Annotated in this window: 53 protein-coding genes (2 of these 53 running past the window's edge); 22 read left to right on the forward strand and 31 right to left on the reverse strand. The window is 71.0% G+C overall.

Annotated elements, in window-relative coordinates; translation table 11 throughout:
• Positions 1-30: the end of a hypothetical protein gene (locus J7E91_RS06500; protein WP_214899868.1), read on the forward strand. 903 nt of this gene lie to the left of the window's left edge; 30 of the gene's 933 nt are visible here — the last part of the coding sequence; its start codon lies beyond the left edge, outside the window; the stop codon is at positions 28-30.
• A 162-nt stretch (positions 31-192) separates the two neighbouring features.
• Positions 193-972: a VOC family protein gene (locus J7E91_RS06505; protein WP_214899869.1), complete on the forward strand. Its 780-nt coding sequence runs from the start codon at positions 193-195 to the stop codon at positions 970-972.
• Positions 973-1108: 136 nt separating this feature from the next.
• Here the strand turns inward: J7E91_RS06505 and J7E91_RS06510 are convergent, their stop codons facing one another.
• Together J7E91_RS06510 and J7E91_RS06515 are read right to left on the reverse strand one after the other, a co-directional pair.
• Positions 1109-1315: a cold-shock protein gene (locus J7E91_RS06510; RefSeq protein WP_214899870.1), complete on the reverse strand. Its 207-nt coding sequence runs from the start codon at positions 1313-1315 to the stop codon at positions 1109-1111.
• 211 nt (positions 1316-1526) lie between these two features.
• On the reverse strand, positions 1527-2996 hold the full coding sequence (locus J7E91_RS06515; protein ID WP_214899872.1) for an NAD(P)/FAD-dependent oxidoreductase: 1470 nt from the start codon (positions 2994-2996) through the stop codon (positions 1527-1529).
• A 116-nt stretch (positions 2997-3112) separates the two neighbouring features.
• On the opposite strand from J7E91_RS06515, the gene trxA reads away from it, so the two are divergent.
• Positions 3113-3508: a thioredoxin gene (trxA, locus tag J7E91_RS06520; protein WP_214899873.1), complete on the forward strand. Its 396-nt coding sequence runs from the start codon at positions 3113-3115 to the stop codon at positions 3506-3508.
• 100 nt (positions 3509-3608) lie between these two features.
• On the opposite strand, the gene J7E91_RS06525 is transcribed toward trxA, so the two are convergent.
• From J7E91_RS06525 to J7E91_RS06535, 3 genes are read right to left on the reverse strand one after another with little or no spacing between them, the layout of a single operon-like run.
• Positions 3609-5045, reverse strand: coding sequence for a benzaldehyde dehydrogenase (locus J7E91_RS06525; protein WP_214899874.1), 1437 nt, complete (start codon positions 5043-5045; stop codon positions 3609-3611).
• Between the two features lie 13 nt (positions 5046-5058).
• Complete coding sequence (locus J7E91_RS06530; protein ID WP_214899875.1) at positions 5059-6231, reverse strand: 4-hydroxybenzoate 3-monooxygenase; 1173 nt, start codon at positions 6229-6231, stop codon at positions 5059-5061.
• A 4-nt stretch (positions 6232-6235) separates the two neighbouring features.
• Positions 6236-7420, reverse strand: a complete 1185-nt coding sequence (locus tag J7E91_RS06535; RefSeq protein WP_214899876.1) for a thiolase family protein — start codon at positions 7418-7420, stop codon at positions 6236-6238.
• 157 nt (positions 7421-7577) lie between these two features.
• On the opposite strand from J7E91_RS06535, the gene J7E91_RS06540 reads away from it, so the two are divergent.
• The gene (locus J7E91_RS06540; protein ID WP_214899877.1) at positions 7578-9212 is read left to right on the forward strand and encodes an IclR family transcriptional regulator C-terminal domain-containing protein; all 1635 of its coding nucleotides are present in this window, start codon (positions 7578-7580) and stop codon (positions 9210-9212) included.
• Between the two features lie 156 nt (positions 9213-9368).
• Here the strand turns inward: J7E91_RS06540 and J7E91_RS06545 are convergent, their stop codons facing one another.
• Positions 9369-9569, reverse strand: coding sequence for a hypothetical protein (locus J7E91_RS06545; protein WP_214899878.1), 201 nt, complete (start codon positions 9567-9569; stop codon positions 9369-9371).
• Positions 9570-9640: 71 nt separating this feature from the next.
• Between J7E91_RS06545 and J7E91_RS06550 the strand changes: the two genes are divergently transcribed.
• Complete coding sequence (locus J7E91_RS06550) at positions 9641-10093, forward strand: type II toxin-antitoxin system PemK/MazF family toxin (RefSeq protein ID WP_214899879.1); 453 nt, start codon at positions 9641-9643, stop codon at positions 10091-10093.
• Here the strand turns inward: J7E91_RS06550 and J7E91_RS06555 are convergent.
• Positions 10078-10953, reverse strand: coding sequence for a TIGR02452 family protein (locus tag J7E91_RS06555; RefSeq protein WP_214899881.1), 876 nt, complete (start codon positions 10951-10953; stop codon positions 10078-10080). The two genes, J7E91_RS06550 and J7E91_RS06555, sit on opposite strands and share 16 nt — an antisense overlap.
• 197 nt (positions 10954-11150) lie before the next feature.
• Between J7E91_RS06555 and egtA the strand changes: the two genes are divergently transcribed.
• The 5 genes from egtA (at position 11151) to J7E91_RS06580 (ending at position 16052) form a co-directional block, all read left to right on the forward strand.
• Entirely contained in the window at positions 11151-12428 is a 1278-nt protein-coding gene (gene egtA / locus J7E91_RS06560) for an ergothioneine biosynthesis glutamate--cysteine ligase EgtA (RefSeq protein ID WP_214899883.1), read from the forward strand.
• Positions 12425-13819 (forward strand): ergothioneine biosynthesis protein EgtB, encoded by a 1395-nt coding sequence (egtB, locus tag J7E91_RS06565; RefSeq protein WP_214899884.1) that lies wholly within the window; start codon positions 12425-12427, stop codon positions 13817-13819. Before egtA ends, egtB begins: the two co-directional genes overlap by 4 nt.
• Positions 13819-14574, forward strand: coding sequence for an ergothioneine biosynthesis protein EgtC (gene egtC / locus J7E91_RS06570; protein ID WP_214899886.1), 756 nt, complete (start codon positions 13819-13821; stop codon positions 14572-14574). Before egtB ends, egtC begins: the two co-directional genes overlap by 1 nt.
• Positions 14571-15536 carry an L-histidine N(alpha)-methyltransferase gene (gene egtD / locus J7E91_RS06575; protein WP_214899888.1) on the forward strand — a complete coding sequence of 322 codons (966 nt, stop codon included), beginning with the start codon at positions 14571-14573 and terminating at the stop codon, positions 15534-15536. Before egtC ends, egtD begins: the two co-directional genes overlap by 4 nt.
• A 297-nt stretch (positions 15537-15833) precedes the next feature.
• A complete protein-coding gene (locus J7E91_RS06580) occupies positions 15834-16052 on the forward strand; it encodes a dodecin (protein ID WP_028814353.1) in 219 nt (72 codons plus the stop codon).
• 17 nt (positions 16053-16069) lie between these two features.
• On the opposite strand, the gene J7E91_RS06585 is transcribed toward J7E91_RS06580, so the two are convergent.
• Positions 16070-16573, reverse strand: coding sequence for an HAD family acid phosphatase (locus tag J7E91_RS06585; protein WP_214899890.1), 504 nt, complete (start codon positions 16571-16573; stop codon positions 16070-16072).
• 88 nt (positions 16574-16661) lie between these two features.
• Between J7E91_RS06585 and J7E91_RS06590 the strand changes: the two genes are divergently transcribed.
• Entirely contained in the window at positions 16662-17666 is a 1005-nt protein-coding gene (locus J7E91_RS06590; RefSeq protein ID WP_374224643.1) for an MsnO8 family LLM class oxidoreductase, read from the forward strand.
• A gap of 41 nt (positions 17667-17707) precedes the next feature.
• Here the strand turns inward: J7E91_RS06590 and J7E91_RS06595 are convergent, their stop codons facing one another.
• Positions 17708-20380, reverse strand: coding sequence for a M48 family metallopeptidase (locus J7E91_RS06595; RefSeq protein ID WP_214899894.1), 2673 nt, complete (start codon positions 20378-20380; stop codon positions 17708-17710).
• A gap of 241 nt (positions 20381-20621) precedes the next feature.
• Between J7E91_RS06595 and uvrA the strand changes: the two genes are divergently transcribed.
• A complete protein-coding gene (gene uvrA, locus J7E91_RS06600; RefSeq protein ID WP_214899896.1) occupies positions 20622-23030 on the forward strand; it encodes an excinuclease ABC subunit UvrA in 2409 nt (802 codons plus the stop codon).
• A gap of 7 nt (positions 23031-23037) precedes the next feature.
• On the opposite strand, the gene J7E91_RS06605 is transcribed toward uvrA, so the two are convergent.
• From J7E91_RS06605 to J7E91_RS06635, 7 genes are all read right to left on the reverse strand, one after another.
• On the reverse strand, positions 23038-23457 hold the full coding sequence (locus tag J7E91_RS06605) for a hypothetical protein (RefSeq protein WP_251015275.1): 420 nt from the start codon (positions 23455-23457) through the stop codon (positions 23038-23040).
• A complete protein-coding gene (locus J7E91_RS06610; protein ID WP_214899898.1) occupies positions 23454-23933 on the reverse strand; it encodes a protease inhibitor I42 family protein in 480 nt (159 codons plus the stop codon). Before J7E91_RS06610 ends, J7E91_RS06605 begins: the two co-directional genes overlap by 4 nt.
• Positions 23934-23944: 11 nt before the next feature.
• Entirely contained in the window at positions 23945-25549 is a 1605-nt protein-coding gene (locus J7E91_RS06615) for a peptidoglycan-binding protein (RefSeq protein ID WP_214899900.1), read from the reverse strand.
• A gap of 62 nt (positions 25550-25611) precedes the next feature.
• Complete coding sequence (locus tag J7E91_RS06620) at positions 25612-26049, reverse strand: type VII secretion target (RefSeq protein WP_214899901.1); 438 nt, start codon at positions 26047-26049, stop codon at positions 25612-25614.
• 86 nt (positions 26050-26135) lie between these two features.
• Positions 26136-26885 carry a succinate dehydrogenase/fumarate reductase iron-sulfur subunit gene (locus J7E91_RS06625; protein WP_214899903.1) on the reverse strand — a complete coding sequence of 250 codons (750 nt, stop codon included), beginning with the start codon at positions 26883-26885 and terminating at the stop codon, positions 26136-26138.
• A complete protein-coding gene (locus J7E91_RS06630) occupies positions 26882-28840 on the reverse strand; it encodes a fumarate reductase/succinate dehydrogenase flavoprotein subunit (RefSeq protein ID WP_214899905.1) in 1959 nt (652 codons plus the stop codon). Before J7E91_RS06630 ends, J7E91_RS06625 begins: the two co-directional genes overlap by 4 nt.
• A gap of 1 nt (position 28841) precedes the next feature.
• Entirely contained in the window at positions 28842-29546 is a 705-nt protein-coding gene (locus J7E91_RS06635; protein WP_214899907.1) for a succinate dehydrogenase cytochrome b subunit, read from the reverse strand.
• A gap of 93 nt (positions 29547-29639) precedes the next feature.
• Between J7E91_RS06635 and J7E91_RS06640 the strand changes: the two genes are divergently transcribed.
• Positions 29640-30560: a LysR family transcriptional regulator gene (locus tag J7E91_RS06640; protein WP_214899910.1), complete on the forward strand. Its 921-nt coding sequence runs from the start codon at positions 29640-29642 to the stop codon at positions 30558-30560.
• On the opposite strand, the gene J7E91_RS06645 is transcribed toward J7E91_RS06640, so the two are convergent.
• The 3 genes from J7E91_RS06645 to J7E91_RS06655 form a co-directional block, all read right to left on the reverse strand.
• Positions 30530-32623 carry an EAL domain-containing protein gene (locus tag J7E91_RS06645; protein WP_308376136.1) on the reverse strand — a complete coding sequence of 698 codons (2094 nt, stop codon included), beginning with the start codon at positions 32621-32623 and terminating at the stop codon, positions 30530-30532. The two genes, J7E91_RS06640 and J7E91_RS06645, sit on opposite strands and share 31 nt — an antisense overlap.
• A 122-nt stretch (positions 32624-32745) precedes the next feature.
• Positions 32746-33558, reverse strand: a complete 813-nt coding sequence (locus tag J7E91_RS06650; RefSeq protein WP_214899912.1) for an SAM-dependent methyltransferase — start codon at positions 33556-33558, stop codon at positions 32746-32748.
• Between the two features lie 230 nt (positions 33559-33788).
• The gene (locus J7E91_RS06655; RefSeq protein WP_214899914.1) at positions 33789-34787 is read right to left on the reverse strand and encodes an SCO0930 family lipoprotein; all 999 of its coding nucleotides are present in this window, start codon (positions 34785-34787) and stop codon (positions 33789-33791) included.
• 226 nt (positions 34788-35013) lie between these two features.
• Here J7E91_RS06655 and J7E91_RS06660 point away from each other — a divergent pair, with 226 nt between their 5' ends.
• The 3 genes from J7E91_RS06660 to J7E91_RS06670 all read left to right on the forward strand — a co-directional run bounded on the left by J7E91_RS06660 (position 35014) and on the right by J7E91_RS06670 (position 37045).
• Positions 35014-35574: a hypothetical protein gene (locus tag J7E91_RS06660; protein ID WP_214900013.1), complete on the forward strand. Its 561-nt coding sequence runs from the start codon at positions 35014-35016 to the stop codon at positions 35572-35574.
• Between the two features lie 15 nt (positions 35575-35589).
• Positions 35590-36354 (forward strand): DUF4239 domain-containing protein, encoded by a 765-nt coding sequence (locus J7E91_RS06665; protein ID WP_214899915.1) that lies wholly within the window; start codon positions 35590-35592, stop codon positions 36352-36354.
• A 169-nt stretch (positions 36355-36523) separates the two neighbouring features.
• Positions 36524-37045, forward strand: a complete 522-nt coding sequence (locus tag J7E91_RS06670) for a hypothetical protein (RefSeq protein ID WP_214899917.1) — start codon at positions 36524-36526, stop codon at positions 37043-37045.
• 94 nt (positions 37046-37139) lie between these two features.
• On the opposite strand, the gene J7E91_RS06675 is transcribed toward J7E91_RS06670, so the two are convergent.
• Complete coding sequence (locus J7E91_RS06675) at positions 37140-37625, reverse strand: hypothetical protein (protein ID WP_214899919.1); 486 nt, start codon at positions 37623-37625, stop codon at positions 37140-37142.
• A gap of 311 nt (positions 37626-37936) precedes the next feature.
• On the opposite strand from J7E91_RS06675, the gene J7E91_RS06680 reads away from it, so the two are divergent.
• Positions 37937-38599 (forward strand): class F sortase, encoded by a 663-nt coding sequence (locus tag J7E91_RS06680; protein ID WP_214899921.1) that lies wholly within the window; start codon positions 37937-37939, stop codon positions 38597-38599.
• Positions 38600-38651: 52 nt separating this feature from the next.
• Here the strand turns inward: J7E91_RS06680 and J7E91_RS06685 are convergent, their stop codons facing one another.
• Positions 38652-39503, reverse strand: a complete 852-nt coding sequence (locus J7E91_RS06685) for a polysaccharide deacetylase family protein (RefSeq protein WP_214899923.1) — start codon at positions 39501-39503, stop codon at positions 38652-38654.
• A gap of 107 nt (positions 39504-39610) precedes the next feature.
• On the opposite strand from J7E91_RS06685, the gene J7E91_RS06690 reads away from it, so the two are divergent.
• Positions 39611-40072 (forward strand): universal stress protein, encoded by a 462-nt coding sequence (locus J7E91_RS06690; protein ID WP_214899925.1) that lies wholly within the window; start codon positions 39611-39613, stop codon positions 40070-40072.
• A gap of 116 nt (positions 40073-40188) precedes the next feature.
• Positions 40189-41628: an amino acid permease gene (locus tag J7E91_RS06695; protein WP_214900008.1), complete on the forward strand. Its 1440-nt coding sequence runs from the start codon at positions 40189-40191 to the stop codon at positions 41626-41628.
• A 211-nt stretch (positions 41629-41839) separates the two neighbouring features.
• Here J7E91_RS06695 and J7E91_RS06700 read toward each other — a convergent pair whose 3' ends face one another.
• Positions 41840-43021, reverse strand: a complete 1182-nt coding sequence (locus J7E91_RS06700; protein WP_214899927.1) for a CapA family protein — start codon at positions 43019-43021, stop codon at positions 41840-41842.
• A gap of 272 nt (positions 43022-43293) precedes the next feature.
• Here J7E91_RS06700 and J7E91_RS06705 point away from each other — a divergent pair, with 272 nt between their 5' ends.
• Both J7E91_RS06705 and J7E91_RS06710 read left to right on the forward strand, forming a co-directional pair.
• The gene (locus J7E91_RS06705) at positions 43294-43836 is read left to right on the forward strand and encodes a sigma-70 family RNA polymerase sigma factor (RefSeq protein WP_214899929.1); all 543 of its coding nucleotides are present in this window, start codon (positions 43294-43296) and stop codon (positions 43834-43836) included.
• Positions 43837-44072: 236 nt separating this feature from the next.
• Entirely contained in the window at positions 44073-44534 is a 462-nt protein-coding gene (locus J7E91_RS06710; protein ID WP_214899931.1) for a hypothetical protein, read from the forward strand.
• Here J7E91_RS06710 and J7E91_RS06715 read toward each other — a convergent pair.
• The 5 genes from J7E91_RS06715 to J7E91_RS06735 all read right to left on the reverse strand — a co-directional run bounded on the left by J7E91_RS06715 (position 44510) and on the right by J7E91_RS06735 (position 49208).
• Positions 44510-45772: a sensor histidine kinase gene (locus J7E91_RS06715; RefSeq protein WP_214899933.1), complete on the reverse strand. Its 1263-nt coding sequence runs from the start codon at positions 45770-45772 to the stop codon at positions 44510-44512. The two genes, J7E91_RS06710 and J7E91_RS06715, sit on opposite strands and share 25 nt — an antisense overlap.
• On the reverse strand, positions 45769-47517 hold the full coding sequence (locus J7E91_RS06720; RefSeq protein ID WP_214899935.1) for a cation acetate symporter: 1749 nt from the start codon (positions 47515-47517) through the stop codon (positions 45769-45771). Before J7E91_RS06720 ends, J7E91_RS06715 begins: the two co-directional genes overlap by 4 nt.
• 36 nt (positions 47518-47553) lie before the next feature.
• Positions 47554-47952, reverse strand: a complete 399-nt coding sequence (locus tag J7E91_RS06725) for a hypothetical protein (RefSeq protein ID WP_214899937.1) — start codon at positions 47950-47952, stop codon at positions 47554-47556.
• 40 nt (positions 47953-47992) lie between these two features.
• On the reverse strand, positions 47993-48271 hold the full coding sequence (locus J7E91_RS06730) for a hypothetical protein (RefSeq protein WP_214899939.1): 279 nt from the start codon (positions 48269-48271) through the stop codon (positions 47993-47995).
• Positions 48272-48425: 154 nt separating this feature from the next.
• Positions 48426-49208, reverse strand: a complete 783-nt coding sequence (locus tag J7E91_RS06735) for a LytTR family DNA-binding domain-containing protein (protein WP_214899940.1) — start codon at positions 49206-49208, stop codon at positions 48426-48428.
• Between the two features lie 219 nt (positions 49209-49427).
• Between J7E91_RS06735 and J7E91_RS06740 the strand changes: the two genes are divergently transcribed.
• On the forward strand, positions 49428-50123 hold the full coding sequence (locus J7E91_RS06740; protein WP_214899941.1) for a zf-HC2 domain-containing protein: 696 nt from the start codon (positions 49428-49430) through the stop codon (positions 50121-50123).
• Positions 50124-50219: 96 nt separating this feature from the next.
• Here the strand turns inward: J7E91_RS06740 and J7E91_RS06745 are convergent, their stop codons facing one another.
• From J7E91_RS06745 to J7E91_RS06760, 4 genes are all read right to left on the reverse strand, one after another.
• Positions 50220-51080, reverse strand: a complete 861-nt coding sequence (locus J7E91_RS06745) for an Fpg/Nei family DNA glycosylase (protein ID WP_214899942.1) — start codon at positions 51078-51080, stop codon at positions 50220-50222.
• Between the two features lie 14 nt (positions 51081-51094).
• The gene (locus J7E91_RS06750; RefSeq protein WP_214899943.1) at positions 51095-52441 is read right to left on the reverse strand and encodes a wax ester/triacylglycerol synthase family O-acyltransferase; all 1347 of its coding nucleotides are present in this window, start codon (positions 52439-52441) and stop codon (positions 51095-51097) included.
• Between the two features lie 114 nt (positions 52442-52555).
• Positions 52556-54649, reverse strand: a complete 2094-nt coding sequence (locus tag J7E91_RS06755) for a SpoIIE family protein phosphatase (RefSeq protein WP_214899944.1) — start codon at positions 54647-54649, stop codon at positions 52556-52558.
• A gap of 91 nt (positions 54650-54740) precedes the next feature.
• Positions 54741-54824, reverse strand: the final stretch of a protein-coding gene (locus J7E91_RS06760; RefSeq protein ID WP_251015276.1) for a cation-translocating P-type ATPase. Its footprint extends 2112 nt past the window's final position; only the last 84 of its 2196 coding nucleotides appear in the window; its start codon lies beyond the right edge, outside the window; its stop codon occupies positions 54741-54743.

A 54824-nucleotide genomic window follows, 5' to 3' on the forward strand; every position in this document is an offset into this window, starting at 1 on the left:
GCCGGCAAGGGCACGGCGCACGCGCACTGAGGGGCAGCCGCCTGCGCCGGTCCGTGCTCCTGCTCCATGAGGATGAAACCGGGCCCCTTGCGCTGCGATGGCTGACGCCCGCACGGAGGCGATCGGCAAGGGTGGCAGGTGCTCCGTCGGCCACCCCCGCGGGAAACCTCCAGAGAGGCAGGGCGTACCACCATGCTCAGCACCGACTTCGTCACCGGGTCCCCCAACTGGCTGGACCTCGGCAGCCCCGACACAGCGGCCGCCGCCGCGTTCTACGGCAGTGTCTTCGGGTGGGACTTCCTGTCGGCAGGCCCCGAGGCGGGCGGGTACGGCTTCTTCCAGCGGGACGGCAAGACGGTCGCCGCCCTCGGGCCGCTCACCGAGGAGGGGGCCAGTTCCGCCTGGACGGTGTACTTCCAGACGCCCGACGCGGATGCCACGGTGAAGGCGACCGAACAGAACGGCGGCGCCGTCCGCGTCGAGGCGTTCGATGTCATGAACGCCGGCCGGATGGCCTGCCTCACCGACCCGGGCAGCGCGGAGTTCGCCGTATGGCAGCCGACCGCCGTCAAGGGGCTGGAGATGACCTCCGACGACAACTCCCTGTGCTGGGCCGAGCTGCACATCGGCGATCCGGTGGCCGCCCTGCGCTTCTACGGCTCGCTGTTCGGGTGGCGGTCACAGGAGATGGAGACGCCGGGCATGACGTACACGGTGCTTTCCACCGCCGAAGGCGACCAGCAGGACGCCTCGTTCGGCGGTGTCACCCCGCTCCGGAGCGCCTCGGAGAAGTCACGCTGGATTCCCTACTTCGCGGTGCGGGACGCGGACGAGATCGCCGCCAAGGCGCAGGGGAACGGCGGATCGGTCGTCATGCCCGCCGCGGACGTCCCCGACGTCGGCAGGATCGCCTGGCTCGCGGACTCCTTCGGCGCGACCTTCGCCGTCCTCAAGCCCGCGCCGCAGGCCTGACTCGGCCTGACTCCCGAAACGTGGGACCGCCGTGGGCCGGGCGCCCGGGCACGGCGTCGGCTGCGACCCGCCGCACGGAGAACGGGGTGCCCGGTCCCGGCGGTCGTTCCGCGGGACCGGGCACCCCGAGGGCGCGCTACCTGACGGTGACGTTCTCCGCCTGCGGCCCCTTGGGTCCCTGGGTGACCTCGAATTCCACCTTGTCGCCCTCCTGGAGCTCCTTGAAGCCCGTGGACTGGATGGCGGAGAAGTGGACGAACACGTCAGGGCCGCCCCCGTCCTGCTCGATGAACCCGAAGCCCTTGTCCGCGTTGAACCACTTCACAGTGCCTGTTGATGCCATCAGTTCGTTCCTTTGTTCCGTGCCACGGCCCGACCATCGCCGCACCGGCCGCAGTCATGTCGCAACTGCGGCTCCTGCACCTTGCCATCCCGACCCGGGTTCCCAATCGTCCTGTTTTCCGTGTCGGTGGAACTCCGCCCGACTCGCCGGGCGGCCCCGCGAAAATCAGACGGTCACGTCGTCCCCGCCGCCGCTCTGTCGGACCGCGCACTCAGCCGCGGTACGTCTCCAGGAGCCGCAGCCACACCTCGCTGATCGTCGGGTACGCCGGGACCGCGTGCCACAGGCGGGGGATCGGGACCTCGCCCGCCACCGCCACCGTCGCCGAGTGCAGCAGTTCGGCGACGCCCGGGCCCACGAAGGTGGCGCCGAGTACGGTTTCGCGGTCCAGGTCCACGACCATGCGGGCGCGGCCCCGGTAGCCGTCGGCGTACAGGCCGGAACCCGAGACCGACGCCATGTCGTAGTCGACCGCCCGCACCCGGTTCCCCGCCGCCTCGGCCTGTGCGAGGGTGAGGCCGACCGCCGCCGCCTCGGGGTCGGTGAAGACCACCTGGGGTACGGCGGCGTGGTCGGCGGTGGCGGAGTGGGCGCCCCAGCGGGCGGTGTCCAGGGGCTCGCCCTTGGCCCTTGCGGCGATGGCGGCTCCCGCGACGCGTGCCTGGTACTTGCCCTCGTGGGTCATCAGCGCCCGGTGGTTGACGTCGCCCACGGCGTACAGCCAGTCGTTGCCCTCGACGCGGCAGGTTTCGTCGACCTTCAGCCAGGAGCCGGGCTTCAGGCCGACCGTGTCGAGGCCGATGTCGTCGGTGCGCGGGGCGCGGCCGGTGGCGAAGAGGATCTCGTCGGCCTCGATGCGCTCCCCGCCGTCGAGGACGACCGTGACCGGGCCGCTGCCGCCCTCGCGTCGCTCCACAGCGGCGACGGAGGTTCCGGTGCGTACGGTGGCACCGGCCTCCGTGAGGGCTTCGGCGACCAGCTCGCCCGCGAAGGGCTCCATCTTCGCCAGCAGGCCCTTTCCGCGTACGAGCACGGTGACCCGGGAGCCGAGTGCCTGCCAGGCCGTGGCCATCTCCACGGCGACCACTCCCCCGCCGACGACCACGAGCCGGTCGGGTACCTTTCCGGAGCTGGTCGCCTCACGGCTGGTCCAGGGGTTCGCCCCGGCCGCCCCCGGCAGATCGGGCACGACGGCGCGGCTGCCGGTGCACACCGCCACCGCGTGCCGCGCCGTGAGGGTGTACCGCTCGCCCGACGGGGCCTGGACGACGACCGTTCTGGGGCCCGCGAGCCGGCCCCTGCCCCGGTGGATGTCCACTCCGATGGACTCCAGCCAGCTCACCTGGCCGTCGTCCTTCCAGTTCGACGCGTAGTAGTCGCGGTGCGCGAACACCTCGGCCACGTCCAGCGGGCCCCGCACCGACTGGCGCAGTCCCGGCACGCGGCGCGCGTCGGCGCGGGCTGTCACCGGGCGCAGCAGCGCCTTGCTCGGCATGCAGGCCCAGTAGGAACACTCGCCGCCGATCAGTTCGTTCTCCACCACCGCCGTGGTCAGTCCGGCCGCGCGGGCACGGTCCGCCACGTTCTCGCCGACCGGCCCGGCCCCGACCACTACAACGTCGTACTCCGCCGCGGCGTACGCCGCGTCAGCCGCGTCCGCCGTGTCCACTGCATCCGTCATACGGGCAGTCTCGTCGGGGGTGTGCGCCGTGGCCAGCCGGGCAGGCGGAATATCGCGAGCCCGCATGCCGTTGTGCGGGACGGCTTCGCCCGTTATGCCAGGAAGAGGAGCACACCATGTCCACCGTCGAGCTCACCAAGGAAAATTTCGATCAGGTCGTGTCCGACAACGACTTCATCCTGATTGATTTTTGGGCTTCCTGGTGCGGTCCCTGCCGGCAGTTCGCACCCGTCTTCGAGAGCGCGTCCGAACGTCACGACGACCTGGTCTTCGCCAAGGTCGACACCGAGGCTCAGCAGGAGCTGGCCGCCGCCTTCGAGATCCGCTCGATTCCGACGCTGATGATCGTTCGCGAGAACGTGGCAGTGTTCGCCCAGCCCGGCGCGCTGCCCGAGGCAGCGCTGGAGGATGTCATCGGGCAGGCCCGCAAGCTCGACATGGACGAGGTCCGCAGGTCCGTCGAGGAGGCGAAGGCCGCTCAGGGCACACAGGACGCGCGGGAAGCGGGCTAGGCGGAGCAGCAGGCAGAGCGGGGAACGAGGGCCCGGCGGCCGTGTGCGGTGCGGCCGGGCCCTTTCGCGTACTCGCGGCGTCTTTCCGGAAGGGTGCTTTCTAGAAGGGGTGGCCCGCCGGTTCGCGGCGTACCGTCGTCCAGCGCGTTTCGGTGAAGGCCTCCAGGTTCGCCTCGCCGCCGAAGCGCGCACCCGTGCCGGAGGCCGCGACTCCGCCGAAGGGCGCGACCGCCTCGTCGTTCACCGTCTGGTCGTTGATGTGGACGATACCGGTGGGGATACGGTCCGCGAGCTCCACTCCGAGTGCGGTGTCGCGGGTGACGATGCCCAGGGAGAGACCGTACGGGCTCGCCGAGGCCAGGGCCGCGGCCTCCTCCAGGGTGGTGAAGGAACGGACCGGCGCGACAGGCCCGAACACCTCCTCGGCGTACGCCGGAGTGTCGTCGTCGACGCCCGCGAGCACGGTCGGCCGGTAGAAGAGGTCGCGGTGCGTGCCGCCCGCCGCGAGCTTCGCGCCGCTCGCCGTGCTGGCCTCCACGAGACCGTGGATTTTGGTCAGTTGGGAGTCGTCGATGATCGGGCCGAGCTGCACCTGCTCGCGGTGCGGGTCGCCGACGGCCAGGGATTCGGCCTTGGCGGCGAGCCGTTCGACGTACTCGTCGTAGAGCGAGGCGTGCACGAGGTGACGGCCCGTGGTCATGCAGATCTGGCCCTGGTGGAAGAAGGATCCCCAGGACGCCTGGGCGACGGCGCCTTCGAGGTCGGCGTCCTCCAGCACGACGAGGGCGGAGTTGCCGCCCAGTTCGAGGTGGGCGCGCTTCAGCGCGCGCCCCGCGGCCTCGCCCACCGCGCGGCCGGCCGCCGTGGACCCCGTGAAGGAGACGACCGGGACGGCCGGGTCGGCGACGAGCGCCTGCCCGGCTTCCGCGCCGCCCGGCAGGACGTGCAGCAGCCCCTCCGGCAGCCCGGCCTCGGCGAATACGGCGGCCAGTGCGAGGCCGCCGCAGACCGCGGTACGGGGGTCGGGCTTCAGCAGGACGCCGTTGCCGAGCGCGAGCGCGGGGGCGACCGAGCGTATGGACAGGATCAGCGGGGCGTTGAACGGTGCGATGACGCCGACCACCCCGGCCGGCACCCGCCGCGTGTACGAAAGCCGTGGCGCTTCGCTCGGCAGCACCTGTCCCGCGGGGCGGGAAGCGAGCGCGGCGGCCTCGTAGCACTCCTGGGCGGCGACGTGCAGCTCGAAGTCGGCCTTGCCGGGTATGGACCCTGATTCCCGTACGAGCCATTCCCGCAGCTCGTCGGCGTGCGTGGCGAACAGGTCACCGGCGCGGCGGAGCACGGCGGCCCGCACGAAGTGGGGCGTGCGGGCCCATGCCGTCTGCACGGCCCCGGCAGTCCGCGCGGCCGTGCCGACATCGTCCGCGGTGGCGAGCGTGACGCGGCCGAGCGTTTCGCCCGTCGCCGGCTCGACGACGTCCGACTCACCGCCCGTGAGCCGGACGGGCTGCCAGGTCCTGGGGTCGAGCAGGGGCATGCGGATGCTCCAGTCAGAGAGGAAGTCCCGTGTAGTTCGCGGCCAGTTCCGCGGCGGCGGGCCGGGAGGCAGCGAGGCGGTGCAGCCTTGCGAGATGCACTCGACTGTCGAACGCGCTCTCGCTTGATTGACTGTGCAACATCGTAGTCATGTCGTACGAGAAACGGGTGGCTTGCCACACCCGCCGCAGACACAAGTCCGAATAGGAGTCGAGGAGTTCGTCGGATCCGGTGCGGTGGTGGTGCTCGAAGGCGCGGGCCAGGATGCGTACGTCCGACACCGCCAGGTTGAGCCCCTTGGCCCCGGTGGGCGGCACGATGTGCGCCGCGTCCCCGGCCAGGAAGACGCGACCGTAGCGCATCGGCTCGGTGACGTAACTGCGCATCGGCGTAACCGACTTCGAGGTGACCGGACCGCGCGCCAGCCTCCAGTCGCCGTCCACGGCGAAGCGCCGGTCGAGTTCGTCCCAGATCCGGTCGTCGGACCAGTCGGCGGGGTCGGTGCCGTTGGGCACCTGGAGGTAGAGGCGCGAGACGGTGGGCGAGCGCATGCTGTGCAGCGCGAAGCCGTCCTCGCCGCGCGCGTAGATCAACTCGTCGCAGGACGGCGGGACATCGGCGAGGATGCCCAGCCAGGAGTAGGGGTACGTGCGCTCATAGGTACGCCGCACCTCGTCCGGGACCGCGGCGCGCGCGATGCCGTGGAAGCCGTCGCAGCCGACGACGTAGTCGCAGTCGAGGGTCTGCTCGCGGCCTTCGTGGGTGAAGCGGACGACAGGGTGGTCGGACTCCGGCTTCTCGACGGCGAGCGCCCGGGCCTCGAAGAGGAGGGGCGGGCCTTCGGCAAGCTGGAGTGCGACGAGGTCCTTGACGACCTCGGTCTGGGCGTACACCGTCACCGACCGGCCGTCGGCCAGCTCGGGGAAGCCGATGCGGTGGCTCCGCCGGTCGAAGCGCAGCTCGATGCCGTGGTGCACGAGCCCTTCGGCGTCCATGCGGTCGCCGGCGCCGCAGGCGCGCAGCGCGTCGGCCGTCCCCTGTTCGAGGATTCCGGCGCGCTGGCGCTGTTCGACGTACGCGCGGGTCCTGTGCTCCAGGACGACGCAGTCGATGCCGGCGTTGTGCAGCAGCCGGGCGAGGAGGAGGCCGGCGGGGCCCGCTCCGATGATCCCCACAGTGGTGCGCATCCGGTCAGCGCTCCAGTACGAGTGCGAGGCCCTGGCCGACACCGATGCACAGCGCGGCGAGGCCCGTGCCCGAGCCGGCGGCGGCGAGCTGGTGGGCGACGGATCCGGCGAGGCGGGCGCCGGACGCACCGAGCGGGTGGCCGATGGCGATGGCGCCGCCGCGCGGGTTGACGACGGCGGGGTCGAGGTCCGGCCATTCGGCGAGGCAGCCGAGCGACTGGGCGGCGAACGCCTCGTTCAGCTCGAAGGCGGTGAGGTCGGCGAAGGACCGGCCGGCCTTGGCCAGCGCACGCTGGACCGCCTCGACCGGGCCGAGGCCGAAGAGCTGCGGTTCGATGCCGGTGACGGCGGAGGTGCGGATACGGGCGAGCGGTTCGCGGCCGGTGGCGCGCAGGCCCTCCTCGTCGACGATCAGGAGTGCGGCGGCGCCGTCGTTGAGCGGTGAGGCGTTGCCCGCCGTGACGCTGCCGTCCTTGCGGAAGACGGGCTTCAGCTTGGCAAGGGCCGCCATGGTCGAACCCTCGCGGATGCACTCGTCACGCGTGAGATCCACACCGTCGTACGGGACGACCTCGCCGTCGTACAGACCGTCCGACCACGCCTTCGCCGCCTTCTGGTGGCTGGCGAGCGCGAAGGCGTCCTGCTGCTCACGGGTGATGCCGTGCTTGTCCGCGATGAGCTCCGCGCCCTCGCCGAGCGGTACGGTCCACTCGTCGGGCATCCGCGGGTTGGTCATGCGCCAGCCGAGCGTGGTCGAGTGCAGCTCCTGGTGCCCGGCGGGGAAGGCGCGCTCGGGCTTCTGGAGCACCCAGGGGGCCCGGGACATGGATTCCACGCCGCCGGCGATGGCGACGGAGGCGTCCCCGACGGCGACGGCGCGGGCCGCCTGAATGACGGCCTCCAGGCCTGAACCGCACAAGCGGTTGACGGTGACGCCGGGGACGGAGACCGGGAGCCCGGCGAGCAGCACGGCCATGCGGGCGACGTCCCTGTTGTCCTCGCCGGCGCCGTTGGCGTCGCCGAAGTAGACGTCGTCGATCCTGGCCGGGTCGAGGCCGGGGGCGCGGGCGACGAGCGACTTGACGACGTGGGCGGCGAGGTCGTCCGGGCGTACGGAGGAGAGGGCACCTCCGAACTTGCCGATCGGGGTGCGGACGGCGTCGACGATGTAGACGTCGCGGATGCTCATCGGGTCTCTCCCGGAGTCGTAGCGTGCGCGGAGGTTCTGGGTCGCCGCTTGCTGATGGCTGGTCGTTGTTCGCAGAATGAACTATCGTTCATATCTGACTCACCCTGAGTCTCTGCCGAGCGCCGGCCGGTGTCAACGGCCTGCCAGGAGGAATCCCATGTCCAGCGCCGAATCTGTCGGGCCCCTGGAGCGCGGGCTCACCGTGCTGCGCGCCCTGTCCGCGCCCGGCGCCGACGACCGGATGCGCAACAGTGATCTCGTACGGTCGACGGGCCTGGCCCGCTCCACGGTCGACCGGGTGGTGTCCACGCTCGACCGGCTCGGCCTCGCGCGCAGCGACGGGCGCGAGGTCGCGCTCGCTCCCCGGCTGATGGAACTGCCCGGCGCGTACCTCACGGCGTGCGGGATTCCGGCGGCGCTCGGGCCGGCGGCCGAACGGCTCGCGGACGAGTTCGACGAGTCCGTGTCGGTGGCGGTGCCGGACGACGGGGTCGCGGGGGTGCGGTTCGTGCTCCAGACGACGCGGCAGCGGACCATGTCACTGGCCTTCCGGATCGGCGACCTGCTGCCCGCGGAGCGGTGCGCGCCCGGGGCGCTGTTCGCGGCGGAGTGGGACGCGGACGGGTGGCAGGCGTGGCGTGGACGGCGCGACGCGGATCCGCCGGCCGCGGGGTTCGCGGCGGTGCCGCCGCTGAGGCGCCCGCTCGACGCGGACGCCTTCGAGCAGCGGGTGGCCCGGGCGGGCGTGGACGGCTGGGCGGGCGACGACCAGCTGATCGAGCCGGGCCTTGTGGCGGTCGCCGTGCCCGTACGCGACGGGGCGGGCCGGACGGTGTGCGCGGTGAGCGTGGTCAGCCACACCAGCAGGCACACCCTGGAGTCGCTGCGGGAGACCGTACTGCCCCGGCTGCTCGCCGTACAGGGCGAGTTGGAGGCGGCGCTGGCGGCGCCACGCCCCGCGCCGGAGGCCGCGCCCGTACGGGACACCTCGCTGGAGGCCAAGCGTGAGCTGGGGCCCGGCTTTCTGCAGTCCCTGGCGCGCGGACTGGCCGTCCTCGGCTCGCTCGGCGCCGACCGGGGCGACGGGATGGCGCTCACGGCGGTCGCCGAGGCGACCGGGCTGGCCAGGGCGACGGCACGGCGCTCGCTGCTCACGCTGGAGGAGCTGGGGTACGTCGCCTCGGACGGGCGCCGGTGGCGGCTGCTGCCGCGCGTGCTCGAACTGGGCTGTGCGCGGCTGTCCGAGCTGGGGCTCGCGGAGATCGCTCAGCCGCATCTGGTGGCTCTGGTACGGCGCGTGCACGAGTCGGCGTCGCTGGCGGTGCTCGACGGCGCCGACATCCGGTACGTGGCGCGCGTCCCCACGGTGCGCATCATGAGCGTCAACATCACGGTGGGTACGCGCTTTCCGGCGTACGCCACGTCGATGGGCCGGGTGCTGCTCGCGGGCCTGACGCGGGACGAACGGCCGCCGCTGCCGGAGGCGTTGCCTGCGCTGACCCGCCGTACCGTGACCTCGCCGGTCGAGCTGGCCCGGATCGTCGAGCGGGCCGCGGCGGATGGCTACGCCCTGGTGGACGAGGAGCTGGAGGAGGGCCTGCGCTCGCTGGCCGTGCCGGTGCGGGACGGGTACGGCCGTGTGGTGGCGGCGGTGAATGTGGCCCGGCACGCGGGGGACGGTGCGCCGGACGAGATGCGGGAGGCGTTGCTGCCGGCACTGCGGGAGGCGGCGACGCTGATTGAGGCGGACCTGCGGGCACTGGGCACGGCGGGCCGGCCGCGGTCGCTGTGACGGGGGTGGGTGGGGAGCGGGCGGCCGTGGCCCTGCGGGGCTTTTCCCCACCCCGCCCCTTCCCGAACTGGGGGCAAGCCCCCAGACCCCCGGACGCCCTACGGGCGTGTCCTCAAACGCCGGACGGGCTGGATGGTTGCCGCGCAGCGGCAACTTTCAGCCCCTCCGGCGTTTGAGGAGCGGGCTCAGGGCGTCGCGGTATGCCCCGTCCTGGTCCCAGTAGGGCAGCCAGGCGGAGACGGTACGGGGCGTGGCGGTGCGAAGGGGCTCGGCGTCCGGGCCGGCGGGCGCCGGAAACAGCGCCGCCGTGCTCATGAGTCCCGCTGCGACGAGGACGCTCAGGGTTCGTGTGGCCATGGTGCGAGCCTGTGGCCCGGCCGCCGGGCCCGCCCTGCGGACTGGGCCGTCCAGGCCCTGACCTCACCCGGGTGACATCATCTTCCGACGACATCGCCGAACTGCCCGGCCGGCGCGGCCCCGCCGCGACCACCGAGGCCGACCCTCGTGTGATCGGTCCGGTACGGACCTCGTACGCGCCGGACCGCGACGGCGACCCCGACCCGGGCGAGATCGTCTGGACCTGGGTGCCGTTCGAGGAGAACGACGGCCGGGGCAAGGACCGGCCGGTGCTCGTAGTGGCCCGCGAGGCGGCCGGCACGCTGCTCGCCGTACGGCTGTCCAGCAAGCGGCACGACCGCGACCGCGAGTGGGCGGCGATCGGCTGCGGACCGTGGGACGCGGAGCGGCGCGAGTCGTGGGTCGACCTCGACCGGGTACTGCGGGTGCACGAGAACGGCATGCGGCGGGAGGCGTGTGCCCTGGACCGGCCGCGCTTCGACCGGGTCGTGCAGCGCCTGCGCGTGCGCTACGGCTGGACCTGAGCCGCGGCGCCGGAATCGGCCTTCGCCGTTGACTTGGTCTGCGCGGCGAACACCGCGCGGAAGGCGCCAAGGACGGATGCCGCGCGCGTGCGGTCCAGCACGCCGAAGACCACCTCGTCGAAGTGACCCGAGAAGCGCCCCTCTCCGGTGAGGTGCGCGTGGAACGCGCCCGCCACCGCGGCGGGATCGTTCATGAACACACCGCAGCCCCAGGCGCCCAGCACCAGCCTCCGGTAACCGCAGGCGGCGGCCGTCTCCAGGACCCGCCCGGCGCGGGACCCCAGCGCCGCCGGGATCCGGTGCGCCTCCTCGGGCTCGCGGCTGCGGATCACTCCCGCGTTCGGCGCGGGCGAGGTCAGGAACCCCACGGTGTACGGCGCGGCGAGCAGCGCGCCGCGGTCGTCGCGGAACACCGGGACGCCGGGCGAGTGGATGACCCGGTCGGTGTAGAACGGACTCCGGTCGGCACGGTGGTGGGCGTAGAACTCGGGGGCGCGCAGCAGGGTCGCGTACAGCGCGGAGCCTCGGCACAGCGCCTCCTCCTGTGCCTGGGCGCCGTTCAGGTAGCCGCCGCCCGGGTTGCGCGCGGAGGCGAAGTTCAGCACGGCGACCGGGCCGGTTCCCGCGCCGGTCAGCCTGCGGGCGGCCGCCAGGCTGCTCTCGTCCGTGACCTCGAAGGCTGTCGTACGGTCCGTGTCCGGCGTGACGGCGACCGGGTCGGGGCCGTACAGCCTGGTTCCCGCCAGTGCGGCTGCCAGTTCCTCGCCGATCGGCACGCCGCGGCCGTCCGGTGCGGCGTACCTGCCCGTCCGGACGATCTCTTCGGTCTCTTTCGCGATTCCCCGCAGTCGTGCGCTCACACGTCAGATCGTCGGCGACCGCCGTGCGCCGGCGCAACGGAGTTTCCGCGCCGCCAGGACACCCTTGTGCGATTCCAAGTCAGTGGCTTAGCTGGAGTGCGGTGCCCGTCCCGGTCTCCGGGGCGGGCTCAGGCACGATCCCGACGACCGGATCACCTACAACCGGATCACCGACCACCGTGAAGGAGGAACAGCCCATGCCCACAGGGGACTTCGTGCAAGAAGGCGCGCCGGTCACCGAGGCCGGCGCCGAAGCATTACTGCGCGGCATCTGTTTCAAGACAGGTCCACCGAGCACCATCGGCGTCGAACTCGAATGGTTCGTCCACGAGCTCCACCTCCCCGAACTCCCCGTCGAACCCGCCCGCCTCGAAGCCGCCATGGCCGCTCTGCGGGCCCTGCCCCTGCTCTCGGCCCTCACCGTCGAGCCAGGCGGCCAGCTCGAACTCAGCTCCCTCCCGGCCCCGTCCCTGACGGAGTGCGTCGACTCCGTATCCGCGGACCTGGACGCCGTACGCGCCGTTCTGCGCTCCCGGGACCTCGGCCTCACCGGCATCGGCACGGACCCCTGGCACCCTCCGAAGCGCCTCCTGCGCGAGCCCCGTTACGACGCGATGGAGGCGTATCTCGACCGGGCCGGTCCGGCAGGCCGGGCCATGATGTGCTCGTCGGCGTCCGTCCAGGTCTGTCTGGACGCCGGCCACGAGGAGCCGGGCCCGCTCGGTTACGGGCGGCGCTGGCTGCTCGCCCATCTGCTCGGCGCCGTACTGTCGGCCGCGTTCGCCAACTCCCCCTTCCAGCAACGGCGTCGTACCGGCTGGCGGTCCACGCGCCAGGCCCTGTGGACGGAGATCGAGCCCGGCCGCTCCTTCGCCCCGCCCCTCGACGCCGAGCCGCGCGGTGCGTGGACGGAGCGGGTGCTGGACGCTCCCGTGATGTGCGTCAGAGGGGGGACCGACGCGCCCTGGGACGTACCGGAGGGGCTGTCGTTCCGTTCCTGGATACGCTCCGGAGCCCCGCGGCCGCCGACCCGCAGCGACCTCGACTACCACCTGACCACGCTCTTTCCACCGGTACGGCCGCGCGGTCACCTCGAACTGCGCATGATCGACGCCCAGCCGGGCGACCACGGCTGGATCGTTCCGCTCGCCGTGACCACCGCGCTCTTCGACGACCCGGCGGCCGCGGAGATCGCGTACCGGACCGTCAGGCCCCTCGCCGAGACGGCGGGCCTGCTGCCCGCGCCGCGCAATCCGCTGTGGATCAACGCCGCACGGTACGGGCTGGCCGACGCCGAGCTGCGATCGGCCGCCGAGACCTGCTTCGACGCGGCGCTCGACGCGCTGCCCCGCCTCGGCGCCTCGACAGCGGTGCAGTGCGCCGTCGCCGCGTTCACCGAGCGGTACGTCGTGCACGGGCGATGCCCCGCCGACGATCTGCTCGACCCCGCTCACGGGAAGGACATCCGCATATGAGCGCCCCCACCGGCTCTGCCGGTCTCAACGGCCCCGCCGATCCCGCCACCGACCCCGAATCGCTCCGCGCCCTCGCCGCCGAGGCGCTGCTGAGGGCGCGCGAGCGCACCACCGCGCTGACGGACTGCGTGGACGACGGTGAACTGACGGCACAGCACTCCCCCTTGATGTCTCCGTTGGTCTGGGATCTGGCCCACATCGGTAACCAGGAGGAGCTGTGGCTGCTGCGGGCGGTCGCGGGGCGTGACGCCATGCGCCCCGAGATCGACTCGGTGTACGACGCCTTCGAGCACCCGCGCGCCGAGCGCCCGTCGCTCCCGCTGCTCTCCCCCGGCGAGGCCCGCGGGTACGCCGCCGACGTACGGGGCCGGGCCCTCGACGTACTGGAACGCAGTCCGCTGCGCGGGACCCCGCTGCTGGACGCGGCCTTCGCGTTCGGCATGGTCGCCCAGCACGAACAGCAGCACGACGAAACGATGCTGATCACCCATCAGCTGCGGCGTGGGCCCGTCGCGCTCACCGCTCCCCCGCCGCCGCGCCCCACGTACGCCACGACGGCGGACCTGGCACCCGAAGTCATGGTCCCCGGCGGCCCGTTCACCATGGGTACGTCCACCGAGCCGTGGGCGCTCGACAACGAACGGCCCGCACATCACCGTTTCGTCCCGGCCTTCTTCATCGACACGGTGCCGGTGAGCAACGGCGCGTACCTCCGCTTCATGGAGGACGGCGGCTACACCGACGAGCGCTGGTGGGCTGCCGAGGGCTGGGCGCAGATACGCAAGCACGGCCTCGGTGCCCCGCTGTTCTGGCACCGCGAGGGCGGCCAGTGGCTGCGGAGGCACTTCGGGGTGGTGGAGCCCGTACCGGAGGACGAGCCGGTGCTGCACGTCAGCTGGTACGAGGCGGACGCCTACGCGCGGTGGGCGGGCCGGCGGCTGCCCACGGAGGCCGAGTGGGAGAAGGCGGCCCGGCACGACCCGGCGTCGGGCCGCTCCCTGCGCTACCCGTGGGGCGACTGCGACCCCACCCCGGAGCGGGCGAACCTCGGCCAGCGGCATCTGCGGCCGGCTCCGGTGGGGGCGTACGCCCCCGGACAGTCCCCGCTCGGCGTACGGCAGCTGATCGGCGACGTGTGGGAGTGGACAGCGAGCGACTTCCTGCCCTATCCGGGCTTCGCCGCCTTCCCGTACCGCGAGTACTCCGAGGTCTTCTTCGGCAGCGCGCACAAGGTGCTGCGGGGCGGTTCGTTCGCCGTCGACGCGGTGGCCTGCCGTGGCACGTTCCGCAACTGGGACCTGCCGGTACGCCGCCAGATCTTCGCGGGGTTCCGCACGGCAAGGGACGCCCCGGACGTCCGGGACGTACCCACGGGCGCGGTGGTCTCCTGATGTGCCGGCACTTCGCCTGCCTGGGACCGCCGGTGCCCCTCGGTGACCTCCTAATAAAACCCGCTCACGCCTTGTACCGCCAGGCATGGGCGCCGCGCCTCCAGCGGTACGGGACCGTCAACGCGGACGGATTCGGCGTCGGCTGGTACGCCGAGGGCGACCCGGTTCCGGCCCGCTACCGGCGCGCGGGCCCGATGTGGGCCGACGCCTCCTTCGCCGACCTGGCCCGTGTCGTACGCTCCGGGGCCGTGCTCGCGGCGGTCCGTGACGCCACGGAGGCGGGCGCGGACGGGGAGGCGGCGGCGGCGCCGTTCGCCGCCGGACCCTGGCTGTTCAGCCACAACGGCGCACTCAGGGGCTGGCCCCGGTCGGCCGCGCTGCTCGCCGGCGCGCTGCCGGCAGCGGAACTGCTCGCCCTGGAGGCGCGGTGCGACTCGGCGCTGGTCTGGGCGCTCGTACTGCACCGGCTGCGCGACGGCGACGAGCTGGGGCAGGCGCTGGCCGACACGGTCCTGGAGCTGGCCGAGGCCGCGCCGGGTTCCCGGCTGAACTTACTGCTCACGGACGGCGAGACCATCGCCGCGACCGCCTGGGGCGACACCCTCTGGTACCACGCCGAGCCGGGCCGTCGCACGATCGTCGCCTCCGAGCCGTACGACGACGATCCGCACTGGCGTGAGGTCCCGGACCACACCCTGCTCGCCGCCACCCGCACCGATGTCCTGCTGACCCCGCTCAAGGAGCCCACTGCGTGAGCCCGTTCCTGCTGACCCGCACCCTGCCCGAGGACGCGACGGACGCCGATCTGCGTACCGACGTACTGCACGGACTGACCCGCACGCCGAAGGTGCTGCCGCCGAAGTGGTTCTACGACGCGCGTGGCAGCGAGCTGTTCGAGGAGATCACCCGCCTGCCCGAGTACTACCCCACCCGGGCGGAGCGGGAGATCCTGATCGCCCGCGCGCCGGAGATCGCGGCCGCGACGCGGGCGCGCACGCTGGTGGAGCTCGGCTCGGGCTCCTCGGAGAAGACCCGCCATCTGCTGGACGCGCTGGCGCCCGAGCTCGACAGCTATGTCCCGGTGGACGTGAGCGAGAGTGCGCTGACCGCGGCCGCGTCGTCGCTCCTCGACGAGCGGCCCGCCCTGTCCGTACACGCGCTGATCGCGGACTTCACGCGCGGGCTCGCCCTGCCCGGAACGCCGGGGCCACGCCTCGTCGCCTTCCTGGGCGGCACGATCGGGAACCTGCTGCCCGACGAGCGCGCGGTGTTTTTGAAGTCCGTACGGTCGCTGCTGGCACCCGGTGACGCGCTGCTGCTCGGCACGGACCTGGTGAAGGACGAGGAGACGCTGGTCGCGGCGTACGACGACGCGCAGGGCATCACCGCCGCGTTCAACAAGAACGTCCTGTCCGTCATCGACCGCGAGCTGGGCGCGGACTTCGATCCCGGCGACTTCGACCATGTGGCGGTGTGGGACCGCGGGCACGAGTGGATCGAGATGCGGCTGCGGGCACGTTCGGCGCTGACGGTGAAGATCCGGGAGCTGGACATCGCGGTGTCGTTCGAGGCGGGTGAGGAGATCCGCACGGAGGTCTCGGCGAAGTTCCGCCGCGAAGGGGTACGCCGCGAGCTCGCGGGGGCGGGGCTGAACCTTCGTGAGTGGTGGACGGACGAGGGTGAGCGTTTCGCCCTGTCACTGGCGGCGGCGGTGTAGCGGGCGGGCCCGAAGGCCGCCCGACGCGGGCTGGATTTGCTGTGCGCGGCTCGAATGAGCCGCGCACAGCAAATCCAGCCCGTCCGGCGTTTGAGGACACGCCCGCAGGGCGTCCGGGGCCTGGGGCCTGCCCCAGGTCGGGGAAGGGGCGGGGTTGGAGAAAGCCCCGCAGGGCACACGCACGGGGTCAGAAGCCGAACGTGCGCCCCGGCGACCCGTGGGGCACGGTGGTAGAAACCGCGCCGCGGGCACCCCGGCGCGCCGCAGCAGCAGTCGCAGGAGCAGAGGGAGCGCCGCATGTCCGACCACACGTACCGCGTCACCGAGATCGTCGGCACCTCGACCGAGGGCCTCGACCAGGCCATCCGCAACGGCATCGACCGCGCCTCCCAGACCCTGCGCGGCCTCGACTGGTTCGAGATGACCCAGGTGCGCGGCCACATCGTCGACGGCCGGATCGAGCACTTCCAGGTCGGCCTCAAGGTCGGCTTCCGCCTTGAGGACACCGGCGCCTGACCGCACGCGCCATCAGGTCAGGTACGGCCCTCGCGCTCCTGCGCGTCCTTGAGCGCCGCCGACGTGGCGGCCCACCGGGCGCGCACGACCGTGAATCCCGCCTGCTCGGCCGCGACGCACACCAGTTCGTCGTCGTCCACGAGCATCCGGACCTCCCGGCCCCGCGCCGCCAGCCGCTTCAGGATCTCCAGCTTGGTGTGGCGGGCGGGCCGCCGGTCGTTGTCCCGGCGCATCCAGATCCGCCCCTCGGGAAGACCCTGCGCGGCGAGCCACTCCACCGTGTCCCGGCGGCACCGCTCGGGGCGGCCGGTGAGGTAGACGATCTCGCACTCCTCCTCGCTCTCCCGCACCATCCGCACCCCCTCGGGCAGCGGCGGATCGTCGGGCGCCGCGCCGAAGAATGCGTCCCAGTCGCGCGGCGTACGCTCCAGGAACCGCTGCCGGTGCGCCGTGTCCGCGAGCGTTCCGTCGAGGTCGAATACGGCCAGTGGCCTGCTGCTGTGCGTCGAACCGGAAGTCATTCCGGCACCTTAGGACGTGTCCGGCGGATTCGTCGGCGCCGGCCGGGAATCCCCGCGTGGGTGAGGTGTTGAAGTGGGTGTGAGCTCAGTGATCGCGCAGACCCGGTTCTCCGTACTCGACCGTTCCCGTACGCGCGAGGCGCACGACGCCCCGCAGGCGCTGCGGGACACCGTGGACCTCGCACGGCGGATCGAGGCGCTCGGGTATCACCGCTTCTGGGTGTCGGAGCACCACAGCGTGCCCGGAGTCGCCGGTTCCGCGCCGACCGTGCTCGCCGCCGCCGTCGCCGCCGCGACGTCCACGATCCGGGTGGGCACGGGCGGGGTGATGCTGCCGAACCATCAGCCGCTGGTCGTCGCCGAGCAGTTCGGGGTGCTGGAGTCGCTCTTCCCGGGCCGGATCGACATGGGCCTCGGCCGCTCCGTGGGGTTCACCGACGGGATACGCAGGGCCCTGGGCCGGAACAAGAAGGACGCCGGGGACTTCGCCACGCGGCTGGGCGAGCTGCTGGGCTATTTCACCGGCGACCAGAGCGCGCATCCGCAGGTCCACGCCCACCCGGCGGAGGGGCTCCGACCTCCCGCTTTCGTACTGGCCACCGGCGCCGGGGCCCAGGTCGCCGCGGCCGCCGGGCTACCGCTGGTGATCGCGGCGGCGCGCGGCGAGGACGAGATGCTGCGGGCGGTCGACGGCTACCGGGAGGCGTTCCGCCCCTCCCCCTGGGGTGAGCGGCCGTACGTCGTCCTGTCCGGCACGGTCGCCGTGGCGGGCACCTCCGAGGAGGCCGGGCGGCTCCTGGTGCCCGAGGCCTGGGCATCGGCGTACTCCCGCACCCACGGTTCGTTCCCGCCGCTCGCACCCGTCGACGAGATCCTGGCCCGGCCGATGAGCGACCGTGAGCGGAACCTCTTCGACGAAGCCCGGCGCGGACACATCCACGGCACCGAGGACGAGGTCGCCGACGCCCTGGAGAAGGTGCTGGGCCGCAGCGGGGCCGACGAGTACCTGGTCGCGACCAGTACGTACGACCGTGCGGCACTGCTGGACTCGTACCAGCGGCTGGCCCGCCTGGTGGGCCTCACGGATACGTAAGCCGGCCCGACCGAACAAGACGGCTGCGACAAGAGCAACCCCTAAACTTGCACCTTTCTTCCATCGGTCACTTCCCAGAAAAAGCGTCGCGTCAGCTGAGGGACCTTACCCAAAGCCTGCCGGAAGAGCCGTTCGCTCGCCTCGGATGCCAGCCAGTCGCCGAGGGTTTGCCAGGCGGCAGCGTATCCTGTGGACAGCCTGCGTACCGCCATCAAATCCAGCCGCGCCACACCATCCACAGCGGCATTTCTGAGTATTCTCTGACCCTCCAGACTGTTTGGGTATGGGGTGTCAAGAGAAAGGGAAGTGCTGGATCTGACGTCACTGTCCAAGGCCTTGAGCCGGCCATCTATCTGCGAAATGGTCAGGTCTCTGTCTGCGTAGACTGTATCGTTCGGCAGCATAGGCGGCGGGAAACCTGGGGTCGAATAGGAAACCGGACGACAATTGACCTGGATTCGATGTATGAGATCTACACGATCTCGCCACTCGCCTCTGCGGTCAGGGTCAACAATCTGGTATATCGATTCCCAGATGTCGCGCTCAACTTGAAGCCACTCAATCGCGACATGAATATCAACGCTCTCCCCGCTCCGTTGACGCCATACCTGCTGCATCACTTTGGCGGTCTCTTCGAGAAGCCGATAGTCGTACCTCAGTGGCTGCTCCTCGAAGTCATTTGCGCTATCCGTCCGGACGGATCCTTCCACACTGGGATACGCGGTCCGAACAAAGCTGTCGAAGAGTGGCCGGTTGTCTCGAAGCGGGATCAGATCAGGATCTTCCTTCACCATCCATGTCCGCTCCACCACTGCGAAACTCCATTTGGGAGTGAGTACCGCTTTCTCGAGATGCGCAATGGCGCGCTCGGCCAGCTCTTCCTTGCAGTTCTCCGCTCTGGATGGGGCGTTCATTGCAATGGCGTAGATGCACGCGGCGTTATAGTGGGGGAGCCAGTCGCGGCGCGATGAGGTCCACGCCATGCGGAGTTTGGAGTCGAGACACCGAACCGTCAGCCCTTCCCAGGAAAGTTTCGTGGCAGGGCGCCAGGTGTAGCGCCGCCTCCATCTCTGTGGTTCGCATATCTGCTGATTGCCCCGGCTGCACTCCGAGCTGACCCACGCCAAACGCAGGGGCGCCCATACCCTTCGGTTGATTCTAAATGTGCGGCGGCTTATGGACTGCTGCGCTCCATGCACGCTTTGGAGATAAGCAGCGGGCCAGAAGGTGCGCGCCCAACTCCATAGCCAAGTAGGCCAATAGATGACGAAGCGGGCCCATGCGTCATCAGCGGAGAGGCGAGTCATCTCTTGCATGGAAGCTCTCTGGAATACCAGCCGAACCTCGTTCTCTTCATTCCTGAAGGAGTGCTGAGCGGTGCTGGAGCTCTTCTGCAGTATTTCCGTCAGTGACCTCTTGGCTCCCTCTCTCTCGCTCTCGGAGATGACCCGTCCAGCGTAGTCAAGATCGGTGACAGCCGGCCAGTAACGCTCCACAAGAACTGGTATCAGCCCTTCGTGCGTCCGATCGTCACTGGCCCCGGCGCGCCGGTACCACTCCTCTGCCGCCCTCTGCGTGCCGAGAATGATGGAGTTCCTGTACCGAAGGCCGAGCAAATCGCGGTATCTACGAGGGTGTCGGAGATATCTGAGTCGGCGCCAGTGAGGGTTCCAACGAGTTTGCCACAGCCGCCTTTGATAGTCTCCCGCGGTCTCCCCGTCGAGGCTAAGAGCTCTTTGGTACGTATCGAGAGCGTCGATGTGCCGCCCCATCTTCTCTTGCGTTTCGGCCAGTTCGGCGCGGAGATAGGGGTTTGTCGGGTCGAGCTCTACCGCTATGAAGTACTTCTCCAGAGCTTCAGGGAGTCGTCCAGCATGGTTTGCCTCGGTTGCCTCCTGGTAGGCCTGATAAAGATCGGCATTAAGTTCGCGGCCCCACCAATGACGCCAGGGTGGCAGCCTTCCCAGGCGTGTGACCGGCAACATGGTGCTGACGACCCAGATACCGGCTTTCCGTATGACGTCGTCCCAATCGGTTCCCCAGACGGACATCGCACGTGAGCCGCCGAACAGGAACGATGTCACGGTCACCGTCATGCCGTACTGATCCGGCTCAGCCTCCCGCCACTGGAGTATTCCGCTTACTCGGTAGGCCAATTTCGGGCGCAGGCGACTGAGCACTTTGGGCAGAGCTGTCCCAAGCTTGTTGGGATCAATCTGGATATCGCCGAGCAGTTCCAGGAAGCTCTCGGCCGGGGCCTGCGCAGGCAGCGTCGACGGTGGATACATGCTGCTTTCCGACAATCGCTGCCGAAGTTTGGCTGTGAGGTCGGCGTCAGACGGTTTCTCGGTACCCGGTGGCGTGGCGTCCTCAAGTGGCTGCACGTCTACCGGACCCGGCCTGTAAGCCAGCGCCGCCCGAGTCGCTCTCCAAAATAAATAGAGCAGTTGCAGCAAAGCAAGGAAGAATGCGAGTCGTGCGCCTGTCGGGACTCCCTTCTCCGCTCGGAACATTGCTCCGAGGCCACCGCAGACTTGCGCCAGGAATACGAAAGGCCCTCCACCCTCCCAGGCTGGACGGCCGCGCCCTGCCCACCAAAGCACGACAATCAGTCCTGCAAGTCCTGCCAGGCTCCACACCCACCAAGCGATGAAGCGGGGAGCAGGCAGGGGTGCAGTCAAACCGCGTTCGTTATCGCTTCGATGGTTGAACATAGTGACTCCACTGGTGCGGTGACGCAGCAGTTACGGCCCGGCCGCAGCGGCGGAGCGGCCAGCGGTACGCCTGCTCCCATCCTCTTGAATCACGTTACCCATGAAGGCGGTTGTAGACAGCGAAACAATTCACCGACCGCTCCGCCTCGTCAAGCACGAGATGCCCAACCGGGCGGTGAGGTTCTTCCCGCTAGTATCGGACCGTTTGTCGCAACAACCCCCACCGTACGGAGCCCGCCCGATGCCCAGTGCCAGCGCCCATGACCCGTACGTGCGGGTGCGCGGCGCCGAAGAGCACAACCTGCGGCACGTCGACGTCGACATCCCGCGTGACGCGCTCGTCGTCTTCACCGGCGTCTCGGGTTCCGGCAAGTCCTCGCTCGCCTTCGGGACCATCTACGCCGAGGCCCAGCGCCGCTACTTCGAGTCCGTCGCGCCGTACGCCCGCCGCCTGATCCACCAGGTCGGCGCGCCCAAGGTCGGCGAGATCAGCGGCCTGCCGCCCGCCGTGTCGCTGGAGCAGCGCAGGTCGGCGCCGACCTCACGGTCCTCGGTCGGGACGGTCACCACCCTCTCCAACTCCCTGCGCATGCTCTTCTCCCGCGCGGGCACGTATCCGCCCGGCGCCCCGCGTCTCGACTCGGACGCCTTCTCGCCGAACACGGCGGCGGGCGCCTGCCCCGAATGCCACGGCATCGGCCGGATCCACCGCACCAGCGAGGAACTGCTCGTGCCGGACCCCTCGCTTTCCATCCGCGAGGGCGCGATCGAGGCGTGGCCGGGTGCCTGGCAGGGCAAGAACCTGCGCGATGTGCTGGACGCGCTCGGGTACGACGTGGACAGGCCCTGGCGGGAGCTGGAGCAGCGGGACCGCGACTGGATCCTGTTCACCGACGAGCAGCCGGTCGTCACCGTGCACCCGGTGCGCGACGCGGGGCGCATCCAACGCCCTTACCAGGGCACGTACATGAGCGCCCGGCGCTACGTCATGCACACCTTCGCGGACTCCAAGAGCCAGACCCTGCGGGCGCGGGCCGAGCGCTTCCTGACCGCCGAGCCGTGCCCGGTGTGCGGCGGCAGCAGGTTGCGCCCTGAGGCGCTCGCGGTCACGTTCGGCGGCCGTACGATCGCCGAGCTGGCGGGGCTGCCGCTGTCGCGGCTCGCGCGGATGCTCCGCTGCGCGACGGACGGGAACGAGACCACGCGTGTCCTGACGGGTGACCTGCTGGCGCGGATCGCGGTGGTCACCGAGCTGGGGCTCGGCTATCTGAGTCTCGACCGTTCGACGCCGACGCTCTCCTCCGGCGAGCTGCAGCGGCTGCGGCTGGCGACGCAGCTTCGCTCGGGGCTCTTCGGTGTCGTGTACGTACTGGACGAGCCGTCGGCGGGTCTCCACCCGGCCGACACCGAGGCGCTGCTGGTCGTACTCGGCCGGCTGAAGGCGGCGGGCAATTCGGTGTTCGTCGTGGAGCACCATCTGGATGTGGTGCGCAGCGCGGACTGGCTCGTCGATGTCGGACCGCACGCGGGCGAGCACGGCGGCAGGGTGCTGCACAGCGGTCCGCCCGCAGGCCTGGCCGAGGTCGCCGAATCGGCGACCCGCCGCTTCCTCTTCGGCCACGCGCCGACTGCGCCGCGCGAGGTCCGCAAGCCGTCCGGCCTGCTGAGGCTGAACGGTGTCGAGCGGCACAATGTGCGCGGCGTGGACGCCGAATTCCCGCTCGGCGTGTTCACAGCGGTGACGGGTGTGTCGGGTTCGGGGAAGTCCACCCTGGTCGGGCAGGTGCTCGCGGGCCTCCTGGCGGACGGGACGCACGCACCGACGGGCTCGGTCGCCTCCGCCGAAGGGCTGGCAGCCGTGGACCGGCTGGTCCAGGTCGACCAGCGCCCCATCGGGCGTACCCCCCGCTCCAATCTGGCGACGTACACCGGGCTCTTCGACGTCGTACGCAAGCTCTTCACCGGCACGGACGAGGCGCGGGCGCGCGGGTACAAGGCAGGCCGGTTCTCGTTCAACGTGGCCGGCGGGCGGTGCGAGACCTGCCAGGGCGAGGGATTCGTCTCGGTGGAACTGCTCTTTCTGCCGAGTACCTACACCCCGTGCCCCGACTGCCACGGCGCGCGCTACAACCCGGAGACGCTGGAAGTCACGTTCCGGGGCCTGAGCATCGCCGAGGTGCTCGATCTGACCGTCGAGGCTGCGGCGGAGTTCTTCGCCGGCACGCCCGCCGCCGTACGCAGCCTCCGGGCGCTGCTCGACGTCGGGCTCGGCTATCTGCGGCTGGGCCAGCCCGCGACCGAGCTGTCGGGCGGCGAGGCGCAGCGCATCAAGCTCGCGAGCGAGCTTCAGCGCACGCGCCGCGGCCACACCCTGTACGTACTGGACGAGCCGACGACCGGGCTGCATCCGGCCGATGTCGAGGTGCTGATGCGGCAGTTGCACGGCCTGGTGGACCAGGGCCATACGGTGGTGGTGGTCGAGCACGACATGGCCGTGGTGGCAGGCGCCGACTGGGTGATCGACCTCGGCCCCGGAGGCGGCGACGAGGGCGGCAGGATCGTCGCGGCGGGGCCGCCCGCCGAGGTGGCGGGAGCGGCGGGCAGCCGTACGGCGCCGTATCTGGCGCGGGAGTTGCGGCCTGCGGGCTGAACGCCGGTCAGCGGCCCCTGGCGCGGCTGTTGCGGCGAAGCCCGATCAGCTCGGCCACGGACTCCAGCCAGCGGGCGGTGGTTTCGTCGCCGACGACCGGGCGGGCGACGGTCCCGGCCGCCTCCAGCCAGCCGCGGACGGTGTCCGTGGCGGCCTGGTCCGGGAGCAGCTCGGGGAGCTGCGACGCGTAACGCACACCGCCACTGCGCACGACCTTGGCGAGGAACGCCACGGATCGCGGCAGGACGCCGAGCCGGTCGAGGACGACCGCGGCCCCGATGGCGCCGTCACCGAACAGGGCGGTGCGGTGCGGGCCTTCGGCGGGGATGCCGTAGCGCAGCATCATGGTGGTGTCGAGGCGGGCGCAGTCGTCGTCGGTCTTGGTGGGGCGGGGTGTGGAGGGCATGGGGGCCTCGGATCCGGTCATCGGACGGTGACCGTGTAGATGAAGTACTCGGGATTGGTGCCCGGCTTCCCGGTAGCGGTGGGGACGGGGATGTCGCTGGAGGACGTCGGCGACGGCTCGGGGTTGTCCTCGGTGGTGGAGCAGCTGCTGGAATACGGGCAGTGGATGAGCTTGATCTCCGTCGTGCCCGACTTGACCGCCTCGAAGTCGAAGAACCGCTCGCCGCTGCCGCCACCTTCCAGGTCAGGGTCACCCTCTTCCGTCTCTTTGTGCTGCCCCGTGCGCTTAACAACAGCCGCGTCGGGGTGGGGGCTGACCAGATACCAGTCCTGCCCCATCGAGGGACTCGCCGGGAGGGACAGGGTGAACTCGTCGCCCGCGTCAACCTCTATGGACCTTTCCTCGGGTCCATACGTCGCGGGGCCGAAGAGCCCGCAGCCGGCCAGGGCCAGGGCGGACAGCGGCAGGGCGAGGGCGGCTGCGAGTCGATTGCGCATGACGGATTTCCTCACTCGGCCGGAAGGTGGACGGCGTAGGCGTTGGGCAGGTCCTTGTCGGATGCCTTGCCCATGTGTCCCTTGACGAAGTCGTCCTCGCTGACCCAGGTCGTCGTGCCCCAGGGGTTGTAGATCTGCAGCATGCCGCCCTCCTGGCCGACGATCATCATCGAGTGGCCGGAACGGTTGCCGTTGGCATCCGTCCCTTCGACGCCGATCGGGACCGGTTTGCCCTCCGCGACGGCCTTCTCGATGTCGGGCAGCACATCGCGGCGGGCGTCGGCGCTCCTGGTTTCCTGGAACTCGTATTCGCTGCCGGTGTGCGGGCTGATCTCCTTGTTGGAGATGGTGGTCTTGCCGTCGTTGTCCATGCCGTCCGGAGTGCTGCCGAACGGGAAGTCGTACTTGTTGTCACCGCCGCCCTCCTCGTGCACCCGCAGCTGTTCGTTCCCCAGGCGTTCCCGGAAGGCGGCGGGGTCGTCCTCCTGGCCCGACGGGCCGCCGGTGAGTTCGAGCGCGTACACCGGGTCGACCATGGCACGGCCGGTGACGACGGTGGACGGCACACATGTGTTGCCGTCCTGGGACCAGCGCTCTCCGTTGAAGGCCTGGTCGTCCTTGTTCTTGCTCGAACCGTCAGGGTTGAGGCCCTCGTTTTTCATGCTGTCGCCCGCCGTGGTCACCGGCGTCAAATGCCGCTGCAGCCACTGAGGGTCCTTGCCGTGGATCTTGTCCCGGAACTCGGAGACCTCGTTCAGGTCGTGCCCGGCGGCCAGGGCCTTCACCAGGTACGCGCGCTCCTGGGGGCTCTTGGATTCGGCGAGCATCCGCTCGAACTTCGCCTGGTCTTGGGCATTCATGCGCTCCATGGCCTTGCCCGAGCGCTCCAGGTCGTTGGCGGTGAGCAGCTCGTTCATCTCGGCCGGTCCGCTGGGGCCCGCGATGTCCGCCAGGACGAGACGGTCGGCGGCGGAGATGTTGTCGGTCTTCATCTTGCCCGCGCGGGCTTCGGCCGCGAGCTTGTTCAGGTCGCGGGCAGCCTCGCGGGCCGCGTCGTCGGCCTTCTCCGCCGCCGCGTGCATGGTCTTCGCTCCGGCAGAGGCGATGTTGCGGGCGCGCAGCCGCTCCGCCTCCTCCGCGTCCTTCTCGACCATGTCGTCGAAGAAGCCGTCCTCGCCCCCGAGCATGCCGAGCGCCTCGCGCAGCTGCTCGCGGCCGCCCTTGTCCTCGGACTGCGCGGTGGTCAGCGCGTCGGAGAGAAGAATCAGGGCCCTTCGCGCGCCGCGGATCGCCACGTCCATCTGCTCGGCCGACCGTGCCGCCGCCGAGACCACCTCCTGGGCCTTGGCGCCCGTACTGCCCACCCAGGCGTCGGGCAGGCCCGTGACGGCGACCTCCTGGACCCGGTAGAACACGTCACGCGCCGCTTCGGCCTGCTTCTCGTACCGCTTCGCGATGTCGTCGAGGGAGCTGGGCGAGCCGACGGGCGCCGAGACGTTCAGGGCGTTCTGGATGGCCTCGATGAGGGTGTTCTTGTCGCCGGCACCGGCGATCGACCGGTGGTACCCGGCGAGCTTCTCCCGGCGGTCGGTGGTGGATTCGCCTGCGTCGGGCATGGCTTTGCGGCCTCCGGCAATCGGTTCGGAGAGGTCAACAGGTGGGAGGGAGAAGGCAGCGCTCAGCCGAAGTCGGCGAGGCCGACGGGAGGCGAACCGGGCGGAGGCGGGCCGGCAGCCGGCATGGTGCGTACGCCGGGTACGGAGCCGGCCGGCGCGGGCGCCGGCATGGCCGTCAGGCCGCCACCGCCCGCCTGGAGATCGTTCATCGCCTGGACGTCGGCGCCGTGGTAATTCGCCTTCGAGATACGGACCTTGTCGGCCAGCTCGTGCAGCGCGCTCTCCAGCACCTTGGCCTCGGCCTGCCACGCCTCGGAGAAGTTGTTGAACGCCGGGCCCGAGTCCGAGCCGCCCAGGGCGTCCGGCGTGTAGCAGAGCTGCTCCCGGAGAGCGGCGCCGATGTCGCCGGCGTCGTCGCCCGCCCGGTCGAGCTTGTCCGCCTCGGCGGCCATCCCGCCCTGCTGGACACGGTAGCCACCCTGTTGCGTCTGCCCGGCCATCTTCCCCCGCTTGCCAGCCGATCCTGATCTTGCGGGGGAAGATTAGCAGCACGTGGTGACATGCCCACAACCACGCGGAACGTGGGTCAGCGGCGCGACGTCTTCCGTGTCGCCCTCAGCCATTCCTTGTTCATCGCGGCGATGGACGGCAGCGGAATGCCCTTCGGGCACGCGGTCGCGCACTCGCCGGTCAGCGTGCAGCCGCCGAAGCCCTCTTCGTCCATGGTCGCGACCATGTCCAGCACCCGGGTCTCGCGTTCGGGCGCGCCCTGCGGCAGCACGTTGAGGTGGTTGATCTTCGCGGAGGTGAAAAGCATCGCCGAACCGTTCGGGCAGGCCGCGACACACGCGCCGCAGCCGATGCACTCGGCGTGCTCGAACGCGAAGTCGGCGTCGGCCTTCGGCACGGGCGTGGCGTGCGCCTCGGGGGCGGCGCCGGTCGGGACGCTGATGTAACCGCCCGCGCCGATGATCCGGTCGAACGCGGACCGGTCGACCACCAGGTCCTTCACCACCGGAAAGGCGCCCGCCCGCCACGGCTCGACGTCGACCGTGTCACCGTCGTTGAAGTGCCGCATGTGCAGCTGGCAGGTGGTGGTGCGCTCGGGGCCGTGCGCGTCGCCGTTGATGACGACGCCGCACGCGCCGCAGATGCCCTCGCGGCAGTCGTGGTCGAAGGCGACCGGCTCGTCGCCGCGCAGGATGAGGGTCTCGTTGAGCGTGTCGAGCATCTCCAGGAACGACATGTCCTCGGAGATGTCGTCGATGTCGTACGTGACCATGGCGCCGGGTTCTTCGGCATTGCGCTGGCGCCAGACGCGCAGGGTGAGCCTCATGCGTAACTCCGCTGGGTGGGATGGACGTAGGCGAATTCGAGGGCTTCCTTGTGCAGTACGGGAGCCCGGCCCGTACCGGCGAATTCCCAGGCGGCGGCGTACGAGAACTCCTCGTCCCTGCGCTCCGCCTCACCGCCCTCGCTTTGGCTCTCCTCGCGGAAGTGGCCGCCGCAGGATTCGGTGCGGTGCAGTGCGTCGAGGCAGAGCAGCTCGGCGAGCTCCAGGTAGTCGACGACGCGGTTCGCCTTCTCCAGCGACTGGTTGAGCTCCTCGCCCGTACCCGGCACCTTTATTCGTCGCCAGAACTCCGCACGGATCTCCGGGATGCGGCCGAGCGCCTTGCGCAGGCCCTCCTCGGTGCGGGCCATCCCGCAGTACTCCCACAGGAGTTCGCCGATCTCCTTGTGGAAGGAGTCGGGGGTCCGGTCGCCGTCGACTGCCAGCAACCGTTCCAGGCGGTCGTTGGTCTCCGCGACCGCGCGGACCGCCGCCGGGTGGCTCGCGTCGACGTCGTCGTGGTGGGGGTTGCGGGCCAGGTAGTCGTTGATGGTGGACGGCAGGACGAAGTAGCCGTCGGCCAGGCCCTGCATGAGCGCGGAGGCGCCGAGGCGGTTCGCGCCGTGGTCGGAGAAATTGGCCTCGCCGATCGCGAAGAGGCCGGGGACGGTGGTCTGGAGGTCGTAGTCGACCCACAGGCCGCCCATCGTGTAGTGGATCGCCGGGTAGATGCGCATGGGCACCTCGTACGGGTTCTCGGCGGTGATCCGCTCGTACATCTCGAAGAGGTTGCCGTACTTGTCCTCGACCGCCTTGCGGCCGAGGCGCCGGATCGCGTCGGCGAAGTCGAGGTAGACGCCCTGCCCGCCGGGGCCGACGCCGCGCCCCTCGTCGCAGACGTTCTTGGCGGCGCGCGAGGCGATGTCGCGCGGCACGAGGTTGCCGAAGGACGGGTAGATCCGCTCCAGGTAGTAGTCGCGCTCGTCCTCCGGGATGTCGGCCGGCGCGCGCGTGTCGCCCTGGGCCTTGGGGACCCAGATACGGCCGTCGTTGCGCAGGGACTCGCTCATCAGCGTGAGCTTGGACTGGTGGTCGCCGGAACGCGGGATGCAGGTGGGGTGGATCTGGGTGAAGCAGGGGTTGGCGAAGTACGCGCCGCGCCGGTGCGCCCGCCAGATCGCCGTCGCGTTGGAGTTCTTGGCGTTGGTGGAGAGGTAGAAGACGTTGCCGTAGCCACCGCTCGCGAGGACCACGGCGTCCGCGAAGTACGTGTCGACGCGGCCGGTGATCAGGTCGCGGGCGACGATGCCGCGCGCCCGCCCGTCGATGACGATCAGGTCGAGCATCTCGGTGCGCGGGTGCATCTCGACGTTGCCGGCCGCGATCTGCCGGGACAGCGCCTGGTAGGCGCCGAGCAGCAGCTGCTGGCCGGTCTGGCCGCGGGCATAGAAGGTGCGCGAGACCTGTACGCCGCCGAACGAGCGGGTGTCGAGCAGGCCGCCGTACTCGCGTGCGAAGGGCACGCCCTGCGCGACGCACTGGTCGATGATCTCGACGGAGATCTGTGCGAGGCGGTGGACGTTGGACTCGCGGGCGCGGAAGTCGCCGCCCTTGACGGTGTCGTAGAAGAGGCGGTGGATGGAGTCGCCGTCGTTGCGGTAGTTCTTGGCGGCGTTGATGCCGCCCTGCGCGGCGATGGAGTGGGCGCGGCGCGGTGAGTCCTGGTAGCAGAACTGGACGACGTGGTAGCCCTGTTCGGCGAGCGTGGCACCTGCCGCGCCGCCCGCGAGGCCGGTGCCGACGACGATGACGGTGTGCTTGCGGCGGTTGGCCGGGTTGACCAGCTTGGCTTCGAAGCGGCGGGTGTCCCAGCGCTCGCCGATGGGACCGGAGGGGGCCTTGGTGTCGGCGATGGGGTCGCCGGTCGCGTAGGCGGTGTAGTCGGTGTACTCGCTCATGTCAGCTCACCACTCCAGTCATGACGGCGACCGGTACGGAGACGAATCCGGCGGTCAGCACCAGCGCGAGGCCGTTGGCCACGGTCTTGAGGATCCGGTCGCGCCGCGCGTTCCCCACGCCCAGCGTCTGCGCGGCGCTCCAGAAGCCGTGCCGGATGTGCAGCCCCACGGCCAGCATCGCCACGAGGTAGATGACGTTGCCGTACCAGGTGCTGAAGGTCGCGACGACGTTCTCGTACGGGCGCCCCGGCTGCGCGTTCTCGTTCACCGTGAGCGTCGTCAGGTCCAGCAGGTGCCACACGATGAACAGGGCGAGGATGATCCCGCCCCACCGCATGGTGCGCGTCGCGTAGCTCGCCCGCCGCCGCTTGTGGACGTACTTGCTCGGCCGTGCCGCGATGTCCCGCCTGCTGAGCTGGTACGCCGCGACGCCGTGCAGCACCACCGCCGCGAGCAGCACCACGCGCACGATCCACAGCGCCCACTCGTAGTGGAGCAGGGGCTCCCCCATGGTGCGCAGCCAGTGCGCGTACGCGTTGAACTCGCCGGAACCGAAGAAGATCTTGAGGTTGCCGAGCATGTGGGCGACCAGGTACATGAGCATGATCAGGCCGCTCACGGCCATCACCGTCTTCTTGCCGACGGTCGATCCCCAGAGCGAGCGCGTGAGGGACGGTTGTCGATCCGTCCGCGTAGCCAGTGCCATGGAAACGACGCTAGGGCCGACGGGCCTCAGAGGTCCAAGACATGGTTCGGCTCATGTCCATAGGCTTCTCCTATCGAGGATATCCTGCGCCTCATGCAGTTCCAGCAGCTCCTCTACTTCGTGACCGTCGCCGAGACCCTCCACTTCACCCACGCCGCCGAGCAGGTGCACGTCTCCCAGCCGTCCCTCTCCCAGCAGATCCGCGCCCTGGAGAAGGAGCTGGGCGCCGACCTCTTCACCCGCGCCCGCGGCAACATCGCCCTCACCGACGCCGGCGAGGCCCTGCTGCCGCTCGCCCGCCGCATCCTCGCCGACGCCGACACCGCCCGGCACGAGGTCCAGGAGCTGGCGCAGCTGCGGCGCGGCCGGGTGCGGCTCGGTGCGACGCCGAGCCTGTGCACGGGGCTGCTCCCGGACGTACTGCGCACCTTCCACGATCTGCATCCCGGCATCCAGCTGCTGATCGAGGAGGGCGGCTCGCACGATCTTGTACGGGAGCTGGCGCGCGGCGCGCTCGACCTGGCCCTGGTCGTGCTGCCGCTGCCGACGCCGTCGCCCGCCCTGACCACCGTCGAGCTGCTGCACGAGGACCTGGTCGTGGTGTCCGCCGCCTCACTGCCCCGTCCCGGAAGAGGCGGCAGGTCCGTACGCGTCGCGGATCTGGAGGGCGAGCCGCTGGTGATGTTCCGGCACGGGTACGACCTGCGGGAGCTGACCGTCGCCGCCTGTCGCGCCGAAGGCTTCGAGCCGTCCTTCACGGTCGAGGGCGGCGAGATGGACGCCGTGCTCGGCTTCGTACGGGCCGGGCTCGGGCTCGCGGTCGTGCCGCGCATGGTGGCCGCGCGGGCGGGGCGCGACCTGCGGGTCACGCCCCTGGCCCGGCCGGGCCTGCACCGTACGATCGCGCTCGCGCACCGCAGCGACGTGGCTCCGCCGCGCGCGGCCCGCGAGCTGCAGAACGTACTCCTCGCTTCTCGCGTCCGTCAGACGGCGTCGGCCAGCAGCAAGGAGTGAATGCGGTCGGGTGCTCCGGGCCTGGCGTAGTACCAGCCCTGCGCGGTGTCGCAGCCCAGCTCGCGCAGCTGGGCCGCCTGCGCGCCCGTCTCGACGCCCTCCACCGTCACGGCCAGCTTCAGGCTGTGCGCCAGTGACACGATGCCTTCGACGATCTTCAGGTCGACGGCGTCGGCCGGGTGCTGCTGCATGGACTGGGTGAAGGACCGGTCCAGCTTGAGCACGCTCACCGGCAGCCTGCGCAGATTGGCGAGGTTGGAGTAACCGGTGCCGAAGTCGTCGAGCGCGATGTCGACTCCCATCTCGGCGAGCTGGCGCAACGGCTTGAGCAGGTCGTCGTCGGCGCCGATCAGCGCCGACTCGGTGACCTCCAGGCACAGGGCGCCCGGTTCGAGGCCCGCCCGTTCCAGCACGTCCACCGTGTCGGAGACCAGGCCGGGGTGGTGCAGCTGCATCGGTGAGAGGTTGACGTTGATCCGCAGCGGCCCGCCGTCGGAGTGCCGCTTCTGCCAGAACCTGGCCTGGCGTACGGACTCTTCGAGCACCCAGCGGCCGAGCGGCACGATGAGACCGGTGTGCTCGGCGAGCGGAATGAACCGGTCCGGGCCGAGGACACCGTGCTGCGGATGGCACCAGCGCACCAGCGCCTCGGCGCCGTGCACGCTGCCGTCGCCGAGATGCACGAGCGGCTGGTACTCGATGAAGAACTCGTTGCGCTCCAGTGCGGCGGGCAGCGCGTTGGTGAGGCCGTGCCGGGTGATGGCGCGGGCGTCCGCCTCCGCGTCGGCGGTCTCGAAGCGGTTGCCGCCCGCCGACTTGGCGCGGTACATGGTGATGTCGGCGCTGCGCAGCACCTCCGCCGGACCACGCTCGCCCGCCGGGCCTTCGACGATGCCGATGCTGCCCCGCACGGTCAGGTCCCGGCCCTCGATACGGATCGGGGCGGCGAGCGCGTTCAGTATGCGGGCGGCGAGCTCGTCCACCTCCTGGCGGGTGTCGGGCCCCGTGGTCAGCGCCACGAACTCGTCGCCGCCGAGCCTGGCCACCATCTCGCCGGGCGCTGTCGCGCAGCTCTGCAGGCGGTCGGCGACCTCCACGAGCAGCCGGTCGCCGGCCGAGTGGCCCAGGCTGTCGTTGACCGCCTTGAAACCGTCGAGGTCCAGGTAGCACAGGCCGAAGCGCATACCGTCGCCGGCGGACAGGGCCTTCTCCAGGCGCTCGAAGAAGAGCGTACGGTTCGGCAGTCCGGTCAGGGCGTCGTGGGTGGCCTCGTAGCGCAGCCGCAGGTTCAGCAGCCGCCGCTCGGTGGTGTCCTCCATGAGTGCCAGCTGGTACTGCGGACGGCCGTCGGCGTCACGCAGCAGCGAGACCGTCAGGTTCGTCCACAGGACGGTGCCGTCGGTGCGGTAGTACGGCTTCTCGACGCGGTAGTTCTCGCGCTCGCCGCGCACCAGTTCGCCGTACAGCTTCCAGACGTGGGGGGTGTCCTCGGGGTGGACCCACTCGCTCACCTTCCGGCCGCGCATGTAATGGTCGAGCCCGCCGAACATCCGCATGAGCGCCTCGTTGACCTCCAGGATGTTGCCTTCGAGGTCGGCGATGCCGATGCCGATCGCCGCGCCTTCGAAGACCGCGCGCAACCGGGTCTCCGTGGCGTGCAGTACCTTCTGCGCCTCGCTGCTCGCCAGGAGGGACGACCTGGCGAGGGCCTCCTGCTCGGCGAGGGTGCGCTCGCGCAGGGCCTGCGCGAAGCCGGCGGCGATGGCGTGCTGGAGCCGGGCGCAGCGGGCCCGGTGCTCCTCCGTCTCCGCGGGCGAGTCGTTCTCCCCGGCGCAGTACAGCACCAGGTAGGAGTCGACGACTCCGAGCGTACGGACGAGGGCGTCCGGGTCGGTGCAGTGGGCGGCGACCAGGGCGGCGCCCACCTCGTGCGCGGGCGCGGTGTCGAAGGGCCGGCGGTACAGGGCCTCGCTCAACTGCCGTGCCAGCGGCAGCAGGTGCTGTTCGACCTCGGGGCGGGTCAGGGAGGTGGCGGTGACGGGGAAGATCGCCCGGCTCCAGATCGTGGCGAACCGCCCGAGTCTGTCGTCCCGGTCGTCGCGGTCGCTACGGTCGTCGAGGCTGCGCGCGGCCGCTCGCCCCGCCTCCCGTCCGGAGCCGGGCCCCGGTGCCTGCGATGGCACGCTCACGCCTTGCGTCCCACTCCTGCGAAGCCCGAGAAGGCGAACGGATCCTCCTGCGAGAGCGGGGTCTCCGGCCGCCACTCGGCCATCGGGACCAGTCCCGGCTCGACCATCTCGTACCCCTCGAAGAACCGCGCGACCTCCTCGCGCGAGCGCATGACCAGCGGGTTCTTGATGCTCTTGTAGACCCCGACCGTGCCGCCCACCCGTTCCTCGGAGAGCGGGACTCCCTCGTAGGAGGCGTGGGTGAGGATCACGAGGCTGCCGGGCGCGAGGGCGTCGCGCAGGGTGTCCACCGCGCACTGCGGGTCGTCGGCGTCCTCGATGAAGTGGAGTACGGCCACCAGCAGCAGCGCCACCGGGCGGTCGAAGTCGATGAGTTCGCCCACGACGGGGCTGCTCAGGATGTCGTGTGGCTTGCGCAGGTCGGCCGCGGCTATGCCGGCCCGGTCGTTCCCGGCGAGCACGGCCCGGCTGTGCGCGACGGCGACCGGATCGTGGTCGACGTACGCCACGCGGGCCTCGGGGTTGGCCGCCTGGGCGACCTCGTGGACGTTGCCGAAGGTCGGGATGCCGGATCCGATGTCGAGGAACTGGGTGATGCCCTCGTCGGCCGCGAAGCGCACCGCGCGGCGCATGAACGCCCTGTTCGCCTGCATGATCTTGGGGAGGCCCGGCATGAACTCCATTGCCTTGCGGGCCGCTTCCCTGTCGGCCTCGAAGTTGTGCGAACCGCCCAGGTAGAAGTCGTAAATCCGGGACACGCTCGGCACCGTGAGGTCGATGCCCTGTGGTGCCCAGGCGGGTCGCTCCATCAATGTCTCCAACTCATCGCCACGGGACATCCGGTCATGACCTAGACCGGTGTTCGAGCCGAGGCTACTGATCGGCAGGCATCAGAGCGAGCAAAAACGGAAATTGGCGGTCCGTTCTCGGTCACACGCCGCAGGCATGTGCGCCACAAACGACCGGCCCGCCCCTGCCGCACGGGGCGGAGGGACGGGCCGGGGTGGCCGGGCGCCACAGCGCGGGGACGCTGCCGGAACTACTTGGGCGCACCGACCAGCTTGCCCTCGGGCGAGACCGCGTACCAAGTGCCGCCGACACCCTGACCGTTGGTGTCACCCGGCTTCGCGTCGCCCGAGAAGGTGTAGAGGGGCCAGCAGTCGATCGTCTGCTGCTTGATGCCGTCGGGACGGTCGAAGGTGACGAAGCCCTTCTTGAGGATGCCTTCGGTGTCGTTCTTGTCCACCGGCGGAACGACCGGCCACTTGTCGAGGCAGGCGCCGGTGCAGGCGGTCTTCATCGGCCAGGCCGAGTCCTTCTTGAACCGGTAGACCGTCATGCCGTTGGAGTCCACCACGACGTCACCGAGCTTGGCGTCCTTGCGTACGGACATGCCCGCGAGGTCGGCGGGGTTCCCGGCCTCGGCCTCGCCCGCGTCACCGGCGCCGGTGTCGCCGCCCACAGCGCCCGGTGCGGCCTTCTTGCCGTCGGGGGCGGAGGCGAACCAGGTGCCGCCGACGCCCTGGCCCTTGGCGTCGCCGGGCTTGGTGTCCTTGGCGAAGCGGTACATGGGCCAGCCGCCGATGGTGAGCTGCTTGGTGCCGTCGGCCCGCTCCACCTCGCCGACCATCGAGGCGTCGGTGCCGGGGGCGGCCGTGGCGTCACTCGCCGGCACGACCGGCCAGGCCTTCGCACAGTCGCCCTCGCAATTCGACTTCGGCGGGCTGGCGGTGTCCTTGTCGAACCGGTAGAGCGTGAAGCCCTCGCTGTCGGTGAGCACCTTGCCGAGCTTCTTGCTGTCCCAGACGGACAGTTGCCCCGCGGCCTTGGGCGCGGCGGCCGCGCCGCCGGCGGCGTCGTCACCGTAACCGCCCTTGTCGGAGCCGTAACCGCTGTCGGCGGGCTGCTGCGCGGGGTTGGCGTTGCCCACGGCCTGGCCGTTGGGGGATTCGGTCACCTTGTCCTGACCGCACGCCGTCGTCAGCGCCATCACAGCCGCCGCCGTCACCGCGAGCGAGACGTTCCGCCAGGTCTTCATGTCGACTCCTGTGCACCGAGGGTGTGTTGCGACGCTCCAGTGCGTCGCTCATGGCCCTAGGTACGGGCGGGATGTGCCCGGGCGTTCAAAGCGTTCGCAGAAATTTCGCAATGACCTCCGCGGCGGGCCGGGCGATCTCAAACGCAAAGCCGCGAAAGTCCTGCCATCAGGGGAATTGGGCCGGACGGCCGCGTGGCGGAGGCCCGCCCGGACCATGCTCCCCGACGTGCACCTTCCGCTCCTGGGACGCCTGTTGGGCGTCGTGACCCTGATCTGGCTGCTGCTGAGTCCCGTACCGGCGGCGGCCGACAACTGTTCGTACGCCTCCCTCTCGCGCGGCGGTGAGCTGTCGTCGGGCTCGGCGGTCGCCGTGGGCGGAAGCGCGACCTGCACGGCGGGCCCGAAACCGAAGCCCCCGCCGACCCCCACCCCGGTGCCACCGCCTCCGCCACCACCACCGCCTCCTCCGCCACCGCCACCGCCTCCTCCGCCGCCACCTGCCGTCGAGCCCGAACCGGCGCTTCCGGCGCCCCCTCCGCCACCACCGCCCGCCCCGGCGCCGCCGCCCGCGCCCAAGCCCGCTCCCGCTCCCTCTCCCTCCCCCAAGCCCAAGCCCACGCCGTCCGTCCGGCCGAAGCCGCCCTCCCCCACACCGGTCGCCATCCCCGTGTACCGCAAGGCCAGCCGCCAGGAGCCGCAGAACGGCCCGTCCCTGGTTTCGCTCACCCTCCTGCTCACGGCCCCCGCGGTGTTCGCCGCCGCCGTACTGCGCCCCCGCTCCCGCTAGCCGACGGAGAATCCCATGTCGGAATGGCTCGTACTGAGCATCGCGATGGCGTCCGCCTGCGCGGTCGTCCTCACCATCACCGTCATCAACAACCGCCGCCTCGGCGATGACGACGACCCGTCGCAGACCCCGGACGTCATCGAGTACATGACGATGATGATCGGCGTGGTCTACGCGATCGTCCTCGGCCTCGCCATCGCCGGTGTCTGGGAGGGCCGCAGCGCCGCCCAGGAATCCGTACGCCAGGAGGCACAGGCGCTGCACGAGGTCAGCGCCCGCTCGGAGGTGTACCCCGCCGAGGTCCGCGCCCGTATCCGCAGCGATGTCGACGCGTACGTCACGTACGTCGTCACCACCGAATGGCGGCACATGGCCGACCACGGCAGCCTGACCGGGCGCGGTACCGAACTCCTCGACCAGGTACGCCGCGACGTCACCGACTACGTGCCGAAGACCGACCACGAGGCCCAGGCGTACCAGCCCCTGGTCGACCAGGTGGCCGCCGCGGACGACGCCCGGGGCGCACGGGGCCAGGGCGCGGAGGCCACCATGCCCGGGGTCGTGTGGTTCGGCCTGATCATCGGAGCCCTGGTCGCGGTCGGCCTGATCTTCGCCCTCCAGATCCGCCGTACGGGACGCGAGCTGTTCCTGGCCGGTCTCTACAGCGCCCTGATCGCCTTCCTGCTCTTCCTCATCTGGGACTTCGACGCCCCCTTCGGCCGCGGCCTCTCCGCCACCGCCGGCCCGTTCCTGGACCTGTTCCCGCACGCGACCAGGTAGCCGGGCTCTCCGGTGGTGCACCGGGTGGCGCTACGCGCCTACCCCATTTGCGCGACTGTGATCGCGCGTCGCCGCCACTGCTCCTAGCGTTCGGGGTATCGAGGCGCATTTCCTGCCATGTGTGGATAAAAATTCCGCCGCTGCTCCTCGAGGACCCGGAGGATTGTCCATGCGCGCGATACGTGTGACATCGGCCGCCGCGCTCGGCCTCGCCGCTCTCTCGCTCACCATCCCCGCCGCCTCGGCGGTCGACAACAAAGTGCCCACGCTCGTCGGCACCGCCACGCCTTCCACCATCGCCCCGGGCGGACAGGTCACCCTGTCCCTCTCGGGGTGCGACGGCGAAGCGGACGTGTCTTCGGCCGTGTTCGACGTCGTCAGGATCTCTCAGGGGCGCCCGGCGACCGCCACGGTCGACTGGGACGCGAAACGGGGGGCCATGTACAGAGTGACGTACACCTGTGACGACGGCCGACAGACCTTCTCGCAGCTCACCATCACCGGCACCGCCCGGCCGACCCGCACCGCCACCGTCACCCGCTCCCCCGCCGGCCCCGCCAGGGGTGGTGTGGGCGGCAGCCAGGGCGGAATGAACGCCGGAGAGATCGCCGCCGGCGCGGCGCTGGTCGTCGCGGCCACCGGTGGTGTCATCTTCGTACTGCGCCGGCGCAGCAGCAGTCGCCAGCACTGACCGGCCCGCCCCGTACGCCCGTCGCCCCGCGTCCTTGTAAGGACGCGGGGCGACGGGCGTTCACGTGGGTACGGGCCTCCGGACAGCCTGGCGCTCAGACCTCGGCGCGGTTCAGGCGGCGCCGGCGCGCGATGAAGAGGCCGCCGCCGATCGCCGCCACGGCGACGAGACCGGCCCCGACCTTCATCTCCGTGTCGGAAGGGCCGACCGACCCGCCGATACCGCCGTGCGCGCCGCGGCCCGCGACGACGGTGAACTGGTGGGTCTTCATCCTCGGGTTGTCATTGCACTTGACGGCCAGGTGGTAGTTGCCGGGAGTGGCGTTGTGCCTGATCTTGGCGGTGGCGTACGACGTGGTGTCGCTCGCCGGAAGATGGGCGGGCCGCTGGAAGACGTGGGACGTCACGGTGCCGCCGTGACCGCACCCGGAGGCGCTGATCGTCAGCACGGCACCCTGGTGCACCCTGAACGGGTTGACGTTGACGTTGCTCGGGCCGTTGGTGGCGGTGGCGATCGGGGCGGCGAGTCCGACCGCGGCGCAGGCCGCCGCGGTCACCAGGCAGGCGCGTGAAGCACGCATCGTAGAACCTCCATGGGACGGCGCCCCGGAGCGGTGCTCCGGGAAGATCGACGAGAACGCCTCCCATGACGAAGACTCACCGGGGCGCGCGGTTACCGCATTTCGGGCTGGTCCACCCCGGTGAGGCGACACGCCGGTGCGGCGCGCCCGGACCTGACGGAGCCGCAGGTCACAGACCGTCAGATATCTTGTACGACGAGCTACCCGGATGGGTCACCGCGGTGGCGCCGCGCCACCCGTTCGCCCTTCACGTCTCGCCGCCCCCCACCCCGCGCGCTTAGCGTCCGTACAGACGCGTCGAAGGGAGCACCATGGGCCAGGAGTACAACGGCTCGGAGCCGAGAAAACGCTCGCCGTGGGGGCTCCTGGCCCTCGTCATGCTCACCGGCCTTGCGCTGATGCGCAACGGCACCGATGCGTCGCTCGGCCCCCCGCAGCCCGCTTCGGCCGCCGCCCTGAACAGCCGCTCCGAGGTCGACGGCGCCCGGACCTCGCACCCCTCTTCGGTCCAGCCCCTGCCGTACGCCCCGGCTTCCCGGATCCGCCTCCCCGACATCCACGTCGACGCGCCCATCGTGGACGTGGGGCTCGACAACGAGGGCTGGATCGACGCACCGTCGCCGCAGGACCCCAACCTCGCCGGCTGGTACCAGAACGGCATCGCCCCCGGCCAGCGGGGCACCTCGGTGATCGTCGGCCATGTCGACAACGCCGTCGGGCCCGCCGTGTTCTACAACCTGGGTTCGCTCAAGAAGGGCCAGCTCATCGAGGTGGCACGCTACGACGGCCGCGCCGCCGTCTTCGAGGTCTACGGCGTCGAGGTCTTCCCCAAGGAGGAGTTCCCCGGACCCCGGGTGTACGGCGACATGGGCAGGCCGGAGCTGCGCGTGATCACCTGTGGCGGCGGCTATTCGAAGGCGGACGGCTACACCGGCAATGTCGTCGTCTTCGCCCACCTGGTCGCCACCCGCTGAACGGGTGAAGACCAGCCGGGCGTTCAGCTCACCCCGAGATCACCCCCCGAGGTCACGCCCGAGGAGCCGCGCTCGGCACCGTGATCCGGTACCCCGCGTCGAGCAGCTCCGGCAGATAGGTCCGCAGTGCCTCCACGCTCTGCCGCCGGTTTCCTCCCGCGTCGTGCGAGAGCACCACGACGCCGGGGCCCGCGCCGCCGCGCACCCTGCGGACGATGGCCCCGGTGCCCGGCTCGCGCCAGTCGAGCGTGTCGAGGGTCCAGCCGAGCGGTTCCATGCCGAGTTCCGCCCCGATCTCGAACGAGCGGCGGTTCCAGGCCCCGTACGGTGCGCGGTACCAGGCGGGGGCGTGCCCGATGGTCTGCTCGACCACGTCGCTCGTACGCCCCAGCTCGGCGCGGATGCCGGCCGGTGACAGCCGTGGGACGAGCGGATGCGACCAGGTGTGATTGCCGACGACATGGCCATCCTCGGCCATCTCGCGCAACAGGTCACGGTTCTCGACGGCCATCTCCCCGCACACGAAGAACATCGCGCGCACGTCGTAGCGCCGCAGCGTGCGCAGGATGTCGGGGGTGTAGCGCGGGTCGGGCCCGTCGTCGAAGGTCAGCACCATGCCGCGGCCGATCCCGGCCATGCGCAGGAAGGGCTTGCGGCGCACCGGCGGCCGGGCGGGTCTGAACCGCGGTGGTGTGTACGCCGTCATGGGCCGCAGCCGGTACGCCGAGGCCCTGACCGGCGCACCGGCCTGCGGCCCCGCCGCCGGCGGCGGCGGGCCCGAGGGGTGGCGTCCCGGCGTCTGGGCGGTGTCCGGGCCGAGGAACCCTACGGCGGTGGCCGCTCCGAGGCAGGCGGCGAGGCGCAGTATCGCCCTGCGCTCCGGAGGCATCTGATCCTTTTTCATGACTAATAGCTCGCACGGCCGCAGCCGCCGGAGCCCCACCCACACCGGCGGCGGGAGCCGAAGTACCCGATGGGACGAGCCGGTCGGTGCCGGATAGCCTCGTTCCCGTGACGGAGCAGCAACGCCATCAGTTCGAACGCGGCACCGACGGCCCCAAGGTGATCGTCGCCGGCCTGGACGGATCGGATTCCTCGCTGCGCGCGGCCGCGTACGCGGCGGGCCTGGCGCGGCGGCAGAACGCGCTGCTGGCTCTGGTGTACGTACAGCCGCTGATGCCGGCGGGAGCCTCGCTCGGCGTGCCGGTCGCGGGTACGACCGCGGAGATCGCCGAGGACCTGATGGCGGAGGTCCGTGCGGCGGCGGAGCGGACGAAGGGCACCTTCGAGGTGCGCTGGGAGTTCCACACCTTCCGCGGCGACCCGTACAACGGCCTGGTGACGGCGGCCGACGAGCTCAAGGCGGACGCGGTGATCGTCGGGGCGTCGGAGTCGGCGGGCCACCGGTTCATCGGCTCGGTGGCGCTGCGTCTGGTGAAGGCGGGGCGCTGGCCGGTCACGGTCGTGCCGTAGCCACCGCGGGGCCCGGACGCCGGGGAGTCCACTTGGCGTACGTCGCCTTTCGTCACGCCCGCACCTGGGCCATCATGAGCCGCCATCAGCCGATGGTCTCTGCGGAGGTGTGGCTCATGGCCGGACTGCGGATGGGACAAGGCGTACTGCGCCGCAAGCCCATCGAACAGATCGAAGAAGGCGACGCGAGCGAACGGCTGACCAGAACACTCGGGCTCTGGCAGCTCACCGCGATCGGCGTCGGCGGCATCATCGGCGCGGGCATCTTCACCCTCGCCGGTGCGGTCGCGAACGGCACGGCCGGCCCCGCCGTCCTCATCTCCTTCCTGATCGCGGGTGTGGCGAGCGCGGCCGCGGCGTTCTCGTACGCCGAGTTCGCGGGCATGATCCCGAAGGCCGGTTCGGCGTACACCTACGGCTATGTGGTGCTCGGTGAGCTCGCGGGCTGGTTCATCGGCTGGGACCTGCTGCTGGAGTACACGGCGATCGTGGCGGTGGTCGCGATCGGCATCTCCGGCTACTTCAACTTCCTGATCAAGGACCTGGGCGCCGAGCTGCCCACCTGGATGCTCGGCGCGCCCGGCACCGGCGACGGCCACCGGGTGGACCTGTTCGCGGCGGTGCTGTGCCTGTTCATCGCGTATCTGCTGACCCTGGGCATCAAGAACGCGGCGCGTTTCGAGACGGTCGTGGTGGTGCTGAAGGTCCTGGTCGTGCTGCTCGTGATCGGCGTCGGTGTGTTCCACATCAACACCAGCAACTACAGCCCCTTCTTCCCCTTCGGGGTCGGTGGTGCGTTCACCGGCGCGGCGACGGTGTTCTTCGCGGTCTTCGGGTACGACGCCATGTCGACGGCGGCCGAGGAGTCCAAGGACGCGCAGCGCCACATGCCGAAGGCGATCATGTACTCGCTCGCGATCTCGATGGTGCTGTACGTGCTGGCCACCCTGGTGCTCACCGGCATGCAGAACTACAAGGAGGTCGACCCGGAGAGCGGCTTCTCCACGGCCTTCCAGTCGGTGGGCCTCGGCGCGCTCGCGGATGTGATCGCGGTGGGCGCCATCATCGGCATCCTCACCGTGATGTTCACCTTCATGCTGGGTGTGACGCGGGTGTGGTTCTCGATGAGCCGCGACGGGCTGCTGCCGCACTGGTTCGCCAAGACGCATCCGACGCGGCACGTGCCGGTGCGGGTGACGTGGATCGTGGGGGTCGCGTCGGCGCTGATCGCCGGGTTCCTGCCGATCGGTGAAGCGGCCGAACTGACCAACATCGGGATCCTGCTGGCGTTCGCCGTGGTGTGCACGGCGGTGATCGTGCTGCGCTACCGGCGGCCGGAGCTGCCGCGCAGCTTCCGCACCCCCGGCATGCCGTTGGTGCCGGCGATCGGGGTGGTGTTCTCGATCTGGCTGATCACGTTCCTGGCGTGGGAGACGTGGCTCCGCTTCGCGGCGTGGTTCGCGCTCGGACTGATCATCTACTTCGCCTACTCGTACCGGAAGTCGGCGCTGGCGAAGACGCCACGGCCGTCGGCGGAGGAGCGGGGCGAGGAGTAGCGGGCGATCGGGAGCCGGGGCTCCGCCCCAGGCCCCGCTCCTCAAACGCCGGAGGGGCTGGATTTGGTTTGCGGCAACCATCCAGCCCGTCCGGCGTTTGAGGACACGCCCGTAGGGCGTCCGGGGTCTGGGGCGGAGCCCCAGTTCGGGAAGGGGCGGGTAGGGGAAAAAGCCCCGCAGGGCCAGGGCCCGCCGGGGTCCGGCCCCGGGGCTACTGGCCCATCGCCAGGCCTTGCTTCCCCGCCCCCCGGCTCAGCACGACCTCCCGGATCCGGTCCCGCACAGCCACATGGTCCGCGCCCCCCGCAATCGCCGCGTTGAGGTTCACCACGCGTCCCGCCCCCGTGTCGAACCACTGCGGGATGAACTCCGCCTTGCTCACCTCCCAGCGCTGCCCCTCCCGCTCCGGCGGCGCGAAGGTGAAGCGGCCGATCGTGCCCTGGTTGCCGCGAGGGTCGTACGCGCCCGAGTGGTTGACCATCGGACCGGCGATCTGGTCGCCCATGCCGTAGATGACCCAGGTGCCGTTGACCTTCTCGTACGCCTGCGGGACATGCGCGTGCGTGCCGATGATCAGGTCGATGTCGGGGCGGTCGTCCGTCTTCGACGCGGTGAGCTCCTTGCCCAGCCGCAGCTGCTGCGCGTCGGGCTCGTCCTGCCACTCCGTGCCCCAGTGCATCGAGACGACGACCACGTCGGCGCCCGCCTTCCTGGCCGCCCTCGCGTCGGCGACGATCTTCTCCTGGTCGATCAGGTTCACCGCCCACGGCCGGCCTTCCGGCATCGGGTAGCCGTTCGTGCCGTAGGTGTACGCGAGTTGGGCGACCTTGGCGCTGCCGCCCTTGAGCCAGGCCGGTTCGCGCGACTCGGCCTCCGTGCGGGCCGAGCCCACGTGCCGGACGCCGGCCTTGTCGAGCGCGCCGAGGGTCCTGTCGATCCCTTCGGCTCCGTCGTCCAGGCTGTGGTTGGAGGCGGTGGAGCACGAGTCGTAGCCGGTGGAGCTCAGGCCTTTGGCCACCTCGGGAGGCGACTTGAAGTTGGGGTATCCGGTGTACGGGCCGCCGTCCGGGCCGTACACCGTCTCCATGTGGCAGATCGCCACGCCGGCCTCGGAGACGACCGACTTCACGCCCGCCAGCATCGGCGCGAAGTCGTAGCCGTTGCCGCCCGCGTCGGCAGCGGCCTGCCGGATGATCGACGCGTGCGGCAGTACGTCGCCCGATGCGACGAGGGTGAAGCCCCGCTGCTCGCCGTGACCGCTGCCGGCGGCCAGCGGAGCCTCGCGTTCGGAGCCCGGCGGCAAGGACTCCGTCAGTGGTCCGGTGCATGCGGTGACGCTCCCGATCAGCACCGCGGCCATGGCCGCCGCCCCGTGCAGTTTTCGCTTCACCATCAAACCGACTTTCCGCTTGTATGACTTTTGCTGAAATGAATCCATACGGGGCTTGTCGGTAAGTCAAGGGACACGGCCGTTGCCGTCACTGGAACAGACGCGCGGTGACGACCGTTCGTCGTGCCACTCGTCGCACCGTTCGACCGCTCACCGCACGGCCCCTGCCGCCCGTTCGGCCGCCGCGTCCCGCACCGCCGCGCGCCGGGCGGGCGGCGGTTATCTTCGCCGCCGTCAGGCCATCGGCCACCCGGTCTCCCGAAGGGGCGTCAACGGTGACTTCCTCCACTTCCTCCATCGAGCAGCACACCGACGAACGAACCATCGCCGACCTCCAGCGCGAGCACGGCAAGGCGCTTTTCGGCTTCCTCCTGGGCCTGACGTACGGCGACAGGCAGCGCGCGGAGGATCTCCTCCAGGAGACCCTGGTACGGGCCTGGCAGCATCCCGAGGCGCTGGCGAGCGACCACGACTCGATGCGCCCCTGGCTCTTCACGGTGGGCCGCAGGCTCGCCATCGACGCCAGGCGGGCCCGCCGGGCCCGGCCGCACGAGGTCGGCGACGGCGTACTGGAGCAGTCCGCGCTCCCCGGCGACCACGAGGAACGCTCAGTGACCGCGCTCGACGTGCGCCGGGCGGTCAAGGCGCTGCGGGGCGAGCACCGTGAGGTGCTGACCCAGGTCTACTTCCGCGGCCGGTCCGTGGCGGAGGCGTCCGAAGCGCTCGGCATACCGGCTGGCACGGTCAAGTCCCGTACGTACTATGCTCTGCGCGCGCTGCGGAAGGTGCTTCCCGGGTACGGCCGCGACGCCGCCTGAGGCACTCTCGTACCACCCGCCCCGCAGGCCAGGTCTTCACCCTCCGTACCCGTGCAGAGCGGGCCGATTTCGAAACCACAGCGCCAAGTTGAGTAAAGACGGCACGCTGTGCGTCTCTGAGAGTGAAGGCTCGGCGGTGCCCCGAAGAAACAGAACAGATCAGTGGCGGGAGAAGGTGGAGTGCTGTGCTGCCCGAGAGTACGAATGGCACCAGCGGAGGCAGGCTCGCGGTACCGATGGCTTGGCTGTACGCCGAGTACATCGCCGACGAGCTGCTCCGTACGGGCAACCTGATCCCACCCGGCACGATCGAGTTCCGGGCGGGCCGCGAGACCCTGGCGCTCACCATCTATCTGTCCGACAGCTCCGACGAGCTGTCCGGCATCCGGGTCGTCACCAGCCTCGACGAATGGCTCTCGCTCACCACGTACGGCCACCCCTGGGAGACCTGGGTACGGGAAAGACTCGCCGAGCGCACAGCCGCCGACCGCCGCCGGGAAGTGATCAGCCCCGATCTCGAACTGGCCCTGGCGTCATGGCGGTGGCTCAGCGGCACGGAACTCCTCGCGGCCGACCTCGGCGGCGCGATCCCCTCGCACCAGGCGGCGGATCTCGGCGTGGACGAGAGCCAGAAGGTGTGGACGCCGGCCTGGCAGCTGGGGCTGCCTCTCGGTCATCTCGCGATCCACCTCTTCTGACCTGGATCGCGACCGGGATCGCGACCGGGCCCGGCGGGCGCCGCCGCATGCACGCCCGCGCGGTACTTGGGGAACCGCAGCGTGATCTTCATGCCCGCGCCCACGCCCGTCTCGATCACGAGGCCGTAGTCGTCCCCGTACACCTGCCGCAGCCGGTCGTCGACGTTCGACAGGCCGATGCCGGAGGACGTGGTGTGCTCGCCGGCGAGGATCTGCCGCAGCCGTTCCGGGTCCATGCCCACGCCGTTGTCCTCGATGACGACCATGGCCTCGGCGCCGGTGTCCCGGGCCGCGATGGTGACCTTGAACTCGTCCCTGGAGTCCTCCAGCCCGTGCTTGACGGCGTTCTCCACGAGCGGCTGGAGACAGAGGAACGGCAGCGCGACGGGCAGCACCTCGGGAGCGACCTGGAGGGTCACCTTCAGGCGGTCACCGAAGCGGGCTCCGGCCAGCGCCAGGTACTGCTCGATGGAGCGCAGTTCGTCGGCGAGATTCGTGAAGTCGCCGTGCCTGCGGAAGGAATAACGGGTGAAGTCGGCGAATTCGAGGAGCAGTTCGCGGGCACGCTCGGGATCGGTCCGTACGAACGAGGCGATCGCGGCCAGCGAGTTGAAGATGAAATGCGGTGATATCTGGGCGCGCAGGGCGCGGATCTCCGCCTCGACGATCCGGGTACGTGAGCGGTCCAGCTCGGCCAGTTCCAGTTGTACGGACACCCAGCGGGCCACCTCGGTCGCCGCCCGGACCAGCACCGCCGACTCCCGTGACCCGTACGCGACGAGTGCGCCCAGCACCCCCTCCTCCCCGGTCAGCGGCGCGATCACCACCCACCTCAGCGGGCACTGAAGGTCGTCGCAGTCGCTGCGTACGCTCTGGCTGCGCCCGGTGTCGAGCATCTCCCGTACGCGCCGCATCACCAGTTCCCCGTGGTGAGCGCCGCCCGGTCCGTCCCAGGCGAGCACACGCTCGCGGTCGGTGAGGCACAGCGCCTCCGTGCCGAGCAGGGAACGCAGCCGGCGGGCGGCCTTGCGGGCCGTGTCCTCCGTGAGACCGGCGCGCAGCGGGGGCGCGGCGAGCGAGGCAGTGTGCAGGGTGTGGAAGGTGGCGCGCTCGACGGGCGTACCGAGGTCGAGGTCCTCGCCGCGCCCGTGACGGGCGGTGACGCGTCCCAGGACGATGCCCGCGGCGAGGAGTACGGCGCCCGCGGCGGCCAGCGCCGCGATCTCGATCCCGGTCATCGCTGCCCCGCTCCCCCGCTCACGCCGGTGCTGTCCTTCGCCATCAGGTCCTCCGGGAGGTGGAGCCGGGCCAGGGTGGCGGCCGTCCCGGCAGGTATACGGTCTCGGGTCGCCAGTGACACCAGCACCATCGTCAGGAACCCGAGCGGCACCGACCAGACGGCGGGCCAGGCCAGCAGCGAGTGCGACCAGCCGTCTGCGGGCAGCCCGGCCCGGGTCGCCATGACGGCGGTCAGCGCGGCCCCGCCGCCCACGACGAGCCCCGCCACCGCGCCCGGCGGGGTGAGCCCGCGCCACCAGATGCCGAGCACGAGCAGCGGACAGAACGAGGAGGCGGACACGGCGAAGGCGAGGCCCACGGCGTCGGCGACGGGTACGTCGACCGTCACGATGCCCAGGCCGAGCGGCACGGCCATGGCGATGACGGTGGCGAGCCTGAAGTGCCGTACACCGCGGGACGGGAGGACGTCCTGGGTGAGGACGCCCGCGACCGACATGGTCAGCCCCGACGCGGTGGACAGGAACGCCGCGAACGCCCCGCCCGCGAGCAGCGCCCCGAGCAGGTCGCCGCCGACGCCGCCGATCATCCGGTCCGGGAGGACGAGTACCGCCGCGTCCGCCTCCCCGGTGAGGGCCAGCTCGGGGGCGTAGATCCGGCCGAGCGCGCCGTACACCGGGGGCAGCAGGTAGAACGCGCCGACCAGGCCGAGCACGACGAGGGTCGTGCGGCGGGCGGCGGTGCCGTTGGGGCTGGTGTAGAAGCGCACGGCGACGTGCGGCAGGCCCATGGTGCCGAGGAAGGTGGCGAGGATCAGCCCGTACGTCGCGTACAGCGGGTGCTCCTCGCGGCTGCTGGCCAGCGGCTGGGACCAGCTGGAAGCCCCCGTCCGCTCGCTGCCCGCCTTCTGCGGGACCCGGGCGTGCGCGGGAAAGCCCAGCTCCGTACCCGCCCCGATGCGGTGGACGCCCGCGTCGAGGGCGACCGGCTCCCGGTCGTGGCGGCGGTCGTCGACGGTCCCGGTCACGGTGACGCGCAGCGGGCGGTCGAGGTCGATGCGTACGGTGTCGTCGACCCGTACGGTCGTGTGCTCGCGGAAGGTGGCGGGCTCGGCGAACCGCGCGCGCGGCGCGTCGTCCCCCAGCCAGGCGACGACGAGGAAGAGGGCGGGGACGAGCAGTGCGGTGAGCTTGAGCCAGTACTGGAAGGCCTGCACGAACGTGATGCTGCGCATGCCGCCCGCCGCCACCGCCCCCGTCACGACGAGCGCCACGACGAGGCCGCCGACCCAGTCGGGCGCGCCGGTGAGAATTTCGAGGGTCAGGCCGGCGCCCTGGAGCTGGGGCAGCAGGTACAGCCACCCGATGCCGACGACGAAGAGGCTGGCGAGCCTGCGGACCTGCGGCGATTCCAGCCGGGCCTCGGCGAAGTCGGAGAGGGTGTACGCGCCCGAGCGGCGCAGCGGGGCCGCGACGAGGACGAGGAGGACGAGATACCCAGCGGTGTACCCGACCGGGTACCAGAGCATTTCGGGGCCCTGGAGCAGGACCAGGCCCGCGATGCCGAGGAACGAGGCGGCGGAGAGGTACTCGCCGCTGATGGCGGCGGCGTTGAGGCCCGGCTTCACGGTGCGGGACGCGACGTAGAAGTCGGAGGTAGTACGGGATATGCGCAGGCCGAGCGCGCCGATGAGGACAGTGGCGAGCACGACGACGGTGACGGCGGCCACCGCGTACGCCTGGTTCACTGGGGGTGTCTCCCGGGACGGCACAGCATCGGCCGGTCAGCGCCCCTCGACGAGCTTGCTGAACGCGTGCTCGTTGCGCTCCGCGCGCCGGACGTACCAGCGGGCGATCAGCCACATGACCGGGTAGACCACCACGCCGAGCACGGCCCAGACGAAGGGTGCGGGCGACGGCAGGTCGGAGGTGGTGAAGACCTCCGGGAGCGAGAACAGCAGCGGCAGCGAGCCGACGAGCAGCACGAGCGCGCCCAGTGAGATCAGTGCCGTCCGCAGCTGGCTGCGCATCAGGGAGCGTACGTACGTCGCGCCGAGGGTCGTCTGCTCCGTGATCTCGGACCGCGCCGGGGCATGGCCGGGGGGACGCCGGGCGCTGCGGGGCACGCCGGTGACGGTTTCGCGGCGCGGCGGCCGGGCTGGGGGCGGCTGATCTGCGGACATCGGCGCGAGTCTACGCAGCGGTGGCCACGCGGGGACAGGGTCAGCGGCCGGGCTTTCGGCGGCTTTCGCCGCAGTCGTTCAGCGCGAGCTCCAGCTCGACGTACGACTCCTCCGCCCTGCGGAAGGCGATCTCCAGGGCGGCGGCGGTCCGCGGGCCCGCGATGCTCTGTGCGGACTCCCGCACCTCGTACAGCACATCGGCCCAGCGGCCCGCCGCGCTCTTGACCCTCGTCAGCAGCGCTTCGAGGTCGCGCGCGTCGGACGGCCGGGTCGGCGGCAGGCCGCGGAGCTCCTCCAGCAGCGCGTCGAGTTCGGACATCCGGGCTCCTTGTGACGGTGGCCCGACCGAGCGTAGGCGGCGCGCGGGGGCCGTACGGGCCGTCGGCGGATCAAGTGCGGCAAGCGGCAGGTGAACGGCGGTGAACGGCGGCGCGGGCCGGGTCAGCGGTCAGCGGCAGGGCCACCGCCGCCGGTCAGCCGCGTGCGCGGCGCATCAGCAGGTCGCGCAGTTCGCGCGCGTGGCGGCGGCTGACCGCGAGTTCGGCGTCGCCGACGCGTACGGTCGTCGCCCCCGCGTCCAGCCGGAGTTCGTCGATGCGGCCGAGGGCGACCAGATGGCGGCGGTGGATCCGGACGAAGCCGCGGGCGGCCCAGCGCTCCTCCAGGGTGGAGAGCGGGATGCGTACGAGGTGGCTTCCGGTGTGGGTGTGGAGGCGTGCGTAGTCGCCCTGTGCCTCGGCGTACGCGATGTCGTCGATCGGTATGAAGCGGGTGACGCCGCCCAGCTCGACGGCGATCTGGTCGGCGGCGGCGGTCTGCGGCGGGGCGACGGGCGGGGACGCCGCCGCGGTGTGGGCGGGGATCGATTCGACCTGGTCGCAGACGCGGCGTACGGCTTCGGCGAGGCGTTCTCTGCGTACCGGCTTCAGGACGTAGTCGACGGCCTTGAGGTCGAAAGCCTGGACGGCGAAGCCCTCGTGGGCGGTGACGAAGACGATGAGCGGCGGGCGGGCGAAGCCGGCGAGGAGCCTGGCGACGTCGAGGCCGGTGAGTCCGGCCATGTGGATGTCGAGGAAGACGACGTCGATGGCGTCGTCCCCGTCGGGGCCGGCGTCGAGTGCGCGGTTGATCCGGCGGAGGGTCTCGGTGGCGTCGGTGGCCCCTTCGGCGCTGCGGACGCGGGGGTCGGCGCGCAGCAGGTAGAGGAGTTCCTCCAGCGCCGGTCGTTCGTCGTCGACAGCCAGTGCACGCAACATGGTGGGAGTGTAGGAGCAGGCCGGGTGACCTGGACATACGGGGCCGGTTCGCGCGTGCGGTCAGCCGTCGTCGTGCCCGGGGGCGGGAGGCGGTCTGCGGGCCCCACGGAAATCCGGGCGGATCCCCTCTTGGCGTGAGCAAATGCCCTGCGGCTTCCGTACCTGAGGATGACCGGTCGGTTACCCCACGAACCACGCGAGCCCCCTAGGAATTGCCCCATGAGTACGGACCAGCGGCATCGGGACGTCGGCGCGTACGCGCTCGGCGTCCTCGATCCGGCGGACTCGTTCCGCTTCGAGGAACATCTCGCCGACTGCGCGACGTGCGCCGTGCGGCTCAGCGAGTTCGCCCGCGTGGAGTCGACGCTGGCCGCGTACGCCCACCCCGGCGGGGGCATCGGCGTCACTCTGCCCGAGCCGCCCACGGCCGGGCTGCTGGACCGGCTGCTCGACAGCGTCGCGGCGGGCCGCCGGCGCCGCGGCAGGCGGCGCTTGCGGCTGGTGGCCGCGGCGGCGGCGCTGATCATCGCCGGTCCGGTGGCGGCGCTGGGCCTTCAGGCGCGGGCCGGTGACGACGACGGCGGCACGGTGCTGCGGTACGCCGCCACCGACCCGGCCTCCGGCGTCTCGGCGTCCGTCGCGCTCCAAAAGCGCGGCTGGGGGTCGGGGGTGGGGCTCGAACTGGCGCGGGTCGAAGGGCCGCTGACCTGCGAACTCATCGCCGTGGGCAAGGACGGCGAGGAACAGACGGTCACCACCTGGGCGGTGCCGCCGGGCGGTTACGGGATGCCGGGCGTCGAGGGCCACGAGGAACCACTGCGCACGCGGGGCGGTTCGGCCCTGCGCAGCGACGAGATCGACCGCTTCGAGGTCCGCACTCTGGACGGAAGGCGCCTGGTCACAATCGATGCGTGAGCCGCGGCACTTCGCCGCGCGGCGCGGTACGGAGACGGGCACCCGAGTACCCGCACGCGGGACGCACGCGCCGGGTCGCGGGCACGGTCGGTCGCGTTACTTGAGCAGGCGTGACAGTCTGCGGTCCGCCAGTGGTTTGCCGCCTGTCTGGCAGGTGGGGCAGTACTGGAGCGACGAGTCGCTGAACGACACTTCGCGGATGGTGTCGCCGCAGACCGGACACGCCTGCCCCGTCCGGCCGTGGACCCGCAGCCCGCTTTTCTTCTCCGCCTTCAGCCGGCCCGCCGCCACCCCGCGCCCGCGCTCTACGGCCTCGCCGAGCGTGGCGCGCATGGCCCCGTACAGCTTCGTGATCTCGTCGTCGGTGAGGTTCGCGACCGGCTTGAAGGGCGACATCTTCGCCGCGTGCAGGATCTCGTCGCTGTACGCGTTGCCGATGCCGGCGATCAGGCTCTGGTCGCGCAACGCGCCCTTGAGCTGCCGCCGTTCCCCGTTCAGCAGTTCCGCGAACCGGTCGCGCCCGAAGTCGTCGGCGAGCGGATCGGGGCCGAGCCGGGCGATGCCCGGTACGTCGGCGGGGTCGCATACGACGTAGACGGCGAGGCTCTTCTTCGTACCGGCCTCCGTGAGGTCGAAGCCCGCGCCGTCCGCCAGGGCGACGCGCAGCGCGAGCGGCCCTTTGCCGGGGCGCGGCGGTTCGGCCGGCAGGTCGTCCTTCCAGCGGAGCCAGCCCGCCCGGGCGAGGTGGGTCACCAGGTGCAGGCCGCCCGCGCCGATGTCGAGGAACTTGCCGTGCCTGCCGACGGCGGTGACCGTGGCGCCCTCCAGTGCAGAGAGCGGCGGGTCGTACGTCTTGAGGACGCTGACCGCCACCGGGAGAACCCGTGCGATCTCCCGGCGGACCAGGTGCTCGTTGAGGAACTCTCGCAGTGCTTCGACTTCCGGCAGCTCAGGCATGTTCCCAGCGTGCCTCAGCCCGTGGCGGCCCGCAGCAGGGTTGCCAGTTCACCGCTCATGCTCCCGGCCAGCCGGTCCAGGTCGGGGACCGCCTCGGCGTCCGCGACCAGGCCGACGTGCACCTGGCCGCCGTACGTCGAAAGGGCGACGGCCAGGGACTGGCCACGGGCCAGCGGCGCCATCGGGTAGATGGCGCGCAGCGGGCTGCCGCCCAGCGAGAGGGTGGAGCGGGGCAGCGGCACGCTCGTCACGAGTACGTCGAAGAGCATCCGCGCCGCGCTGCCCGCAATCGGGGCGCCGAACCGGTGGGCGAGCGGCGGAAGGTGGTCGGCCAGTACGGCGACCGCTCCGGCGCCGCGCCCCGGCCCTTCGGCCTTGTTGCGGTCCATGGCCCGGCGCACCGAGGCGAGCCGCGCCCAGGCGTCGGCCTCGGAGACGGGCAGGCCCAGGAGGTACGCCGAGAGCCGGTTGCCGGAGGCCGCCGCGCTGCCGGGGCGGCGCCGCGAGACCGGCACCAGGGCACGCGGGTCCGCTCCGGGCAGCGGTTCGCCGCGCTCCAGCATCCAGCGGCGCAGCCCTCCGGCGACGACGGCGAGCAGCACATCGTTCGCCGTGCCGCCCGCCACCCTGCGGATCTTGAGTACGTCGTCGAGGCCGAGCACGGCGGTGCCGAGCCGCCGCGTACCGCTGGACCCCGAAGCGAGAGCACTCGCCCCCCACAGGTCGAACCTGCTCGCCCGCATCACGGACGCGCCGATGCCGACGGCCCGGCCCACCTCTTCGAGGCGGTCGCGTGCGAAGCCGACGACCTGGTGCGGGCCCGGCAGCCAGGACCGGGGCGGCACACTGCGCTCCCGCCTGGCGCCCGCCGCACGGGCTCCCGCGATCTGGTCGAAGATGCCGGCGCCGATGGCGACGGCGCGCATGCCGTCGGCGAGGGCGTGGTGCAGCTTGACGAGGACGGCGAAGGCGCGGGACCCGGGGGCGGTCAGGACGTACATTTCCCAGGGCGGCAGCCCGCGTTCGAGGGGCTGTTCCATCAGTTCCCCGGCGATCTCGGTGGCATGGGCGGCGAAGTCGCCGTCGGGCAGCCGGATCTGCCGGACGTGCCGGCGTACGTCGAAGTCCTTGGCCGTGGACCAGGCGGCCCCGCCGACGGGCAGCCACACGGGGCGTACGCGCATTGTCAGCCGGGGGATCGCAGCGGCCCGCTCGGCGAGCAGCTTCGCGACGGAGTCGCAGTCGCAGTCGTCTTCACCGTCGCTCTCGAAGAGGGCCAGCGCGCCGAGGTGCATGGGATGTTCGGTGGATTCGAGGTGCCAGAACGCCAGATCAAGAGGTGCCAGAAGCTCGGTGCTCAATGAGCCCTCACGTCGTCGGAGGCCGGTGGAGAGCCGCAGTCAATCCCGAACGGTCGGTTACGGTCAAGTACGTTTGAACCACAGACCGTTACCGAACGGTACGGTCAGGCGCGCTCAAAGCCGGTCGGGCAAGTCAAACTCGCACCACACGCACTTGCCGCTCCCCCGCGACTCCACGCCCCACACGTCCGACAGCCGGTCGACCAGCATCAGCCCTCGCCCCGACACGCCCGCCTCCCCCGCCTCCCGGCGGCGCGGCAGGGCGCTGGAGCGGTCCTCGACCTCGATCCGCAGCCTGCGCTGGGCGCCGGTCAGCACGCGGGCGGTGATGACGGCCCCGCCGTCCGTGTGCATCAGCGCGTTGGTCATCAGTTCGTCGGCGGCCAGCTCGATCTCGTCCGCGCGCTCCCGGGCGCCCCACGCCCGTACCGCCGCGCGGACCATGTGCCGCGCCGATCTCAGCGCTTCCGGGTCGTTCTGCGCGACGTGCTGCTGAAGGCGCCCGCCGGCCCGCGGTACGTCCGCGCCCTCGCGGCGCAGGAGGAGCAGTGCCACATCGTCCTCGCCGCCCCGCTCGTCGACCACTTCGCAGAGTTTGTCGGCCAGTTGCTGGAGGTCGCGTGGGCCGCTGCGGACCAGGTCGGAGATCATCTCCATGCCGTCGTCGAGGTCCGCGCCCGGCAGCTCCACGAGCCCGTCGGTGCACAGCAGCAGCGTCTGGCCGGGGTCGAGTTCGGCCGTCGTGACGGGGTATTCGAGCTGCCCGAACTCCGCGGAGAGGCCGAGCGGCATGCCGCCGTCGGCGGGCAGCCGGCGGCACGTGCCGTCGGCCTGGCGCACGAGCGGGTCGATGTGGCCGGCCCGGACGAGCTGGACCACTCCGGTGGTCAGGTCGGTCTCGGCGTACGTACAGGTCGCGAAGCGCTCGGTGTCCAGCTCGTGGAGGAAGACGGAGGCGCGGGCCATGACCGTCGCCGGGGTGTGCCCCTCCGCGGCGTACGCGCGCAGCACGATGCGCAGCTGCCCCATGACGGCGGCGGCGTGCGTGTCATGGCCCTGTACGTCGCCGATGACCGCGCCGACGCGTCCGCCCGGCAGGGGGATGACGTCGTACCAGTCGCCGCCGATGTCGCGGCCGAGGCGGGCCGAACGGTAGCGGACGGCGATCTGCGCGCCGGGGACGGAGGGAATGCGGCGCGGCAGCATGGCCTGTTGGAGGCCCTCGGCCAGGTCCTTGTCCTGCTCGAAGAGCATGGCGCGCTGGAGGCTCTGCGCGATGCTGCTGCCCAGCGCGATGAGGAGGTTGCGTTCGTCGGAGGTGAACCCGATCCGGTCGCCGTAGAGCAGGCCGAGCGCGCCGACCGGCCGGGCCTGGGCGATCAGCGGCAGATAGGCGGCGGAGGTGATGCCGAGCCCCCTGATGTGCGGCCACAGGATCGGGTAGGAGGCGGCGAAGTCCTCCGGCGACTCGATGAAGCGTGGTGCGAGGGTACGGACCACCTCGCTCATCGGGTACTGCTCGTCGATCCGGGTGTAGCGGGTGCCGGGCACGAAGGAACCGTCGGGACCGTCGGCGACGAGATGGATGCGGCCGGCCTCGACCAGACCCATCACGATGCTGGTCACCCCGAGATTCTCGAGGCCCTGGGAGTCGTTGAGTACGTCGATGACGTCCTTTACGGTCCGCGCGTGGGCGAGGGCGGCCGTGGTGCCCTGGACCACGCTGGTCCTGCGGCGCCGCTCCGCGTCGTGTTCGAGCCGGTCGGTGGAGTCGGCGAGTTCCTGGGTGGCGTCGCGGACGACGCCGATGATGCGGCGGGGCCGGCCGGTGTCGTCACGGCTTACGCAGCCCTGGGTATGGGTCCAGCGCAGGGCCCCGTCCCGGCAGCGGATGCGGAAGTAGGCGCCGTACGTGACGCTGCCGTTCTTCAGCGCCTCGGAGACCCGGGCGTCCAGGCGGGCGGCCTCGGTGGGCGGCACGCGGACCGCGAGCTCCTCCGGACGGCCGGAGTACTCGTCGGGGCGCAGGTCGAACACGGCGAGAGCGGAATCGTCCATCCGCGTGAGTCCGCTGTCGAGGTCCCAGTCGAAGCCCCCCAGGCCGAGCACGGACCCGTACGCCTCGAAAAAGCAGCAGGCCACACCATCTTTCCGCTCCCAGCAGCGGCAGTACTCCGCCGCCTCGCCACCCCCTGCGCCCGCGTCCATGGACCCACGCTAGGCGCCGTCTCCGGCGCGCGCATGCGGGACGGCACCCGTCGCGGCCGGCACCGCCTGCCCCGCGGGGCAGGCACCGCTGTCAACGCACGCGGCGGTCCTCCAGGGGCGCGGCGCTCAGCCGTTCTTCGGCCTCGCGGGGGAGGTGCGGGGTGTGGTTGACCAG

The sequence above is a fragment of the Streptomyces sp. ISL-99 genome (assembly GCF_018614005.1).
Taxonomy (GTDB): Bacteria; Actinomycetota; Actinomycetes; order Streptomycetales; family Streptomycetaceae; genus Streptomyces; species Streptomyces flavidovirens.

Excerpts from the sequence above, each read along its gene's own strand:
- J7E91_RS06505 (WP_214899869.1), top strand. The coding sequence starts at position 193 with ATGCTCAGCACCGACTTCGTCACCGGGTCCCCCAACTGGCTGGACCTC.
- J7E91_RS06510 (WP_214899870.1), bottom strand. The coding sequence starts at position 1,315 with ATGGCATCAACAGGCACTGTGAAGTGGTTCAACGCGGACAAGGGCTTC.
- J7E91_RS06515 (WP_214899872.1), bottom strand. The coding sequence starts at position 2,996 with ATGACGGATGCAGTGGACACGGCGGACGCGGCTGACGCGGCGTACGCC.
- trxA (WP_214899873.1), top strand. The coding sequence starts at position 3,113 with ATGTCCACCGTCGAGCTCACCAAGGAAAATTTCGATCAGGTCGTGTCC.
- J7E91_RS06525 (WP_214899874.1), bottom strand. The coding sequence starts at position 5,045 with ATGCCCCTGCTCGACCCCAGGACCTGGCAGCCCGTCCGGCTCACGGGC.
- J7E91_RS06530 (WP_214899875.1), bottom strand. The coding sequence starts at position 6,231 with ATGCGCACCACTGTGGGGATCATCGGAGCGGGCCCCGCCGGCCTCCTC.
- J7E91_RS06535 (WP_214899876.1), bottom strand. The coding sequence starts at position 7,420 with ATGAGCATCCGCGACGTCTACATCGTCGACGCCGTCCGCACCCCGATC.
- J7E91_RS06540 (WP_214899877.1), top strand. The coding sequence starts at position 7,578 with ATGTCCAGCGCCGAATCTGTCGGGCCCCTGGAGCGCGGGCTCACCGTG.
- J7E91_RS06545 (WP_214899878.1), bottom strand. The coding sequence starts at position 9,569 with ATGGCCACACGAACCCTGAGCGTCCTCGTCGCAGCGGGACTCATGAGC.
- egtA (WP_214899883.1), top strand. The coding sequence starts at position 11,151 with ATGCCCACAGGGGACTTCGTGCAAGAAGGCGCGCCGGTCACCGAGGCC.
- egtB (WP_214899884.1), top strand. The coding sequence starts at position 12,425 with ATGAGCGCCCCCACCGGCTCTGCCGGTCTCAACGGCCCCGCCGATCCC.
- egtC (WP_214899886.1), top strand. The coding sequence starts at position 13,819 with ATGTGCCGGCACTTCGCCTGCCTGGGACCGCCGGTGCCCCTCGGTGAC.
- J7E91_RS06580 (WP_028814353.1), top strand. The coding sequence starts at position 15,834 with ATGTCCGACCACACGTACCGCGTCACCGAGATCGTCGGCACCTCGACC.
- J7E91_RS06585 (WP_214899890.1), bottom strand. The coding sequence starts at position 16,573 with ATGACTTCCGGTTCGACGCACAGCAGCAGGCCACTGGCCGTATTCGAC.
- J7E91_RS06595 (WP_214899894.1), bottom strand. The coding sequence starts at position 20,380 with ATGTTCAACCATCGAAGCGATAACGAACGCGGTTTGACTGCACCCCTG.
- uvrA (WP_214899896.1), top strand. The coding sequence starts at position 20,622 with ATGCCCAGTGCCAGCGCCCATGACCCGTACGTGCGGGTGCGCGGCGCC.
- J7E91_RS06605 (WP_251015275.1), bottom strand. The coding sequence starts at position 23,457 with ATGACCGGATCCGAGGCCCCCATGCCCTCCACACCCCGCCCCACCAAG.
- J7E91_RS06610 (WP_214899898.1), bottom strand. The coding sequence starts at position 23,933 with ATGCGCAATCGACTCGCAGCCGCCCTCGCCCTGCCGCTGTCCGCCCTG.
- J7E91_RS06615 (WP_214899900.1), bottom strand. The coding sequence starts at position 25,549 with ATGCCCGACGCAGGCGAATCCACCACCGACCGCCGGGAGAAGCTCGCC.
- J7E91_RS06620 (WP_214899901.1), bottom strand. The coding sequence starts at position 26,049 with ATGGCCGGGCAGACGCAACAGGGTGGCTACCGTGTCCAGCAGGGCGGG.
- J7E91_RS06625 (WP_214899903.1), bottom strand. The coding sequence starts at position 26,885 with ATGAGGCTCACCCTGCGCGTCTGGCGCCAGCGCAATGCCGAAGAACCC.
- J7E91_RS06630 (WP_214899905.1), bottom strand. The coding sequence starts at position 28,840 with ATGAGCGAGTACACCGACTACACCGCCTACGCGACCGGCGACCCCATC.
- J7E91_RS06635 (WP_214899907.1), bottom strand. The coding sequence starts at position 29,546 with ATGGCACTGGCTACGCGGACGGATCGACAACCGTCCCTCACGCGCTCG.
- J7E91_RS06640 (WP_214899910.1), top strand. The coding sequence starts at position 29,640 with ATGCAGTTCCAGCAGCTCCTCTACTTCGTGACCGTCGCCGAGACCCTC.
- J7E91_RS06650 (WP_214899912.1), bottom strand. The coding sequence starts at position 33,558 with ATGGAGCGACCCGCCTGGGCACCACAGGGCATCGACCTCACGGTGCCG.
- J7E91_RS06655 (WP_214899914.1), bottom strand. The coding sequence starts at position 34,787 with ATGAAGACCTGGCGGAACGTCTCGCTCGCGGTGACGGCGGCGGCTGTG.
- J7E91_RS06665 (WP_214899915.1), top strand. The coding sequence starts at position 35,590 with ATGTCGGAATGGCTCGTACTGAGCATCGCGATGGCGTCCGCCTGCGCG.
- J7E91_RS06670 (WP_214899917.1), top strand. The coding sequence starts at position 36,524 with ATGCGCGCGATACGTGTGACATCGGCCGCCGCGCTCGGCCTCGCCGCT.
- J7E91_RS06675 (WP_214899919.1), bottom strand. The coding sequence starts at position 37,625 with ATGCGTGCTTCACGCGCCTGCCTGGTGACCGCGGCGGCCTGCGCCGCG.
- J7E91_RS06680 (WP_214899921.1), top strand. The coding sequence starts at position 37,937 with ATGGGCCAGGAGTACAACGGCTCGGAGCCGAGAAAACGCTCGCCGTGG.
- J7E91_RS06685 (WP_214899923.1), bottom strand. The coding sequence starts at position 39,503 with ATGAAAAAGGATCAGATGCCTCCGGAGCGCAGGGCGATACTGCGCCTC.
- J7E91_RS06695 (WP_214900008.1), top strand. The coding sequence starts at position 40,189 with ATGGCCGGACTGCGGATGGGACAAGGCGTACTGCGCCGCAAGCCCATC.
- J7E91_RS06700 (WP_214899927.1), bottom strand. The coding sequence starts at position 43,021 with ATGGTGAAGCGAAAACTGCACGGGGCGGCGGCCATGGCCGCGGTGCTG.
- J7E91_RS06710 (WP_214899931.1), top strand. The coding sequence starts at position 44,073 with ATGGCTTGGCTGTACGCCGAGTACATCGCCGACGAGCTGCTCCGTACG.
- J7E91_RS06715 (WP_214899933.1), bottom strand. The coding sequence starts at position 45,772 with ATGACCGGGATCGAGATCGCGGCGCTGGCCGCCGCGGGCGCCGTACTC.
- J7E91_RS06725 (WP_214899937.1), bottom strand. The coding sequence starts at position 47,952 with ATGTCCGCAGATCAGCCGCCCCCAGCCCGGCCGCCGCGCCGCGAAACC.
- J7E91_RS06730 (WP_214899939.1), bottom strand. The coding sequence starts at position 48,271 with ATGTCCGAACTCGACGCGCTGCTGGAGGAGCTCCGCGGCCTGCCGCCG.
- J7E91_RS06735 (WP_214899940.1), bottom strand. The coding sequence starts at position 49,208 with ATGTTGCGTGCACTGGCTGTCGACGACGAACGACCGGCGCTGGAGGAA.
- J7E91_RS06740 (WP_214899941.1), top strand. The coding sequence starts at position 49,428 with ATGAGTACGGACCAGCGGCATCGGGACGTCGGCGCGTACGCGCTCGGC.
- J7E91_RS06745 (WP_214899942.1), bottom strand. The coding sequence starts at position 51,080 with ATGCCTGAGCTGCCGGAAGTCGAAGCACTGCGAGAGTTCCTCAACGAG.
- J7E91_RS06755 (WP_214899944.1), bottom strand. The coding sequence starts at position 54,649 with ATGGACGCGGGCGCAGGGGGTGGCGAGGCGGCGGAGTACTGCCGCTGC.